We start from the raw sequence: 57,671 nt of genomic DNA, 5'->3' as shown, positions 1-57,671 counted from the left end.
ACCTGCGCGAGCACATGCGGTTCGTGGACGCCGACGAGAACGTCGTGTACTGGTACCACGGCCTCAAGGTCGACGGCGACATCGAGACCAAGCTGTTCACCTCGGAGTTCTCCGACGACTACGACGCGCTGCCCGCCTACGAGCAGATCTACGCGCTGGCCGGCCCGATCCAGACCTACCGGATCACCGGCGACCCGCGCATCAAGGCCGACGCGGACGCCACCATCCGGCTCTTCGACCGGTTCTACCTGGACCCGGAGCACGGCGGCTACTTCTCGCACATCGACCCGATCCTGCTCAGTCCGGAGCACGAGTCGCTCGGCCCCAACCGGGCCCGCAAGAACTGGAACTCCGTCGGCGACCACGCACCGGCCTATCTGATCAACCTGTACCTGGCCACCGGTGAGAAGACCTACGCCGACATGCTGGAGTACACCTTCGACACCATCGTCGGCCGCTTCCCCGACCCCGAGCACAGCCCCTTCGTGCAGGAACGGTTCCACAAGGACTGGTCCCACGACACCACGCACGGCTGGCAGCAGAACCGCGCGGTCGTCGGCCACAACCTCAAGATCGCCTGGAACCTGCTGCGGATGCACTCGCTGCGTCCCAAGCAGAGCTATCTGGAGCTGGCCACCGCCCTCGGCGAGACCATGCCCGAGTGGGGCGCGGACCGGCAGCGCGGCGGCTGGTACGACGTGGTGGAGCGGATCCGGGTGGCCGGCGAGGACCGGCACCGGTTCACCTGGCACGACCGCAAGGCGTGGTGGCAGCAGGAGCAGGCGATCCTCGCCTACCTCATCCTGCACGGCATCACGGAGCGCGCGGACTTCCAGGGCGAGGCCCGGGACGCCCAGGCCTTCTACAACGCCTTCTTCCTCGACCACGACGAGGGCGCCGTCTACTTCAACGTGCTCGCGAACGGGCTGCCGTATCTGCTCGGGGTCGAGCGGCTCAAGGGCAGCCACTCGATGTCGATGTACCACTCGGCAGAGCTGTGCTACCTCGCGGCCGTCTACAACAACCTGCTGCTGGGGGGCAGCGCCATGGACTTCTGGTTCAAGCCCGACCCCGCGCTGATCGAGGGCCGGGTGCTGCGTGTGGCGCCGGACCTGCTGCCGCGCGGATCCGTACGCATCGAGTCCGTCGAGATCGACGGCGAGCCGCACAGCGCCTTCGACGCCGAGGGCCTGCTCGTGCACCTGCCCGAGACGTCCGGGCGGGTCAAGGTGAAGGTCCGGCTGGCCCCGGTGGCCCGGACGGAGGTGGCGGCATGACCGTCAAACTCAGCTCCCGCACCGAGGGCGACACCGCGGTCGTCGTCCTCGAAGGAGAGATCAACTCCACCACGTCCGGCGGGCTCCAGGCCCAGCTGCTGCCGTTCGTCGGGCAGGGCAGCCGGCTGCTGATCGACCTCAGCGGGGTCAGCTACGTCTCCAGCGCGGGCCTGCGCACCCTGCTGATCGTGCACCGCAGGGCCCAGCAGCTGCAGACCGCGGTGATCCTGGTGGGCCTGTCGGAGGAGGTCCGGTTCGTGATGTCCGCCACCGGGTTCCTGGACTTCTTCCAGATCGAGGAAGACCTGGACGCCGCACGGGAACACACGGGCCGATGACCGTCCAGGAGACACGTGAGCGCGTCGACGCGTTCCCCACCCGCCGGATCGGCGGCTACCGGGTCCGGGCCGGACGGCCCTTCCCGTACGGCGCCCATCCGGTACCGGGGGGAATCAACTTCTCGGTCTACTCCGACCGGGCCACCGCGATGCGGCTGGTCCTCTTCGAGCGGGGCGCCCGCGGGCCCGTCGCCGAACTGGAGTTCCCGCCGGAGTTCCGCATCGGCAGCGTGTACGCGATGACGGTCTTCGACCTGGACGCGGAGAACCTGGAGTACGGCTTCCGCGCCGACGGCCCCTTCGACCCGGCGGCCGGCGACCGGTTCGACCCGGGCAAGGTGCTCAGCGACCCCTACGCCCGGCTGGTCTCCGGCCGGGACGTGTGGGGGCGGGAGCCGGACTGGCACGACGTCTACCCCTACCGCGCGAAGGTGCTCGACGACGACTTCGACTGGGGCGACGACACTCCGCTCAACATCCCCACCGAGGACCTGGTCGTCTACGAGACCCACGTCCGCGGCTTCACCCGCCACCCCTCGTCCGGGGTGAGCGCCCCGGGCACCTACGCCGGTCTGCGGGAGAAGATCCCCTATCTGACGGACCTCGGCGTCAACTGCGTCGAGCTGCTGCCGGTGTTCGAGTTCGACGAGCTGGACAACCCGCGCACCGACCCGGCCACCGGCGGACGGCTCCACAACTACTGGGGCTACAACACCGTCTCGTTCTTCGCGCCCAAGGCCGGGTACGCGGCCACGGGCCGGTTCGGGATGCAGGCCGACGAGTTCAAGACCCTCGTCAGGGAGCTGCACCGGGCCGGCATCGAGGTCATGCTCGACGTGGTGTTCAACCACACCGCCGAGGGCAACGAGCACGGCCCGACCATCTCGTTCCGCGGCCTGGACAACGCCACGTACTACATGCTCACGCCGCGGGGCGAGTACTACAACTTCAGCGGGACCGGCAACACCGTCAACTGCAACCACCCCGTGGTGCGCGACTTCGTGCTGTCCTGTCTGCGCTACTGGGTGGCCGAGTACCACATCGACGGCTTCCGCTTCGATCTCGCGGCCATCCTCGACCGGGCGCCCGACGGCACCCCGCTGCCCAATCCGCCCCTGCTGGAGCAGCTGGCCCACGACCCGATCCTGCGCCACACCAAGCTGATCGCCGAGGCCTGGGACGCGGCCGGCCTCTACCAGGTGGGCGCGTTCCCGAACTACGGCCGCTGGTCGGAGTGGAACGGCCAGTACCGGGACACCGTGCGCCGCTTCGTCAAGGGCGAGCCGGGCCTGGTCGGCGAGCTGGCCACCCGGATGGCCGGTTCCCCCGACCTGTACCGGGGCCGCACCGCCTCGGCGTCGGTCAACTTCGTCACCGCGCACGACGGATTCACCCTCAACGACCTGGTGTCGTACAACGACAAGCACAACGAGGCCAACGGGGAGGACAACCGCGACGGCGGCAACGACAACCACAGCTGGAACTGCGGCGAGGAGGGGCCCAGCGCCTCGGCGCACGTCCGGGACCTCAGGACGCGCCAGATGAAGAACCTGCTGGGCATCCTCCTCACCAGCCAGGGCGTTCCGATGGTCCTGGCCGGGGACGAGGTCGGGCGCACCCAGCTCGGCAACAACAACGGCTACTGCCAGGACAACGAGCTCTCCTGGTTCGACTGGGGGCTCGTCGAGGCCAACGCCGAACTGCTGGAGTTCTCCCGGCGCCTGATCGCCTTCCGGCACGCCCACCCGGTCCTGCGTTCCGCCGACCATCCGGTCGGCTCCGACCGGGTCGGCAGTGGTTACCCCGACATCAGCTGGCACGGGGTACGCGCCTGGCACCCGGACTGGTCCACGCACAGCAGGGTGCTCGGGCTGATGCGGTGCGGCCGGCACGCCAAGGGCGGCACCGTCGCCGACGACCACGTCTACATCGCGGTCAACGCCCACTGGGAGTCGCACGACCTGGAGCTGCCCGGCCTGCCCGAGGGACAGGCGTGGCATCTGTTCGCCGACACCTCTCTCGCCGCCCCGCACGGCCTCGCCGAGGTCGGCGGCGAGCCCGAGCTGCACCATCCCGGCCGCTACCACCTCGGCCCGCACGCGCTGGTGATCCTCGTCGGCCGCGACCGGCGCACCGGCTGACCCGCCGCACGCACGCCTCGCAGACGCATGCCTCGAGACGGAGGCCTCACAGAAGGAGAGCTGTTCATGTCGTTCGACGGAACGCTGAGTGTGACCGAGGGCACCGCGACCATCGAGATCAAGGGCGAACTCGACGCGTCCACCGCGCCCCGCTTCCACGACCTGGTCGACCGGGCCGCCGAGCAGGGCGCGGTGCGGCTGGAGATAGACGCCCGACACCTCGACTTCCTGGCCAGCGCGGGTCTGCGCTCCCTGGTCTTCGCCCGCCAGAAGATGGGCGACGAGGTGCGCATCGCCGTGATCGGGGCCACGGAGCCGGTGAGCCGGACCATCCGGCTGGCGGGCTTCGACCACAGCATCGAGCTGATCGACGCCTGAGAGGGGCGCAAGATGGCGATCGACTCCGGAGCCGCCTCGGCCGGACCCACCGCCGGACAGAAGTGGTGCGAGGCGGGCTGCGCCGGTCAGCCGCTCGCCGGGACCACGGCGGGGCTGAGGATCGCGGCCGACCTCGAATCCCTGGACCTGGTCGCCCGGTTCGTCCTCGAACTCGGGCGGTCGGGCCGGCTGACCAGCAGCGAGACCTACCGGTTGCGGCTGGCCGCCGACGAGCTGGCGACCAACATCGTCATGCACGGCTACTGCGGGGCACCGGGCGACATCTGCGTGGACGGCGGGGTCACCCCGGAACGGGTGTGGGTGCGTTTCTCCGACGACGCCCCGCCCTTCGATCCCCGCGGCGGCATGAAGGCGCCCGATCTGGAGGTACCGCTGGCCCGGCGCGCCGTCGGCGGACTCGGGGTCTTCCTGGCGCTGACGGCGGTGGACCGCTTCGACTACGAGCTGGTGGCGGGGCGCAACGTCAGCGTGCTGACGATCCACCGCGACCACCACGGATAGATGAGACGAGATGTCACACACGAAGGTGCTGCTCCTTGACGAACACCGCCGGGCCCCGGCCGAGTTGCTGGCCACGCTGGAAGCGCTGCGGTTCGAGGTCCGCCGCCGTACCCCGGGCGAGGCGCTCGCGCTGGCGCCGGGCGAGCTGGGCGAGACCGAGGTGCTGCTCGTCTCCGCCCGGCTCGCACCGGCCACGGTGAGAGCGGTCGTACGGCGGCTGGACGACGAGGGGCGGCAGCCGACCGTCGTGGCGTTCGCCGACCACGATCTGCACCTGCTCGGCGGGCACGTCCAGGCCGGCTCCGACTACCTCGTACCGCCGTTCCATCCCGAGCTGGTCCGCGCCCGGCTGCGCAACTGCCATGAGCGCGCCGAGTTCAGCCGCACCCTGGAGGACGTGGCCGCCCACGCCGAACTGCTCAGCTACGAGAGGGAGCTGGAGATCGGCCGGGAGATCCAGCTCGGGTTCCTGCCGGACGCCCTGCCCAGCCCCGACGGCTGGGAGATCGACATCCGCTTCCGGCCCGCCCGCACCGTCGCCGGGGACTTCTACGACGTCTTCGAACTGGTCAACCGGCGCCGGCTGGCTCTCGTGGTGGCCGACGTCTGCGACAAGGGCGTGGGCGCCGCCCTGTTCATGGCGCTGATCCGCAGCCTGCTGCGGCACACCGCCGAGCAGAGCGGGCTGCAGAACCTGATCGCCGCCGACGTGCTGAACGAGTCCACCGTCTGGGAGGAGCAGACCCGCGCGATCCCCGTCGTGGGAGCCACCCCGCTGCTGAACGCGGTGGTGGGCACCAACAACTACCTGACCCGCAACCACATCAGACAGGGCTACTTCGCCACCCTGTTCTTCGGTGTCCTCGACCCGGTCACCGGCAACCTCGTCTACATCAACGGCGGCCACAACCCGCCGGTCCTGGTCAGTGCCGACGGATCCGAGCCGGTGCTCCTGGACCCCACCGGGCCGGCCGTCGGCGTCATCCCCGACGTCACCTTCTCGCTGGGCTACGCGCAGATCAGCCCGGGCGACACCCTCTTCATCTACACGGACGGGGTCACCGAGGCGCGCTCCGGGACAGGACGGTTCTTCGGGAACGACCTGATGCTCAAGCAGCTGACCGAGGCGGCGGTGCGCGGCGAGGAACTCCTCGACCACATGGACGGTGTGCTCAACGAGTTCGTCGGCCCCGCCGAGCAGTCGGACGACATCACCATGATGGCCGTGCACCGACGCGCCTCCTGACTCAATCCCGGGTGGAGACCATGTCGCAGATCATCACCGTGCACTCGTACCGGGGCGGTACGGGCAAGTCCAGCACGGCCGCCAACCTGGCGGTGCTGCTGGCCTCCTCCGGGCACCGGGTCGCACTGGTGGACACCGACATCCAGACGCCTGCCCTGGACGTCATGTTCGGCGACGCGCTCGGCACGGTCCGGCACTCCCTGAGCGACTACCTGATCGGGCGCTGCGAGATCGAGGACGCCGCCTACGCCGCGGAGGCGGACGCCGGGCACGACGGCTTCTTCGTGGTGCCGGCCCGCAGCCGGGCCGCGGGCATCAACGAGATCATGGGGCGCGGCTACGACGTCGGGCTGCTCCGCGAGGGCTTCGACCGGCTGATCGACTCGCTCGCCCTCGACGTGCTGCTGCTCGACACCCATGCCGGGTTCAACAACGAGACGGTCACCTCGATGGCCAGCTCGGACGCCCTGGTGGTGGTCACCCGGGCGGACCGGCTGGACATGGCGGGCGCCGCCGAGACGATGTCGCTCGCCGAGCGCCTCGGCTGCGGGCAGCTGAGCGTGGCGGTGAACCTGGTGCCGGCCGGAACGGCACCGGAGCCGCTGCGCGCCAAGGTGGAGAACGCCTTCGGCACCCGGATCACCGTGGCGCTGCCCTACGCCACCGAGATGGCGTCACTGGCCGGCGAGCGGTTGTTCAGCACGGCCTATCCGCACCACCCGCTGGTGGCCGGTTACCGCCGCATCATCGCCGACGTGAGCAACGGGACCACGGCGCTGCGCCGGCCCACGCCGCATCCCCATTCCCTGCCCTGACCCCGGTCCGCGCAACGTCCGGGCCCACGACCGTACTTCGGTGCCAGGAGGCATGACCATGCAAGGCAAGCCCGACGTCCGTCGGCCGGCCCCCACCGTCGGCCGGATACCCGTGCGGGACGTCCGCCCCCAGGTGGACGCGGGCCGCCGCCCCGTCCGTGCCGTGCCGGGCGAGCTGTTCGAGGTGTCCGCCACCGTCTTCCGGGAGGGACACGACGCGGTCGCCGCGAACGTCGTCCTGACCGGCCCGGACGGTGTGCCCGGACCCTGGACGCCCATGCGGCTGCTCGCCCCCGGCACCGACCGGTACGCCGCGCAGGTCTCGGCCGGCCGGGAGGGCGAGTGGACGTACCGGGTCGAGGCGTGGACCGACCCCCTGGCCACCTGGCGGCACACCGCACGCATCAAGATCCCGGCCCGGATCGACGTGGAGCTGGTCCTGGCGGAGGGCGCGCTGCTGCTGGAGCGGGCGCTGCACAAGCTGCCGGCCGGTGCTCCGGAGCGGGCCCGTGAGGTGCTCGGGACGGCGCGCGACCGGCTCCTGGACGGCAGACTCGCCCCCGACGACCGGCTCTTGGCCGCACTCGACGCCGAGGTGACCGGCATCCTGGCCGTTCATCCGCTGCGCGAGCTGGTGACCTGCTCCGAGGAACTGCCGCTGCGCGTCGACCGGGAGCGGGCGCTGTCCGGTTCCTGGTACGAGTTCTTCCCGCGCTCCGAGGGGGCCGTCCCGGCCACGGTGAATGCCGAGGGCGTACTGGAGCCGCCCCGCTCGGGGACCCTGCGCACCGCCGCGGAGCGGCTGGAGGCCGTCGCCGCGATGGGCTTCGACGTGGTGTACCTGCCGCCCGTCCATCCCATCGGCACCACCCACCGCAAGGGCCGCGGCAACACCCTGGCCGCGGGCCCGCACGACCCGGGATCGCCGTGGGCGATCGGCTCCCCGGACGGCGGCCACGACGCCGTCCACCCGGACCTCGGCACCCTGGACGACTTCGACCACTTCGTCACCCGGGCCGCCGAACTCGGTCTGGAGGTGGCGCTCGACTTCGCGCTGCAGTGCTCACCGGACCACCCCTGGGTCACCGAGCACCCGGAGTGGTTCCGGCACCGGCTCGACGGCTCGATCGCCTACGCCGAGAACCCGCCGAAGAAGTACCAGGACATCTATCCCCTCGACTTCGACACCGAGCCCGAGGGGCTGTACGCGGAGTGCCTGCGCGTGCTGCGCCACTGGATGGCCCACGGGGTGCGGATCTTCCGCGTGGACAACCCGCACACCAAGCCCGTCTGGTTCTGGGAGCGGCTCATGGAGGAGGTGCGCTCCACCGACCCCGACGTGCTCTTCCTCGCCGAGGCGTTCACCCGTCCCGCGATGATGCACAGCCTGGCCCGGGTCGGCTTCCACCAGTCGTACACGTACTTCACCTGGCGCAACTCCAAGGAGGAGGTCGAGTCCTACCTCTCCGAGCTGGCCGGGCTCGGCGGCGAGGAGAGCGCGGCCTACCTGCGGCCGAACCTCTTCGTGAACACCCCGGACATCCTCAACGCCTTCCTGCAGTACGGCGGCCGCGCGGCCTTCGCGGTCCGCGCCGTGCTCGCCGCGACGGCGGCCCCGACCTGGGGTGTCTACGCGGGCTACGAGCTGTACGAGAACGTGCCCGCCGGACCCGGGAGCGAGGAGTACCTCGACTCGGAGAAGTACCAGTACCGGCCCCGGGACTGGAAGGCGGCGGACGCCTCCGGCGACACCCTCGCCCCGCTGATCACCACGCTCAACCGGCTGCGCCGCGACCACCCCGCCCTGCGCCAGCTGCGCAACCTGCGCTTCCACCGGGCGGACAACGACGCGGTGGTCTGCTTCTCCAAGCGGGCCGGGGACGACTGGGTGCTGGTGGTCCTCAACCTCGATCCGCACAGCGTGCGGGAGGCCACGGTCCATCTCGACCTGCCGGCCCTCGGCCTCGACCGCGCCGACACCTTCGACGCGCACGACGCGCTGTCCGGCGAGACGTACCGCTGGGGCCGGGAGAACTACGTACGCCTCGATCCGGAGCACCAGGTCGCCCACATCATCACGGACAGGACGCGCCTCTCGTGAACCCGCCGGTTTCCCCCCACCCCGTCCGGACGGCCCCCGCACGGCTGCCGGCCACCGACCTCAAACGCCTGACCACCGGCGAGTCGAGCGATCCGCACGCGCTGCTCGGTCCGCACCGGGGACCCGAGGGTGTGACCCTGCGCGTTCTCAAGCCGCTCGCGGAGGCGGTGTGGGCGATCGGCCCGGCCGGGGAGGTCCTGGCCGAGCTGGCCCACGAGGGCGGCGGCGTCTTCTCCGGGCTGCTGCCCGACGGCAGGCCCGACTACCGGCTGCGGGTGCGGTACGCCGAGTGCGACTGCGAGACGGACGACCCGTACCGCTTCCCGCCCGTGCCGGGGGAGCTGGACCTGTACCTGATCGCCGAGGGCCGGCACGAGCGGCTGTGGACGGTGCTGGGCGCCCAGGTGCGCGAGCACCGTTCCGTCACCGGCACCGCGTTCGCGGTCTGGGCGCCCAACGCCCGCGCCGTCCGGGTCGTCGGCGACTTCAACCACTGGGACGGCACCGGGCACCCCATGCGGTCGCTGGGCACCTCCGGCGTGTGGGAGCTGTTCCTGCCGGACGTCGGTGACGGCTGCCGGTACAAGTTCGAGATCCTCGGCCCCGACGGCACCTGGCGGCAGAAGGCCGATCCGCTCGCCCGCTCCGCGGAGGCCGCGCCCGGCACCGCCTCCGTCGTCTTCGCCTCCCGCCACCGGTGGACGGATGCCGAATGGATGGCGGCGCGCGGCCGGCGGCGCGCCGAGCGGGCGCCGATGAGCGTGTACGAGCTGCACCTCGGTTCCTGGCGGCCGGGCCGGACCTACCGGCAGCTGGCCGCCGAACTGCCCGGCTACGTCAAGGCGCTGGGCTTCACCCACGTGGAGTTCCTGCCCGTCGCCGAGCACCCGTTCCGCGGCTCCTGGGGCTACCAGGTCACCTCGTACTACGCGCCCATGGCCGCGCTCGGCACCCCGGACGACTTCAGGTACCTGGTCGACGCGCTGCACCGGGCCGGCATCGGCGTGATCCTCGACTGGGTGCCGGCACACTTCCCGAAGGACGACTGGGCGCTGGCCCGGTTCGACGGCGCCGCCCTGTACGAGCACCCCGACCCGCGGCGCGGCGAGCACCCCGACTGGGGCACCCTCGTCTTCGACTACGGCCGCGAGCAGGTGCGCAACTTCCTGGTCGCCAACGCCCTGTACTGGTGCACCGAGTTCCACATCGACGGCCTCAGGGTGGACGCCGTCGCCTCCATGCTCTACCTCGACTACTCGCGCCCCGAGGGCGGCTGGCTGCCCAACGCGTACGGCGGCCGGGAGCACCTGGAGGCGGTGGAGTTCCTGCAGGAGATGAACGCCGCCGTCTACCGCAACTGTCCCGGGGTGGTCACCGTCGCCGAGGAGTCCACCGCCTGGGAGGGCGTGACCCGGCGTACCGACCACGGCGGGCTCGGCTTCGGGTTCAAGTGGAACATGGGCTGGATGCACGACTCCCTGCTCTACATGGGCAAGGACCCCGTGCACCGGCAGTACCACCACCACGCGCTGACCTTCCCCATGGTGTACGCCTACGCGGAGAACCACCTGCTGCCGATCAGCCACGACGAAGTGGTGCACGGCAAGGGCTCGTTGCTCGGGAAGATGCCCGGCGACCCCTGGCAGCGGTTCGCCGGTGTGCGGGCCTACCTGGCCTTCATGTGGGGCTTCCCCGGCAAGCATCTGCTCTTCATGGGGCAGGAGTTCGCCCAGGCGAGCGAGTGGTCGCACGACACCGGGCTCGACTGGGCGGCGCTCGGCCACGCTCCCCACGCGGGCGTGCGCGACCTGGTGCGCGACCTCAACGCGCACTATCTCGGGCTGCCCGCCCTGTGGGACCTGGACGCCGCGCCCGAGGGATTCGGCTGGCTGGACGCGGACGCGGCCGAGGACAACGTGTACTCCTTCGTCCGCCGCGACGCCGACGGCACCCCGCTGGTGTGTGTGCACCACTTCCAGCCGAGCGTGCGCCACGGCTACCGCATCGGCCTGCCCGCCGGCGGCGAGTGGACCGAGATCCTCAACACCGACGCGGACCGCTACGGCGGCTCGGGCGTGGTCAACTCCGAGCCGCTGCCGGCCGGTCCGGTCCCCTGGCAGGGCCAGGGGTGGAGCGCCGAGGTCACCCTGCCGCCGCTGGGTGTCATCTGGCTGCGGCCGCGGCGCTGGGCCGCGGGCGGGGGACGCGACGAAAAGGGGACGTACGCATGAGCGACTACCTGTGGGACGAGTACCTGCGCATCCTCGGCGGGGCCCGCACGATCGCCGTGGTGGGCGCCTCGGCGGAGCCGGGCAAGGCCGCGCACGAGATCCCGGCCTACCTCCAGGGCAAGGGCTTCAACGTCATCCCGGTCAACCCGCACCACCGCGAGGTGCTGGGCCGGCCGGCCTTCGCCACGCTGCTCGACATCGGTGAACCGGTCGATGTCGTCGACGTGTTCCGGCCGGCGCCGCAGACTCCCGCCGTGGCCCGGCAGGCCCTGGAGATCGGGGCGCGGGCCCTGTGGCTGCAGCTCGGCATCGTCTCCGACGAGGCGCGCGACATCGCCGAGGCGGGCGGCCTGCGCGTGGTCATGAACCGGTGCCTCGGGGCGGTGCACGCGGAGCTGGAGCTGGCCGGGGCACTGAGCCGGACGACTTGAGAAGGGGACGGACGCATGAGGCTCGTCGACACCATCGTCGTGGGGGGCGGCCCCGCCGGTCTGTCCGCGGCGCTCTACCTGGCCCGCTACAACCGCGAGGTCCTGGTCTTCGACACCGGCCACGGGCGCTCGACGCACCACCAGACCAACCACAACTACCTCGGCTTCCCCGAGGGCATCCCGACCGTCGACCTCCGCAAGCTCGGCCGGGAGCAGCTCGGCCGCTACGCCAACGCCCGGGTCCTGCACCACCTGGTCACGCACGCCGAGGGCGATGCCGAGCGGGGCTTCACGGTCCGCTCCCAGGGGCACGCCTGGCGGGCCCGGGCGCTGGTGCTGGCCACCGGCGTCCTCGACCACTTCCCGCACTTCGAGGGCTGGGAGTCGTACGTCGGCCGGTCGATGTTCTGGTGCATCACCTGCGACGGGTACGAGAACCGGGGGCGGAGCATCCTGGTCGTCGGGCACACCGACGCGGCCGCCGGCGAGGCCATGCAGCTGCACAGCCTCACCGACCGGGTGCGGGTGCTGACCAACAGCGCGAGCGACGAGATCAGCCCGAAGTTCCGCCGCCGTCTGGAGCGCGCCGGCATCCCGGTGGTGCACGACCGGATCGGGGAGGCCGAGGGCGCGGACGGGATGCTGTCGGCCGTGCTGACCCGCGAGGGCCGGCGACTGGAGCTGGACGCGCTGTTCTCCATCCAGGGCGCCACCCCCGAGACCACGCTCGCCCGGCAGCTGGGCGTCCGGCTCGCCGCCACCGGATATGTCGAGGTGGATTCCGAGCAGAGGACCAGCGTGCCGGGCGTCTACGCGGCCGGCGACCTCACCGCGCTGCACTCCCACCAGGTGACGGCCGCCGTCCACGAGGGAGCGCAGGCGGCGTCGGCCGCCAACTACTTCCTGCATCCGCCGGAGCTGAAGGCGGACTGAACACGGGTGCGGGTCAGCGGCGGGCGCCCTGGATCTGGGCGGCCGCCTCGGCCAGGCGGGACAGGTCGTCGGCGGTCAGCGTGATGTCCGCGGCGGCCGTGTTCTGCTCCAGGTAGCTGATCCGCTTGGTGCCCGGGATCGGCACGATGTCGGCGCCCTGGGCGTGCACCCAGGCCAGCGCGATCTGGCCGGGCAGCACGTCGCGGGCGGCGGCGATCTCCCGGATCACGTCGACGACCTTCTGGTTGGCGTCCAGGTTGTCCTGTGAGAACCGCGGCAGGTTGCGGCGCATGTCGTTCGAGGCCATGGTGTCCCGGCTGGTGACCGCGCCGGTCAGGAAGCCCCGGCCGAGCGGGGAGAACGGGACCACGCCGATGCCCAGCCGGCGGGCGGTGGGCAGCACCTCCGCCTCGATCTCGCGGCTCCACAGCGAGTACTCGCTCTGCAGGGCGGTGATCGGGTGCACGGTGTGGGCGCGCTCCAGTTCGTCCGCGGACACCTCGGAGACGCCGATGTAGCGGACCTTGCCGGCCTGCACCAGCTCCGCCATGGTGCCGATGGACTCCTCGATGGGCGTCTTCGGGTCCACCCGGTGCAGGTAGTACAGGTCGACGTGGTCCACGCCGAGGCGCTCCAGCGACTCGTCGATGCAGCGGCGGATGTAGTCCGGGTCGGCCTGCAGCAGCATGCCCGCGCCGGGCTTCACGTCGACGATGCCGCACTTCGTGGCGAGGGTCACCTCGTCCCGGCGCTCCCGCAGCGCGTACCCGACCAGCTTCTCGTTTGCGCCCACGCCGTACAGGCCGGTCGCCCCGTACACGTTGGCCGTGTCGATCAGGGTGACGCCCAGATCGAGGGCCCGGTGGATGGTCCTGATCGACTCCTCGTCGTTGCCGACTCCGTACGACTGGCTCATGCCCATGCAGCCGAGTCCCTGTGCGGAGACCCGCAGACCCTGACTGCCCAGAGCGACCTGACGCATCAGTGTTTCCCTTCGTGGTGGTGGAACCAGTGGCTGAGCCGGCGGCCCACCGCATGGCCGCCGGTCAGCAGGTAGAACGCGTGCGCGAGCCCGGTCCGCCGGCCGTGCCGCACCCACAGGAAGTGGTGGTGGGGCCGGCTGTCGTGCGGGTTCGGAAGTGCATAGACCAGGACGAACGACACCAGCGTAAGCGCCGCCATGAGCAACAGGGCTGATTGATAGGCGACTTGGTAACGGCTTGACGCTGTGGCCGCGCCCGGGCGGGCGCCCAGGACGGAGAAGACCGTACCGATTCCGGCCACCCCGAGAGCCTGGCCGATCTGGAACGCGGTGGTCAGGGCACCCGACGCGGAGCCCTTGTCGGAGGGACGGATACCGGTAAGCACGACACCGATCAGCGGGGACATCGTCAGGCCCTGGGCCGTGCCGATCAGCAGCAGCGGCAGGGCCAGCTCGACCGCCGACAGGCCGGAGCCGGCGCCGTGCACGGTGGCCCACGCGGCGATCAGACCGCCGAGCAGCAGCACGTGCCCGAGCACCAGCACGGACCGGCCGAGTCGTGGCACGAGCCGGGGCACCACCAGGGACGAGGCGAAGAACGCGATGCCGACCGGGGCGAACGCGAGCCCCGCCTGCAGCGGGTCGAGTCCGAGGCCGACCTGGAAGGTCAGCGAGGTGTAGACGGCGAGGCCGACGATGGTGATGAAGTACAGGACGCCGATCGCGATGCCCACGCCGAACGCCCGCTGCCGGAACAGGGACGGGCGCAGCAGCGGGGTGCGGCCGGTCCGGTCCAGGCGCTGCTCGTACCGGATGAACAGGGCGAACCCGGGGACGGCGGCGGCGAACATCACCCAGGTCCACCAGGCCCAGCCCACGCCGGGACCGATCAGCAGCGGCAGCACGAGCAGCAGCAGGGCGGCGCCGAGCAGGCCGGTGCCGGCGAGGTCGATGTGGGGGCGGCCGGCGGGTTCGTCCCGGGCCATGACCCGGCGGCCGGTGAGCAGCGCGGCGGTGCCGAGCGGGACCAGCACCAGGAAGGCGGGGCGCCAGGCCAGCCCCGCCAGGTTGAGCTGGATCAGCGCGCCGCCGACGAGCTGGCCCACGACGATGGCGACCCCGATGGTGGCGCCGAACAGGCCGAGCGCGAAGTTGCGTTCGGCGCCCTCGAAGGTGTCCTGGATGATCGACAGGATCTGCGGGTAGATCAGCGCGGCGCCGAAGCCCTGCACCAGGCGGGCGCCGATGAGCACGGGCGCGTCGGGCGCGAGGCCGCTGACCAGCACGGCGACGGTGAACAGCACCAGGCCGGCGAGCAGCACACGGCGCCGGCCCATCACGTCGCCGAGCCGGCCGCCCGTGATCAGGAAGACGGCGTACACCAGCCCGTACCCGGCCACCACGAACTGCACGGCCCCGAACCCGACGTGCAGGGTCGCCTGGAGGGACGGCATCGCGAGGTTGGCGATGGACACTCCGCCGACGACCAGGAAGGTGCAGGTGAGTCCGACGGCGAGGACGAACCAGCGGGCGCGGCCGGTGGGCGGGGCGGCGAGGGGCGGGTACGGATCGGCTGCCCCGACCGCCTCCCCGGTCGTCGGTGCCGTCATGCGGACGCCAGGGCCCGGACGGTCGCCACTGCCGTGTCCGTGGCCGAGGCCGGGTTCTGGCCCGTGACCAGGCGGCCGTCGGTCACCGCGTGGGCGGTGAACTCGGGGGCGCTCTCGTGCTTGCCGCCCAGCTCCTCCAGGGCGGTCTGCAGCGCGAAGGGAACGACGCCGGTCAGGCCCATCGCGGCCTCCTCGGCGTTGCTGAACCCGGTCAGCCGCTTGCCCTCGACCAGCGGGCGCCCGTCGGAGAGCCGCACCCCGACCAGCGCCGCCGGGCCGTGGCAGAGCGCCGCGACCACACCGCCCGCCTCGTAGACGTCCCGGGCGAGCGCGGCCAGGGCCGGGTTGCCGGGGAAGTCCCACATGGTGCCGTGGCCGCCCGCGAAGAAGACCGCGTCGTAGCCGGCCGGGTCCACGTCCTCGGCGCGAAGCGTGTCGGCCAGCTTCGCGCTCATCTCCGGGTCCTCCAGGAAGGCCTTCTGGACCCTGTCGTCCATGTCGACGCCGGAGGCCGGGGGGCGGCCGCCGCGCACCGACGCGAGGTCGACGCGATGGCCGGCCTGGCTGAACACCTGCCAGGGGTGGGCGACTTCGGGCATGTAGTAGCCGGTGGCGCGGCCGGTGTCGCCCAGCTCCGCGTGGCTGGTGAGGACGATGAGGACCGTCTTCGTACGGGACATGGTCGGTCTCCTGAGGGGGACGTCAGGCCTGGGGAGCGGCGAGGTTGCGGAAACGGGGGCCGTAGAACACCGGCCGGTCGAGGTCGGTGTAGTTGTGCAGGAAGCCGAACTCGGCCGGGTACAGGCGCGGCAGGTCGTCGATGAGCGCGGGCGGGATCTGGCGCTGCATGAAGGTGAAGGAGGAGAACACCCGCAGCTTCATCATGTTGTGGACCGCCTCACCGAAGGTCGGCCACTGCTGCTCGGGATCGCCGTTCCACATCGCGTCGAGGTGGGCCATCATGTCCGTGTAGTCCTGGTCGAAGACGAGCAGCGCCTCCGTGATCTCCTTGCCGTCCGGGTCCTCGGCCAGCAGCTTGTCGTAGCCGTCCGCCGGGACCGCGAGGGTGTTGATCACCGAGGGCCAGTCGATCTTCGCGCCCTGGAAGTGCACGGCCTCGGTCTCGGGGGTCAGCTCGACCGCCGGCTCGGGCTCACGGTAGGTGCGCCCGTACCAGAGCTCCGCGAACTTCCCGTAGTGGGACTCCTCGTGCTGGTACGCGGCGCCGGTCCGGATCGTCCCGCTGGTCGCGCCCTCCCCCTGCTGCAGGATCTCGTCGATGCCCTCGAGCAGCTGGTCCACCGGGTCGACCCCCGGCGTCGGCACGATGGTCTTGAAGCCGATGTTGTCGCCGACCTGGTTGGCCACCCCGCCACCCTGCACGGCGGCGCGCAGCTCCGCGGCGTTGGCGACGATGGCGTCCTTGATCTGGGCGTAGAGCTTGCCGATGGTCGGGAAGTCCTCGTGGCCGTACTCCTCCGGCAGCAGGAAGAGCGGGGACTCCAGCCGCATGAAGTTGCGCAGCTGCGGCTTGGAGAGCCTGGCGAGCCCGATGTGCAGGTCCGGCTCCACACCGCCGGGCAGGCCGTGCGAGGGGAACTTCGGGTCGAGGTCCTTGATCCTGGGCCGGCCGCCGATCGCGGCGAGCATGTTGGCGGCGATGGACATGTGCACCATCTCCTCCATCAGCACGCTGCGGATCGTGTTGTAGCTGGTGAAGTTCTGCACCTCCAGCGAGAGCATCGCCGAGGTGTAGATGGGCAGGGTGGAGTGCTCCAGCTCGATCGCCGTCTGGAGCGCGGAGCGGATCCAGGCGACGTTGTGCCGGACCGGGGCCTTGACGGGCTCGTCCTGGGCGGTGGTCATGGCTCGCTTCCTTTCATCGGGTGGGTCAGGTGAGGGGAAGGGGCGTGTGCCGCCCGGTCGTTCAGACGTCCTGTGGGGCCCTCGCCCGGCTGAGCAGGCCCACCACGAGCAGCGAGCCGAGGCCGAGCACGAGGACGGCGAGGCCGATCCGGTGCATCGAGACCAGCGTTCCGAGTACGGCGACGCCCAGCGCGGAGCCGGCCTGGCGGGAGGCGTTCAACGCCCCCTGGGCGGTGGCGGCGAACTGCTGCGGCGCGGCCGTCGCCATGTCGGCGGTCGAGGCCGGGATCGACGTGGTGGCGCACAGGGCGAGAGCGAGCTGGGCCGCGACGAGGAGCGCGAGGGGGGTCTCGGTCCCCGAGAAGGAGAGGATCAGGCCGGAGAGGGCACCGGCGGAGAGGCCGAAGAGGATCAGCGGCCGGGTACCGATCTTCGCGACCAGGCGGCCGGTGAAGAACGGCAGCACCGCGAGCGGCAGCGTCATGGGCAGGAACGCGAGCCCGGTCCGGAGCGCCGACATCTGCCGTTCCTCGACCATCCACTGGGTCATCGCGAACAGCAGCCCGTAGAAGGCGAACGAGGCGGCGGAGCCGGCCACCAGGTCGGCCCGCACCCGGGACAGCGAGAGCAGCGCCGGGGGCAGCGCCGGGTCCTGGGCACGGCGTTCCACGAAGGCGAGCGCGCCGAACGCCAGCACCGCGATCGCGATGGCCGCCACCGGCACGGCACGTGCCCAGCCGTCGGTGCCGCCGTCGACCAGGCCGAAGGTGAGTGAGCCCAGGCCGACGACGGACAGCAGCAGGCCCGGGTAGTCGATCGGCCGGTGGGTGGCGGGCCGGTCGGCCGACAGGTTCCGCGCCAGGACCACGGTGATCAGCGCGATCGGCGGGTTGACGAGGAAGACCAGCTGCCAGCCGCCGAGGGCCACCAGGGCGCCGCCCAGCACGGGGCCCGAGACCAGACCGAGCGCGCTGATCGCCGCCCAGGCCCCCACGGCGCGGGAGCGTTTGGCGGGGTCCGGGTACAGCCCGGCGAGCAGGGCGAGCGAGGCGGGCACCAGCCCCGCCGCGGCGACGCCCAGCAGCGCACGTCCGGCGATCAGCAGCCCGGCGGAGTTCGCCGCCGCGCACAGCGCCGAGACGACGCCGAACGAGATCAGGGCCGCACGGTAGATCCGGCGCGGTCCCCAGCGGTCCGCGATGGAACCGGCGGCCAGCATCAGGCCCGCGAACACCACGGTGTACGCGTCCACCGTCCACGGCAGCGCACTTGCCGAGGCGTGCAGATCGTCGCGCAGGTCCGGCACCGCCACGTTCAGGATGGAGGCGTCGAGCAGGACCAGGAAGTTGCCCACGACGATGCCTGCGAAGCGACCCGCCGTGCGCGTGCTCCGCCGTGCCCGCCGGCTCTCGCCGGCCGGCCGAGTCAGCAGCTCAGAGCTCTCAGAAGTCATGGCGCCAGGCTTCCCGGCCCGCGTGCGGGCGGCCAGAAACCCGGATGGACTTCGTGAACTCGGCCTGATGCGCGTGCGGCCGGCGGCCCTCGCCGCGGCTCCGGCCACCGTACCGACACGGCCGCGAACCATGCGCGTCGGAAAGCGCCGCCGAGTTCAGGAAGTAGCCGCGGGAGGCTCTGAGGATATTCCGGGGCGCGCTAGCTTCGCCACCAGAGACCGGAAATTCCGTGCAGCGCCAGGACATTGGGTGAATGCCGCGGACCGGTAATCCGGAGTGGAGCGGAGAGGGATTCCATGACTGAGATCAAGAGTATCGGGGTGCTCGCGTACGACCGCTGCAGCGAGTCGGACACCATCATTCCCTGGGAGATCCTGATCGGTGTCGCGGTCTATCTGAAGGAAACGACCGGCGAGGACATCGAGGTCAAGCTGGTGGCCCTGGAAGAGGGTCCGGTCACCATGCAGATGGGCGCGAAGGTCGAGCCGCACGCGGTGCTCCGGGACGACGACCTCTACGACGTGCTGTACATCCCGGGTGGCCGCGGCTCCGGTGTCGCCACCAAGAACGAGCGGATCCTCGACACGATCCGGCACCACCACGTCAACGGCAAGTTCATCGGCGCCAACTGCGTCGGCGTCGGCATCCTGCAGCGCGCCGGAATCCTCGGCAAGACCCCGGTGACCTGCAGCCCGCCCATCTCCCGCCGGCTCAAGGAGGAGGGCGCCAACGTCGTGGAGCCGCGCCGGATGTGGCTCGGCGCGCCGGAGGACCGCATCTGGACCACCGCCGGTGCCGCGTCGATCAACGCCGGCACCCTCGCGATGGTCAACCACCTGTTCGGCGACGAGGTCGGCAAGGAGATGTCGATGTGGTTCGACACCCGCGCCGCCGAGGGCCACGCCCTGTTCGGCCCGGTGGGCACCGAGCTGTTCGGGTACCCCGAGGCCGAGGCCAAGATCCAGGACGAGACCGCCGACATCCTGCTGCCGCCGCTGCACTGACGCCCCGCCGGCCGAGCAGACTGGAGGACCAGTGATCACCTGCACCACCGTCCTGGACGTCGCCGAGGGCAGTGAGGAGCCCTTCGAGAGGGTGCTCAAGCTCCTGGTGAAGCAGGTCAGGGAGAACGAGCCCGGCACCCCGGTGTTCGAGTTCGTACGCCACCGGACCACGCCCCGCCGGTATCTGGTCGTCGAGCAGTACGTGGACGACGCGGCGCTCGCCGAGCACAGCGCCAAGGAATACCTCAAGGAAATCGTCCCGGAAATGCTGACGTACCTCGCGCAGCCGCCGCAGCTCGACGCGTACGACCCGGTCGACCGGTGAACGGTAAATTCAGGGAGCGGAGATGAGCGAGCAGCCCTACTTCCACATCGGTGTGGTCGTGGCCGATCTGGAGTCGGCGATCGAATACTACTCGCGGATACACGGGCTCGAATTCACCAAGCCCGCGCACGTGACGAATCCGCGACTCGAGGATCCGCACCCGCACGAGCAGGTCGTGCATGTGGCCTTCTCGAAACAGGGCCCGCCCTACTACGAGTTGATCGAGTCCGACGGGGACGAGGGAATCTTCTCGACCGCCAACGAGGGCCGGATCCTCTACCTCGGGCTCTGGGAGCCGGACATGGAGGGCCGGCTCGAGGCGCTCCAGGCCGAGGGGATCGCCGTCGAAGCGGCCTCCCGGAGCGCGGAGGGCGCCACCCCGGGCTGGATCATCACGGAGCCCGACGCCCTGGGGGTCCGGTACGAGTACGTCGATCTCGCCGAGAAGCAGGCCATCGAGACCTGGATCGAGACCGATGAGTTCCCGGGTCTGTGACCCCGGACCCCGGTAGCGGTTCGGAGAGGGAGAACCCATGAAGTATGACCACATAGTCGTCGGCGCGGGCTCCTCGGGTGCCGTGCTCGCGAGCCGGCTCACCGAGGACACCGGCGTCAACGTCCTGCTCCTCGAAGCCGGACCCGACTGGGCGGACATCTCCCAGATCCCCGGCGACATCACGAACGCGCGGACCGTGTCCGTGGAGGAGCACGACTGGGGCTACACCGCCGAGGCCGTGCCGGGCCGTTCGCTGACGTACGCCCGCGGCAAGGTGGCCGGCGGCTGCTCGGCCGTCAACGGCGCCATCGCGCTGCGCGGCATCCCGGCGGACTACGACGAGTGGGCCCAGCTGGGCAACGACTCGTGGTCGTGGTACGAACTCCTCCCGTACTTCCGCCGGATCGAGGACGACCAGGACTTCGACGGCCCGTTCCACGGCAAGGGCGGCCCCACCCCGATCGTCCGGCACACCCGGGACCAGCTGGTGCCGTTCCAGGCCGCCTATCTGGAGGCCTGCATCGACCAGGGCTTCGACTACGTCGAGGACCACAACGACCCGGAGTCCACCGGCGTCGGCATGATCCCCATGAACCGCCGCGGCGACCTGCGGGTCTCCACCGCCGTCGCCTACCTCACCGAGGCCCGCAGGCGGAAGAACCTCACCATCCGCTCGGACGCGACCGTGCACCGGGTGCTCTTCGAGGGCACCAGGGCGGTCGGTGTCGAGGTGGAGACCGGCGGCCGGCTGGAGAAGATCAGCGCCGACCACGTCACGCTCTCCGCCGGTGCCCTCAACTCGCCCGCGATCCTGCTGCGTTCCGGCGTCGGCCCGAAGGAGCAGCTGCGCGCCCTCGGCATCGAGGTGGTCCTCGACCAGCCGAACGTCGGCGAGAACCTGATCGAGCACCAGCAGATCACGGTGGGCCTGCTGCCCAGGGACGGCGTCACCGACCCGGACGACCCGGACGTCCAGGTCCTGGTCCGGTACACCAACCCGGGCTCGCAGAACTTCAACGACATGCAGATGTACTTCGTCAGCCGCTATGTCGAGGTCACCCACCGGCCGATCAGCGTGATGAGCGTGCTGCAGAAGCCGGAGTGCCGCGGCCGGGTCTCGCTCAGCAGCGCCGACCCCACGGTGCAGCCGGACATCTTCCTCAACTCCTACGGCACCGACGCCGACCGCAGGATCGCCCTGGACGGGGTCCGGCAGGCCTGGGACATCGCCAACTCCAAGCAGATCCGTGACCTCTCCAGCGGCCTGTCCGAGAAGCTGACGCAGCGCCAGGTGAACGACGACGCCCTGCTGCTGCAGTACATCCGGGAGAACTCCGCCACCCTGTGGCACCCGGTCGGCACCACGAAGATGGGCCCGAGCAGCGACGAGAGCGCGGTCGTGGACCAGCGGCTGCGGGTGCACGGTCTCGACAACCTGAGCGTGGTCGACGCCTCCGTGATGCCCACGCACGTCAGCGCCAACCCCAACCTGACCTGCTACGTCATCGGCGAGCGCGCCGCCGAGTGGTTCCTCGCGGACGCCTGAGCGGACGCCCGGACCACCCGGCCGGATCCGGGCCGCCGACGCATTCGCGGGCGGTCCGGACCCGGTAACCCCATGAAGCCAAAGGAGTTGAACCATGGCCGAACCTTCCGACGAGGGCTCCAAGCTCGTCCGGACGTACTACGAGCAGTTCCTGACCGCCCCGGGCGATCTGAAGATCGCGGACGAGATCCTCGCCCCCGACGTGGTGTTCGACAACCCGATCTCCCCGGACGGCATCCACGGCCTGCCGGCGTACAAGGAGTTCGCGCTGCGCTGGTACGGCGGTTTCCCGGACCGTGTCTTCACCATCGACGAGCTGCTGGAGCAGGGGGACAAGGTCGCCGCGTCCTTCACCATCACCGGCACCCACGACGGTGTGTTCATGGGGGCGGCGCCCACCGGCGAGCACATCACGGTCCGCGGCGCGAACATCTTCCGGATCGAGGAGGGGCGCATCAAGGAGGTCCACGCCTTCTTCGACCCGCGCCAGCTGCTCGGGCCGCTCGGCCTGGGAGCGTGAACCGGTGCCGGCGCCCAAGGGCCGGATCGCGGTCCTGATCGAGGAGCACTTCGACCCGTCGGAGTTCCGCGACTTCAACGCGTACTTCCCCGCGCAGGGCTACGCCGTCGACTACGTCTCCCACCTGTGGGGCCAGCCCTCGCTGACCTTCGGCAGCAACCCCGACAACGGCTATGTCGAGGAGCACGTCACCGTCACCGTCGAGGTGGGCTCGCTGGACCTGGCCGACTACGCGGGCGTGATCCTGATCGGCGCGTACGCCATGGACCGGCTGCGCTACCAGGTCGAGGTGCCGGGGCCGGGCAGCCGCAACAAGGCGCCCGCCGTGGAGTTCCTGCGCGCCGCGATGGCCGTGCCGGGCCTCAAGGTGGGCACCATCTGCCACTCGCTGTGGCTGCTGTGCGCCGACCGCGCCCTGCTGGCGGGCCGCAGGGTGACCTGCGCCCACAACATCGTCTGCGATGTGGAGAACGCCGGCGCCGAGATCGTCTACGCGGGCAACGGCACCGCGGACCTGGTGATCGACGGCGACCTGATCACGGCCAAGCACCCACAGGTGACGGGCGAGTTCATGGCCGCCTTCGTGCGCGAGATCGAGGCGGCCGCCTGACCCCGGGGCACCCACACCCACATACCCACGTACGGAGAAGTGTCATGCCAGAGCAGCAGCAGATCCGCGCCGCCGTCGAGGGGTACGCGGAGAGTTTCACCAAGCAGGACCGGGAGCGGTTCGCCGCCCTGCTCGCCGAGAACGTGGTCCAGTACGAGCCGGTCGGCGGGCCCGCGGGCCGTGGCCGGGCCGCGGTGACCGCCTTCTTCGACGGCGTCTTCGAGGTGATCGACCGTGTGGAGTTCCGCGTCACCGACCTGGTGATCACCGGGGACGAGGCCGCGTTCACCTTCCACATCACCGCCCACAAGAAGGACGGCGGGGTCGTCGAGGACCGCGGCATCGACACCTTCCGGGTCGGCGACGACGGCCTGATCACCGAGATCAAGGGCTACCACGACGACGCCCACACCCAGGTCGCCGGGGGCTGATCGGCATGCGGGGGGTGGCGGGCGCGCCGGAGGCGGGCGTGGCGCGCGGCACGTACACCGGCAAGGTGCGCCTGCACCGGGGGCGGGTGCGGCTCAGGGTGCCCGAGGAGGGGCACCACCGGGCCGCCTCGCCCCTGGAGCTGTTCTTCGACCTGGTCTTCGTGGTTGCCGTCGCGGAGCTGACCCAGGTCCTGCTGCACGCCCCGACCTGGGCGGGGGTGCTGCGATTCGGGGCGCTGTTCGTCCCGATCTGGTGGGCCTGGGTCGGCTACTCCTTCTATGCCGACCGCTTCGACAACGACGACCGGATCTACCGGCTCATCATGATCATCGCGATGATGTCGGTCCTGTCGGTGTCGGTGGCCGTGCCCCAGGCCTTCGCGGGCACCGCCGGGGCGAAGCGCTTCGCCCTCGGCTATTTCCTCGTCCGCCTGATCCTGCTGGGTCTCTACCTGCGGGCCCACTACCACGTGCCCCGGGCCCGCACCCTGACCCGCCGCTTCCTCCAGGGCTACGGTCTCGGCGCCGCGGTCTGGGGAGCGTCGGCTCTGCTGCCGGCGCCCTACTGCTACGCCCTGTGGGCCGCGGGCCTGCTGGCGGAGCTCCTGACCCCCATCCTGTCCGCCTCCGCGGTGGCCCGGGTGCCGTTCAACGCCTCGCACATCCCGGAGCGGTTCGGTCTGTTCACGATCATCGTGCTCGGGGAGGTCGTGGCCCTCAACGCCACCGGGATAGCCGCCAGCGGTCTGCGGCCCCAGACCCTCGCCGTGGTGGCGGGCTCCTTCCTGATCGCCGCCTGCCAGTGGTGGCTCGTCTTCGACCACGTCGACGCCTCACCGCTGCGCAAATGGCGGCTGACCGGCCAGGCGTACGTCTACGGTCACGTCTTCGTGCACGGCGGCATCACCGTGACCGGCGTCGGCGGACTGCTCGCCGCGCAGGCGGCCAACGCCCGCGGCCACGGCCACGCGGCCCTGGCCGGCGGCCCGGTGCTGTGCTTCGGCATGGCCGTGTTCCTGCTCGGGGTGGGCGGCATCCACCTGACCAACGTGGGCGTACGGGGCGACCTGCGCGCCTGGTCCCGGCTCGGCCTCGGCGCGGTCTTCACCCTCTTCGGCGCAGCCGGCGCCGACCTGCCCACGCTCCTCCTGGAAGCGGTACTGGTGCTCGGCCTCTCCTGCCAGATCCTCATCGAAACCCGAGCCCCGGCGGTGCCCCACACCCTGCACGACACCTGACCCCCCTGGCGATGGCGAGTTCGTCGCAGGAGTCTGCCCGACCGCTCGCGCTCGGCGACGACGAGTCCACTGCATGAGGGCGCTGCCCTCCGGGCCCGGCGGCGAGTTCGTCACAGGAGCCCGCCCGGCTGCTCGCGCCCGGCGAGGGCGAGTTCGTTGTACGACGCTGCCCGGCCGCTCGCCCTCGGCGATGGCGAGTTCGTTGCACGAGGGCGCCCGACCGTCCGTGCTCGGCGATGGCGAGTTGCCGCACGAGGCTGCCCGGCCGCCCGCGCTCGGCGACGGCGAGTCGGCCGCCCGGAGGCGTCCTGTCACCCGCGCCCGGCGAGGGCGAGCTGACCGCGCGCGAGCGCCCCCCCAAGCCCCCCACCCGCGCCCGCCGGCGGCGAGTGCGCCCCACCGGGGCCACCCGCACCCGACGACGATTGCTGCACGGGTGGTGCGGGTGGGAAGACAGACCCGGCCGGAGGACGGGTGCCCGGTGCCCACCCACCCGCGCCGCCCCTCAGACCAGCACCCCCCGATAGACGTCCAACACCCTCTCCGCCGCCGCCCGCCAAGAGAACCGCTCCCGGGCCCGCACCCGCCCCGCCTCCCCCATCGCCCGCGCCCGCTCCGGCTCCCCGAGCAACCGGTTCACCGCAGCGGCGAACTCGGACGCGAACCGCTTGGGATCCAGCGGCGTCCCCGTACCGTCCCGCTCCTGCTCGACCGGCACCAGCAGACCGGTCACCCCGTCGTCCACCACCTCCGGTATCCCCCCGGTGGCGGTGGCCACCACGGCCGTGCCGCAGGCCATCGCCTCCAGATTGACGATGCCCATCGGCTCGTACAGCGAAGGACACACGAACACACACGCATGGGTGAGCAGTTGCCGCAACGAGACCGTGTCGAGCATGCCGTCGATGCGCACGACACCCCCTCGGCTCAGCCGCAACTCGTCGACCAGAGCGGCAGTCTCCGCCGCGATGTCCGGCGTGTCCGGCTGCCCGCAGCACAGCACCAGCTGGGCCGCGGGGTCCAACTCGAAGGCGGCACGCAGCAGATGGGGCAGCCCCTTCTGCCGGGTCACCCGCCCCACGAAGAGCACGATCGGCCGGTCCGGATCGATGCCGTACCGCTCCAGCGCGGCCGTGCCCGGGTCCGGCCGGTGCACCTCGGTGTCGATGCCGTTGTGCACGACGTGGACCCGCTCCGGGTCGACGTCCGGATACACGCGCAGCACGTCCTCGCGCATACCGTGCGACACGGCGATCACCGCGTCCGCCGTCGTCACGGCGGTGCGTTCCACCAGCGAGGACAGCCGGTAGCCGCCCCCCAGCTGCTCCGCCTTCCACGGCCGCAGGGGCTCGAGGCTGTGCGTGGTCACCACGTGCGGGATGCCGTACAGCGTCCGGGCCAGCTGGCCCGCGGAGTTCGCGTACCAGGTGTGACTGTGCACCAGGTCGGCCCCCTCGCAGCCGGCGCCCATCTCGATGTTCGTGGCGAGGGTGCGCAGTACGGGGTTGGCACCGTCCACCAGATGGGGTTCCCGGTACGCGGACACCCCCGGCTCCGGGCGCGGCTCGCCGAAGCAGCGCACCCGCAGGTCCACCAGGGTGCGCAGCTGCCGGGCGAGTTCCGTGACGTGCACACCGGCTCCGCCGTAGACGGCGGGCGGGAATTCCTTGGTGAGCAGATCCACGCGTGTGTTCATCCGTACTTCCTGACGTCTGCGGCCGTGAGCGGCGGTTTCCGTGCATGCCGAGGCCCGCTCTCCGAGAGGGGAGGCGCGGGGCGGAGCACGGGAAGGGGCATGTCCGTGCCTGGTGGTGCCCGGTGTGACCAGGGAATCCGCGGCCTCGCGACGACGGGGGTCGGCTTCGGAGGCCGCGGACCCCGAATCCACGCTAGAGCGATACGGGTGTGGCGCATGTCACGCCACCCGAGGGGGAATCGCTGGGGACATGACAGATGACGCAAGAGCGAGCAGGGGAGCGGCCGGGTTGTCGGACGAGGAACGTCTGGCCCAGCTCGGTTACACCCAGGTCCTCGCCCGCCGCATGTCGGCGTTCTCGAACTACGCCGTGTCCTTCACGATCATCTCGGTCCTGTCCGGCTGTCTCACCCTGTACCTCTTCGGCATGGTCACCGGCGGCCCCGCGGTGATCACCTGGGGCTGGGTGGCGGTCGGCCTGATGACCCTGTTCGTGGGCATCTCGATGGCCGAGATCTGCTCCGCCTATCCGACTTCGGCGGGCCTGTACTTCTGGGCCCACCGCCTCGCGCCCCCACGCTCGGCGGCGGCCTGGGCGTGGTTCACGGGCTGGTTCAACGTGCTGGGCCAGGTGGCCGTGACGGCGGGTATCGACTTCGGCGCGGCGTCCTTCCTCGGCGCCTATCTGAACCTCCAGTTCGACTTCGTCGTGACTCCGGGCCGTACGGTGCTGCTGTTCGCGGCCATCCTGCTGCTGCACGGCCTGCTGAACACCTTCGGCGTCCGCATCGTCGCGTTCCTGAACGGCGTGAGCGTCTGGTGGCACGTCCTGGGAGTCGCGGTGATCGTCGGCGCCCTGGCCCTCGTCCCCGACCACCACCAGTCGGCGTCCTTCGTGTTCACGAAGTTCGTCAACGGGACGGGCTGGGGCAGCGGCTTCTACGTGGTCCTGCTGGGCCTCCTCATGGCCCAGTACACCTTCACGGGTTACGACGCCTCCGCGCACATGACGGAGGAGACGCACGACGCGTCCACGGCGGGCCCGAAGGGCATCGTCCGCTCGATCTGGACCTCGTGGATAGCCGGCTTGGTCCTCCTGCTCGGCTTCACCTTCGCCATCCAGTCCTACGACAAGGAGCTGGCGTCCCCGACCGGCGCACCCCCCGCCCAGATCCTCCTGGACGCCCTGGGAGCGACGACCGGCAAGCTGTTGCTGCTGGTCGTGATCGGCGCCCAGCTCTTCTGCGGGATGGCCTCGGTCACCGCCAACAGCCGGATGATCTACGCCTTCTCGCGCGACGGCGCGCTGCCCTTCTCACGCATCTGGCACACGGTCAGCCCCCGCACCCGCACCCCCGTGGCCGCGGTCTGGCTGGCCGCGCTCGGCGCCCTCGCCCTCGGCCTTCCGTACCTCATCAACTCCACGGCCTACGCGGCGGTGACCTCGATCGCGGTGATCGGCCTCTACATCGCCTACGTCATCCCGACCCTGCTGCGGGTACGCAAGGGTGAGGCCTTCGAGCGCGGCCCCTGGCACCTGGGCCGCTGGTCGGTCCCGATCGGCATCGTGTCCGTCATCTGGGTCGCGGTGATCACGATCCTCTTCATGCTCCCCCAGGTCTCCCCGGTCACCTGGAAGACCTTCAACTACGCCCCGGTCGCCGTCCTGGTCGTCCTCGGCTTCGCCGCCACGTGGTGGCTGGCCTCGGCCCGCCACTGGTTCCTCGACCCGGCCCGGACCCGGTCCCCCGAACTGGTCGAAAAGTAACCTTCACCCTCCTGACGCGGCCGCGTCCTCGATACCCGATCGGCGACACGGCCTCGTCCGGCTATGCTCGGACAGGCAACATCGCCTGGGCCCTTAGCTCAATTGGCAGAGCAGTGGACTTTTAATCCATTGGTTGTGGGTTCGAGTCCCACAGGGCCTACGGCTGCGGGGGGAGGGTTGATCCCCTCCGACCTGCCACGCAGCGCCCGGATCGGCTTCGGCCGGCCCGGGCGCTGAGTCGTTCTCAAACGCCTTGGTCGTGGGGCTTGCAGCCTTGCCGGGCAGGCGAGTTCGGCCACGGCGCCGAGCCCCGGCCGGCTACGTCGGGTTGACGGCCATGGTGAAGGCCGCGTCCCGGCGGGCGCCCTCCCAGTTGTGCCAGACGTGGATGTGGACGGGCCTCGCGTCCCGGCCGCCGTTGATGTCCCACTCGGCCATCAGCTCGCCGGCGACGAGGGCCGCGGCGTACTCGGCGTCCTGGCCGGGGCCGTGAGTGGTGATCCTTCCGCGCCACTGGTTGGGGTGGATGCCGTACGTGCGACACCCGTCGGAGCCGCAGGGCTCGTCCACCCGGTACGCCCACCGTGTCGTCCTGCTCGTGGTCCCGTTCGTCTCGAGGAGGGATATGCGCTGATCGAGGGCGGTGCCGTCGTGGGGGAGGGCGGCCGGCCGGCCGTCGACACCCAGTCGCCGTGCGATGGCCTCCCCTGCCAGCTGCGCGTAGAGCCCCATGATGCGGAGGTCCTGTTCGGGCGGCCGGCCGGGCTGTGACGTGTGAGTCGAGATGATGCCGATCAGCTGCCCGGTGTGATCGACCAATGGAGTGGACAGGACCGAGCGGACACCTGCGGCACGAAAGATCTTCTGGTGGGGTGCGAAGGCCGGGTCGTCGCGCACGTCCGCCGCGACCGCCTGGGTGCATTGCCGGGCGGCCCGTCCGCAGACGGAGTGCTCGTCATGGACGACCGCGAAGTGGTCGAGGAACTCGCGGCCGAAGCCGGACTGGGTGACCAGGACCAGTGAGTCGTCGAGAGGGTCCACGAACTGGATGTTCCCGAACTCGGCGCCCGTGAGTGCCATCGCTCCTGAGGCGATCCGCGGAAGCACTGCGGCCAGCTGAGGGGCGTCGCGCAGTTCCGCCGCTTCGTCCTGGAGGCTCTTGAGGGCCGATGGCTCGTCCAGGCTGAGGGCGACCCATGCGGCGAGCTGGTCGGCTCTCTCCGTGTCGGCCACCTTGCGCGCAGGCCGTGGGCGCGCAGAACCATACGAGGCCGTCACATGCTCGAGCGGCCTCACGAGGTTGTGAGTATGGCTCATGTGCACCACACCCTCGATCGGGTGCCTTTGCGATGAGTTTACGTCTCCGCCGCCGCCCTGGACAGTGCGACATTTCAGAGCCCCGGCGCCGACGAAAGGCCGAGGCGGCCCCCGCATGATCGCCGGCTCCGCAAACGACGCGGGTACCATCACGGGGTGAACTCCTACTGGCACGTCGTTCTGCCGCCGCTCTGCGCCTGACCGGGCGCAGACACCGACGGTTCTACTCCTGACCCCGGCCGACCCGCAGGGCGGCGAGGGGCCTGTCGTGCGCCCGTTTCGGATCCAGTCCCGGAGCGACATTCGACGACGGAAGTTCACGACGTGCCGAACCGCACCACCCCTCTGACTCCCGCGCGCCCGGCCACCGCCGGCCCGCGTCCTTCTCGCGCGGGCCTTCTCGCCGGCCCCGCTCCCATCCTGACCTCGGCCCTGCTGTGGGGCACGACCGGGACCGCCGCCTCCTTGGCGCCCGCCGGCGCACCGGCGGCCGCCATCGGCGGTGCCGGGCTCGCCCTCGGCGGCATCCTGCTGTTCCTCGTCTCGCGCGGCGCCCGCTCGCTTCCCGCCGCCTGCACGCGCGCCGAGCGACGGCTGCTCGTCCTCGGCGCGCTCGCGGTGGCGGGTTATCCGGTCACCTTCTATCCGGCGGTGGCCCGGACCGGCGTGGCCGTGGCCACCGTGATCGCGCTGGGCAGCGCGCCGGTCTTCGCCGGCCTGCTGACCTGGATCACCGGACGGGCCCGGCCGAGCGCACGCTGGACCGGCGCCACCGTGGCCGCGGTACTCGGCTGCACCCTTCTGGTGCTGGGGCCCGAGCTGACCGGCCGTGCCGCGCCGATCGATCCGACGGGCGTCGTCCTCGCCGCGTGCGCCGGACTGTCGTACGCCGTCTACGCGTCGATCGGCGGCGGGCTCATCACCCGCGGGCATCCGTCCGACGCGGTGATGGGTGTGCTGTTCGGCGCGGCCGGGCTGCTCGTCCTGCCGTTCGTCGTGTTCGCCGGCAAGGGGTGGCTCGCCACCACCCGGGGCGCGGCGGTCGCGGTGTATCTCGCCGTGTTCACCGTCTGCCTGGCCTACCGGCTCTTCGGGCACGGGCTGCGCCGCACCCCGGCGTCGATGGCCACCTCGCTGACGCTGGCCGAGCCCGCCGTGGCCGCGGTCCTGGGCGTCACGGTCCTCGGCGAGCGCCTGCCGGCAGTCTCCTGGGGCGGGCTGGCCGTACTGGGTTCCGGCCTGGTTCTGCTTGCCGTTCCCGTCGGCGCGGGTGGCCGGGGCCGGTAGCCGCCGGGCACTCCTTCGGGCCGGTCCCGGTCGTTCCGGGGCCGGCTCGGGGTTCAGCCCGCGCTCAGCTCCGTCAGCTCTCCGAGCGGCAGCGTGTGCTGGGTCTGCAGGACCTTGGCGCGCAGGTACCGGACGTTGTGGGCCGTGGTGAAGACGCCGGTCGGCACCCGGTCCCGGACGACGACACCGAGCGAGCGCAGCTGCTCCGCCTTGTCGGGGTTGTTGGACAGGAGGTCCAGCTGCCCGATGCCGAGGGCATGCAGCATCTGTGCGGCGGCCGTGTAGTCGCGGGCGTCCTCCGGGAGGCCGAGCGCGGCGTTCGCCTCGTAGGTGTCGAGGCCCTGGTCCTGGAGGGCGTAGGCGTCGAGCTTGTTGTAGAGGCCGATGCCGCGCCCCTCCTGGCGGAGGTAGAGCAGGACGCCCCCGCGCTCGGCGATCCTCTCTACCGCCTCGCGCAGCTGGGGACCGCAGTCACAGCGGGCCGAGCCGAAGACGTCCCCGGTCAGGCACTCGGAGTGCAGCCGGACCAGCGGGACGGGGCCGGGGTCGCCGAGGACGACTGCCACGTGCTCCTGGCCGTCGGCCAGTCCGTGGAAGGTGACGAGTTCGGCGTCGACGCGGTAGCCGTCGTGGAAGTGCAGCGGTACCCGGACGCGGGCGCGCGGCGTGGCGGCGGGGGTGTCGGGCATGCAGGTCCTCCGAGTGAGCTTGCTTCATATTTGAAGCAGTCGGTCGCAGGGACCCTACCCCATGCTTAAAAGTTAAAGCAATTGGTTTCGGGTGCGGTTCAGGAGTCGGCCGGCGGGGACGAGGAACAGGACGACCGGCGCCGCCACGGGACGTCGCCCGCACCGGCCTCGGTGTCGTCGCCCTGCAGTCCGCGCGTGATCCCCGTGCAGATCTCCTCCAGCTGCCCCACCTGCTCGGGTGTGAGCCGGTCGAACAGGGTCGCGCGGACCGTCTCGACATGCCCGGGCGCCGTACGCTCCAGTACGGCCACCCCCTCGTCGGTCAGCACCGCGAGGCTGCTGCGCTTGTCCCAGCGGCAGTCCTCGCGCCGCACCAGCCCGTCCCGCTCCAGCCGGGTCACCGCGTACGTCAGTCTGCTGCGCGTGATCTTCAGCGTCTCGGCGAGGTCGGTCATGCGCAGGCGCCGGTCGGGCGCCTCGGAGAGGTTGGCCAGCACGGAGTAGAACAGGTGGGGCATGCCGGCCTCCTGCTGGAGCTGCCGGTCGATCGCGTCCTCCAGGAGCTGGGAGGCGGCGATGAAGGCGCGCCAGGCGCGCTGCTCCTCGGGGGTGAGCCAGCGGGTCGTCATGCAGCCAGTGTAAGTTTGTTTCAAACTTGAACCAAGACCTCCAGGTCGTGACCGCTCGCCAGGGAGACCGCGCCGATGCCGTACCCGTACGTCCTGCTGTCCGCCGCCGTCTCCCTCGACGGCTACCTGGACGACACCGGCCCCGACCGGCTCCTGCTCTCCAGCCCGGCCGACTTCGACCGGGTCGACGAGGTACGGGCCTCGGTCGACGCCATCCTGATCGGCGCCGGCACCATCCGTGCCGACAACCCGCGCCTGCTGGTGAACTCACCCGCGCGAAGGGCGGCCCGCACCGCCGACGGCCGGCCCGAATACCCCCTGAAGGTCACCGTCACCGCATCCGGCGACCTCGACCCGGCCGCCAAGTTCTGGCACACCGGCGGCGAGAAGCTCGTGTACACGACGGACGAGGGCTGCGAGCGGGCCGCCCGCGCCCTCGGCGGGACCGCCGACGTGGTCTCCCTCGGCCCCGGCCTCGACTGGCGCGCCCTGCTGGAGCACCTGCACGACGTGCGCGGGGTGCGGCGTCTGATGGTCGAGGGCGGCGGCACCGTCCACACCCAGCTGCTCCAGCAGGGCCTCGCCGACGAGGTCCAGCTGGTCCTCGCCCCGCTGTTCGTCGGCGACCCGGCGGCTCCGCGCCTGTTCGGCCCGGGGGCGTACCAGGGCGGCCGGCTCCGCCTCACCGAGACCCGCCGGATCGAGGATGTCGTCCTCATGCACTACGAGCCCACCGCACCCGGCACCGGCCCGGAACCCGTCGCCGCCGACCGCCACTGGCTGCGCACCGCCTGCGAACTCGCCGCCCTGTGCCCGCCCTCGCGGACCGCCTTCAGTGTCGGGGCCGTGGTGGTCGCGGCCGACGGCGCGGAGCTGGCCCGCGGTCACTCGCGCGAGGGCGGCGACGCCGTGGTGCACGCGGAGGAGGCGGCCCTCGCGAAGATCGACCCCGCCGACCCGCGGCTGCCCGGCGCCACCGTCTACAGCAGCCTGGAGCCCTGCACCCGCCGCGCCTCCCGCCCCGCCCCCTGCGCCGAGCTGATCCTGCGGGCGGGCGTACGGCGGGTGGTGACGGCCTGGCGGGAGCCGGACACCTTCGTGACGGCGGCGGACGGGACCGGGGTGCTGCAGAGCGCGGGTGTGGCGGCCGTGGTGCTGCCGGAGTACGAGGCCCTGGCGAAGGAGCCGAACGCCCACCTGCTGCCCTGAGCGACACCTCGCGGATACCTGTGCGCATCGTGTCCTGCGGATGGCGTATGCTTGAGACACAACGACGCGGGGTGGAGCAGCTCGGTAGCTCGCTGGGCTCATAACCCAGAGGTCGCAGGTTCAAATCCTGTCCCCGCTACTGAAGGCTCAGGGCCGGAATCCAGCAATGGATTCCGGCCCTGAGTGTTTCCCGGCGTCCCCCGGTGAAACGCAGGGCATCCCTCGGCGGAACGTAGAGTGGCATGCGTCACAGTCGGTCATCCGCTCGGTCCACAGCAGTCGCCCGCCCTTTCCGCTCCCGCCACGCTGGACGCAGGTCAAGGACACGGGAGACGAGCAGTGCGCCCTGGTGAGCTGGAGGAGAGCCCGTACGCCTGGGCCGACGGCCGACTCCCGGGCGAGCCCGGCCTGGACGCCGGCCCGGACCGCGCACCCCTGCCGCCGGACGGCCACCGCGTCCGCCCGCCCACCCCGCGAGCCCTGGCCCGCGCCCTGCCCGCCCTCCTGATCGCCGCCGGGATCGGGTACGACCTGCTCACCCCGCGCGCCTTCACCGCCGTGCCCTTCTTCACGGCCGCCCCACTGATCGCCGCGCCCCTGTCGTCGCTGCGCACCACGCTCCTCACCGGCCTCGCCGCCCTGGCGGCCACCGTCGTCGCCCGCACCCAGTTCGATCCCGCCATGGACGTGCACACGATCACGGAGGTCGTCACCGTGGCCACGGTCGCCGTGCTGGCCGCCACCATCAACCGTGTCCTGCGCCTCGGCGACCGGCGGCTCGCCTCCGCCCGGGAGATCGCCGAGGCCGCCCAGCGGGCCGTCCTGCCCGAACCGGACGACCGCATCGCCGGCTTCGACATCGCGGCCCGGTACGAGGCGGCGCAGGAGGACGCCTTCATCGGCGGTGACCTGTACGCGGTGCAGGACAGCCCGCACGGGGTACGGCTGGTCGTCGGGGACGTGCGCGGCAAGGGCATGGGCGCGGTCGCGGCCGTGGCCGTGGTCATCGGGGCGTTCCGGGAGGCCGCCGAGCAGGAGGCCACGCTGGAGGCGGTGGCCGCGCGGCTGGAGCGGGCCCTGGCCCGCGAGGGCACCCGGCGGGACGGGATCGACGCCTTCGAGGGCTTCACCACCGCCGTCCTCGCCGAACTGCCGCACGGCGGCAGCGGCGACGGTGTGGTCCGGATCGTCAACCGCGGCCACCCGCCACCGCTGCTGTTGCACGAGGACGGCACCCTGCGCACGCTGGCGGCGCGTGATCCCGCGCTGCCGCTCGGCATGGCGGACCTCGGCCGGTGGCCCGACCGCGCGACCGAGTCCGGCTTCCCGAGCGGCGCCACCCTGCTGCTCTACACGGACGGCCTGTCCGAGGCCCGTGACGCCCACGGCCGCTTCTACGACCCGCCGCGCCGGCTCGCCGGACGCCGCTTCCCCGACCCCCGCTCCCTGCTCGGCCGCCTCGCCGCGGAGGTGCGAAGGCACTCCGGGGGCGGGATGGCGGACGACATGGCGCTGCTGGCCGTACGGCGGCCCTGACATCCTGCCGGTGTCACCCAAGGTGATCGGACGGACGCCCTCCGCATAACATCTGAGACACCATCAAAACTGCCGAGACTCCTGGACGTCGGTCAACTCGCCCGTTTTCCACCGGTCGTGACGCCTACGTCCGCCCCGAAATCCGTTAATGATCAAGCAGAACGGCTTGGAATCTGACGTCCGGGTCTATTAACGTTCGATAACGCAGCGCGGTCGTCCCAGCCGTCACAAGAGGCGGCTCCGTGCGCACGCGCCGAATCCCGCAAGGGAACCGGGGAACCACCACCTTGGGGTGAATCACGCGGATGCCGCCGTGGAAGCACGGCAGGTATACGCGCGTAGGAGACCTTCCTGCTCCGAACCCGTCAGCTAACCCGGTAGGCGGAGGAAGGAAAGGAGTGCGCCTTCGTGGCGTCCAACCGGCCTGCCCCAGAAGCCCCGTTCATGCCGAGCGAGACCGAGACGTTCAGTTACTTCGGCGCTCAGCGCACCGACGAGGGCCCCTGGGAAGAGTGGAACCCCACCGAGGAGTCCATACGGCCGGTACGCGGGCGGCACCGCGTCGCGAAGCAGCGCGGCGGCGGACTCGCCCGCAGCTCCACGGTCCTCGGCGTCGGTGTCATCGCCGCCGTCGGCGCGGGCGGCATGGCCAGCGCCCACACCGGCAAGCCGCCGGTCTCCATCTCCATGCCCGACCTGGACTCCGTCGGCTCCCTGTTCGACGGCGGGTCCTCCGACGCGTCCAAGGCCACCACGGCCTCGCTGAGCAACGTCGGCACGACCGACGCCGACAGCGACCAGGGCGACGCGGGCGAGGCCCTGCGCAACCGCATCATGGCCCAGGCCGAGCAGCAGCAGAGCAAGGCCGACACCAAGGCCACCGCGGTGGCGGCGGCCGCCGCCGAGAAGCAGGCCGCCGAAGCGGCCGCCAAGGCGCAGAAGGCCGCCTCGGCCAAGGCCGCCGAGGCCAAGAAGGAGGCCGAGGCCGCGGCCAAGAAGAAGGCCGAGGAAGAGCGCCTGGCCGAGCTGGCCAAGCAGTACAAGCTCCCGGTCGTCTCGTACACGATCACCGGCACCTTCGGCCAGCCCGGATCGATGTGGTCCTCCGGCTACCACACCGGCCTCGACTTCGCCGCGCCCACCGGCACCCTCATCAAGGCCATCCACAGCGGCACCATCACCCAGGCGGGCTGGGCCGGCGCCTACGGCTACCGCACCGTCCTCACCCTGGACGACGGCACCGAGCTGTGGTTCTGCCACCAGTCCTCGATCGGTGTCTCCGTCGGTCAGAAGGTCAGCACCGGCGACGTCATCGGCCGCGTCGGCGCCACCGGCAACGTCACCGGCCCGCACCTCCACCTGGAGGTCCACCCGGGCGGGCAGGCCACCGGCATCGACCCGATGACGTGGCTGCGCGGCAAGGGCCTCACCCCCTGAGCGGCCCGCCGGCCCGTGCCTGATTCATCCCTCATCCGGTCCCCGGCCCACCTGTTCGCACTCCGTTCGCAGCAATCCCGGAATGGGCGGGACGGGAGTGATCGTTGAACTGAAGCATGAACGGCTCTCACGCTTCCCTGCGCACACTCGGCTCCTCCGGCCTCCAGGTCTTCCCCCTCGCCCTCGGCGGCAACGTCTTCGGCTGGACCGCCGACGAGGAGACCTCCTTCGCCGTCCTCGACGCCTACACGGCCGCCGGCGGCAACTTCGTCGACACCGCCGACGCCTACTCGGCGTGGATCGAGGGCAACAAGGGCGGGGAGTCCGAGACGATCATCGGCAAGTGGGTCAAGGCCCGCGGTAACCGCTCCGACGTCGTGATCGCGACCAAGGTCAGCCAGCACCCCGAGTACCAGGGCCTGAGCGCGGCCAACATCAAGGCGGCAGCCGACGCCTCCCTGCGCCGCCTGGACACCGACTACATCGACCTCTACTACACCCACTTCGACAACCCCGAGGTGCCGGTCGAGGAGATCATCGGCGCCCTCGACGAGCTGGTGAAGGCGGGCAAGGTCCGGCACATCGCCGCCTCGAACATCTCGCCGGAGCGCCTCCAGGCCTCCCTGGACTTCTCCGACCGCGAGGGCCTGGCCCGGTACGTCGCCCTCCAACCCCACTACAACCTGGTCTCCCGCGACACCTACGAGGGCCCGCTGCAGGACCTCGCCGGCCGTGAGGGCCTCGCGGCTGTCCCGTACTTCGCCCTCGCCTCCGGGTTCCTCACCGGGAAGTACCGCCCCGGTGCGGCGGTCGAGAGCGCCCGCGCCGGTTCGGCAGCCAAGCACCTGGAGTCCGAGCGCGGCCGGCGGGTCCTCACCGCCCTGGACGAGATCGCCGCAGCCCACGAGGCCCCCGTCGCCACGGTCGCCCTCGCCTGGCTGGCCGCCCAGCCGACGGTGACGGCCCCGATCGCGTCGGCGCGGACGGTGGAGCAGTTGCCGGCGCTGCTGGGGGTGGGGGAGCTGGTGCTGGCCAAGGAGGAAGTGGACCGCCTGACCGAGGCTTCCGCCTGATCTCCCGGCCTGCGCCGTGACGGCGCTCGGCCGTGACGGCGCTCGGCCGTGACGGCGCTCGGCCGTGACGGCGCTCGGCCGTGACGGCGCTCGGCCGTGACGGGCGTGAGCCGGTGGTGCCGGACCTCGCGCAGCCGGTACGGCTAGGACCGATACGGGTTGTGGGCGGGGTGGGGTGCCGCCGGCCGGCCGTACCAGTAGGGCGCCGGCGCCGCGTACAACGGCCGGGCCGGCGCGGACACCCTCGCCGCGTACTCCAGAGCGGGCCGGGCGACGCCCCTGCGCTGCCACAGCTCGGCGAGCAGTTCCTGCTCCCGTACGACGAAGTCGGCCCCGGCCCGCCCCCGCCGCCCCCGGTGCCGCAGGAACGCCAGCGAGGTGGCGTACGCCTCGTACTGCGCCACGGCCCGGGCCGCGGGCCGCCCGCCGAAGTGCCGGCGGGCGTGGTCCCGGGCCGTCCGCCGCGCCCGCATCGACCCGAGCACGAACGGCTCGGCCGGCCCCAGCCACCCGGCGTACACATACGCCGGCAGCTCCTCCCGCACGGTGCGCAGCTCCCGCTGCCGCGTCCAGATCGCGAGCCACGTCAGCAGCCCGAAGGCGGGCAGCATGAAGGCGCCGTAGACGGCGAAGAACCCGAACTCGCCGAAGGACGAGGAGCCGTTCCAGAACGCGTGCATGCTCATCGCGAGCAGCAGCCCGCCGAGCGGAAGCAGGGCGCGCCTGGCGTGCTGCCGTTCCGAGGAGAGCGCGGAGATCCCGAAGCCGATGCCGGTCAGCACGGTGAACAGGGGATGCGCGAACGGGGACATCACGATGCGCACGAAGAAGGTGGCGGCGGTGACGGAGGCGATGCCGCTGTCACCGGTGAGCTGGTCGGTCCCGAAGGCCGTGCCCAGGTAGAGGATGTTCTCGGTGAACGCGAACCCGGTGGCGGTGACCCCGGCTATCACGACACCGTCGACGATCCCGGTGAAGTCGCGCCTGCGGAAGAGGAAGACCAGCAGCACGGACGCGGCCTTGGCGGACTCCTCCACTATGGGCGCGATCACGGTCGCGCCCAGGGTGTCGGCACTGGCGGGGTCGGCGGTCGAGGTGGCGATCCACTTCGTGGCGAAACTGTTCGCGACGATGGCGATCAGCGCAGCCGCACAGGCGCCCCAGGCGAACGCGAAGACCAGATTCCGCCAGGGGCCCGGTTCGACCCGGTCCAGCCAGCGGAAGGCGGCTATGAGCCAGGGCACGGGCAGCACGGCGAGGCCCAGCCCGACCAGGAATCCCTCCGTGCCGGTCTGCCGGCGCACCAGCGCGAGGATCACCAGGCCGGACAGCGCAAGCAGCGTGATCAGCGCTCCGTAGCGCACCCACCGGCGCTGCCACCAGTGCGGATGCGCTCCGCTTCCGGGGCCGGGGGAGTAGGTCGGGTACGGAGGACTGATGGCCACGGCATCGACCCTAACGATGACAGGACGAAGGGGGCTGCTACTGCTGCTGATGCGGTACGCGACGGAACAGCAGATCGTTCACCACATGTCCCTTGTCCAGTCCCTGCCCCTCGAAACGGGTCAGCGGCCGGAACTCGGGACGCGGCGAGAAACCGCCGTCGGCCTGGGTGTTCTCGAAGTCGGGGTGCGCGGCGAGCACTTCGAGCATCTGCTCGGCGTACGGCTCCCAGTCCGTCGCGCAGTGCACGATCGCTCCGGGCTTCAGCCGGGTCGCGGCCAGCGACAGGAACTCGGGCTGGATCAGCCGCCGCTTGTGGTGCCGCTTCTTGGGCCAGGGGTCCGGGAAGTACACGCGCAGCCCGTCGAGCGAGTCGGGCCGGAGCATCTCCCGGAGCAGGATGATCGCGTCCCCGTTGCCGACCCGGACGTTGGACAGCCCGTTCCGGTCGGCCAGATTGAGCAGGTTCCCCTGCCCCGGCGTGTGCACGTCCACGGCGAGGACGTTCGTGTCCGGGTCCCCGGCGGCCATCTGCGCGGTGGCCTCGCCCATGCCGAACCCGATCTCCAGCACGACGGGCCTGTCGTTCCCGAACAGCTCGCCGAGATCGATGACGCACTGCCCGTCGATGTCCAGCCCCCACTGGGGCCACAGCCGCTGCAGCGCGTCCGCCTGCCCGGCCGTCACCCGGCTCCGGCGCGGCTGGAAGCTCCGGATCCGCCGCTCGAAGTGCGACCCGGCGGGATCGGCCTTGGGCCCGTCCGGGAACCGCGGCTCCCCCTTGGTCCGGCTGTGCCGGACGGACACACCGGGAACATGCGACGACACCGGCTCGGCAGCACCGGACCGGGAGGCTTCGGGGGCGTTAAGGGAGTCAGACACAGTGCCTCGATTTTACGGCGCCTCTCCGCCGGCCCGAGCCGGGGCGGGACGGCGCCTTCTCGATCTACCGAGTCGGGGGGCGGGTGGGCAAACGGGGTTCCAGGGGGCGGAGCCCCCTGGTAAGGCACTACGGCGAACCGAGCATCTCCAACACCCGACGCCCAACCTCCCGGCCGATCGGCAGCGAAGCGGTGGCCGCCGGAGACGGCGCGTTGAGCACATGCACGGCCCGGGCCCCCTCCCGGATCAGGAAGTCGTCCACCAGCGTCCCGTCCCGCAGCACCGCCTGCGCCCGCACCCCGGCAGGGGCCCGCACCAGATCCTCCTCCTCCGCCGCGGGCAACAACCTCCGCACCGCCTGCAGGAACGCTCCCTTGGACACCGACCGCCGCAGCTCTCCCGCCCCGTACCGCCAGTGCCGCCTGGCGATCACCCAGGACCCCGGCCACGCGACCGTCCCGGCCAGCTCCCGGGGCCGTACGACCCCCCACCCGTACCCCTCCCGGGCCAGCGCCGGCACCGCGTTGGGTCCGATGTGCACGCCGCCGTCGATCCCGCGGGTCAGATGCACGCCGAGGAACGGGAACGCCGGATCCGGCACCGGATACACCAGCCCCCGCACCAGCTCGGGCCGCGCCAGCTCGTAGTACTCCCCCCGGAACGGCACGATCCGCACCTCGGGCTCGTCCCCGGTGAGCCGGGCCACCTCGTCGCAGTACAGCCCGGCGCAGTTCACCAGCACCCGCCCGCGCACGACGTCCCCGCCCGAGGTGAGCACGGCCACACCCTGCTCCGGCCGCCGGTCCACCCGTACGACCCGGGCCCCGTAACGGATCTCCGCTCCCGAGGCCCGCGCCAGCTGCCGGGCGACACCCACGAAGTCGCACACGCCGGTCGTGCCGACGTGTATGGCCGCGAGTCCCCGGACCTCCGGCTCGTACTCGGCGATCTGCGCGATGCCCAGCTCCCGCACCGGGATGCCGTTCTCCCGCCCGCGCTGGACGAGCGCGTGCAGCCGCGGCAGCTCCTCCCGCTCGGTGGCGACGATCAGCTTGCCGGTGACGGCGTGCGCGATGCCGTACTCGGCGCAGAACTTGACCATCTCGGCCGCGCCCCGCACCGCGTACTGCGCCTTGAGCGAGCCCGGCCGGTAGTAGATGCCGCTGTGGATGACCCCGCTGTTGCGCCCCGTCTGGTGCCGGGCCGGGCCCGGTTCCTTCTCCAGCACGGTCACCCGTGTCCCCGGCGCGGCCCGCGTGATCGCATACGCCGTGGACAGCCCGACGATCCCACCTCCGACCACGAGCACATCACAGTCGTACGCCCCGACCCGCACCGTGCACCACCTCCCACCTCGATAGTGCACTGCGCCACTGACAGTGCCTTCAAACGCGGGAGGGGTGTCGCGCGCCTACGCCGGAGCCATCAGCAACGGCCTGGCCCGCTCCCGCAGCTCCACCACTCTCGGTTCGTCTCCGTACGGCTCCAGCCGGTGCAGAAGATCCTTCACGTACTCGGTGGTCCGGGCGGAAGAGATCCGTCCGGCCACCTCCACGGCCCGTACCCCCTGCTCGCACGCCGCATCCAGATTCCCCGACTCCAGCTCGGCGACGGCGGAGACGACGAGCCGCAGTCCGTGCGACCGCACGAACTCCTCCGTCGGCTTGGACAACGCCTGCTCGGTGAACCTCCGCACCTGCCGAGGCGCCTTCAGGTCCCGGTAGCACTCCGCAGCATCAGCGGCAAAACGATCGTATCCATAGAAACCAAGCCAAGAAGGATCGCTGTCACCCTCCCGTGACCGCTCCAGCCACCCCTCGGCGGCCTTCAGCGCAGCGCCGGCGGCCTGCGCATCCCCAGCGCGCGCGTGCGCCCGCGCCTCCACCAGCCGGAAGAAACTCATCGTGCGCGCGGTCGCCAGCCCCCGGTTGCGCTCCAGGGCGGCCTGCGCCAGATCGACGCCTTCGTCGCCGAAGCCCCGGTACGTCGCCTGCAGCGACATGGAGGCCAGCACATAGCCCCCGAGCGGGACGTCCGCGGCCGCGCGCGCGAGCCGCAGCGCCTGGATGTAGTACCGCTGCGCCGCCTCCTGCTGGCCGGTGTCGAAGGCCATCCAGCCCGCGAGCCGGGTGAGTTCGGCGGTGGCCCCGAACAGGGCGCGGCCGACCTCGTCGGAGTACGAGCCGAGCAGCAGCGGCGCCGCCTCCACCCTCAAGCACTCGGGCACCATCGACGAACGCCAGTCGCCGCCTCCGTACTTGGAGTCCCAGCGCCTGGCGTCCTCCGCGGCCTCCCGCAGCTTCTGCACATCGCTGTGGCCGACTTTGATCGGTGCACCGGACTCCTCGGCAGAGTTCGCCTCCCGCGCGACCGAACTGTCGGCGGGGGTTATCAGCCATCGCGAGGCAGGCGTTGCGTACGCGCTCACTGCGAACGACCCGGCGAGCGACTGCCAGATGCCCCCGGAGCCGGCCCGGCGCCCTGCGAGGTCGAGCCGGTACAGCTCAGTGGCCGACTTCACCGCCTGTCCCACGTCCCTGGGGAAGGCGAGACCCACTTCGGGTGCGGGGTCCGCGTCCGCCAGGCCTATCTCGTGGAGCGGCACCGGGCGGCCGAGCTTCTGGCCGATGGCGGCCGCGATGAGGTGCGGCGCCGCGCCCTGCGGCACCATCCCCTTCGACACCCAGCGCGCCACCGAGGTCTTGTCGTAGCGAAGCGTCAACCCGCGTTGAGCGCCAAGATCGTTGACGCGTCGTGCGAGTCCTGCATTGCTGATTCCCGCGAGGGCGAGAACGGTGCCGAGTTTCTCGTTCGGCCCGCGTTGCTCCCTGGACATGCGCCACCCCTCGACACAGACGGCTGCCGCACTGGCATAACCGTGCGGCATTCGTAAACCCAGCGTAGTTCGCCGCATCCCAAGCGTTAAGGGGCATTGTTCCGGTTGGCGGGATTGTGGTCCGTACGCGAGTGCGGCCCTGTACGCACCGTGCACACGCTGTCGCGTCGTGCCCCTGTCCGTGTGGCCGTGCGCCCGTCCGTGCGCTCTTCTCCGGCCATCTGGGGAGCGGTTCCATGGGTGATGCGTGGGTCGGCCCGCTGTACTGGATCCAGCGGGCTGGGGGACACCGCCACCTTCATCCCCGCGGGTGGCGGACCGGTCCGGGAGGCGATGCCCGCCTCCCGGACTGTGCGCGTTCCGGTCCCGCCGGGCGCTCCGCAGGCCTGTACGGAGCGTGCTCGCTTTCGTGCGGCCGCCGCTGATTTGGCTGAAAATCGACCCAGGTCCCAGCGGGTGATTTCCGCTCCCACCATGGGACTTGAGGGCGTGAAGGGTGTTTTCGGGGCGCATATCGGGGGCGCATTCGCGTCGCACCCACCTGGCACTCTGCCACCATCCACTGCGTGTCGTACGGGCGTTCAGCCGCTCACCCCTCGCCCGCCCGCGCGGCTTCCCGTCGGCGTCCGCCCGGTGTCCGCCCGACGTTCCCTCGATCGAAGGCGGTGCCACCGCCCCTCCACAGCGCGTTCTTCATGGCAGCATGGGGACCCGGTTTCTGCGGTGCGCTGGTTGTCCACAGGCTGTGGAGGTGTCGATGCGGTGGTTGGTGGGTTGGAGCAGCACCGCCACGGGCGCCTCCGGAATCGGCTCCGCGGGCGCCACCGGGTACGACGGCGAGACCCTGCACCCGGTCGGCTCCCAACTTCTGTGGGGCGACCCCGATCCCCTGTGGGCCGTCGGCGACTGGCGCCCTGACGAGGTGCGGGTGGTGAAGGCCGACGCGCAGAACAGGATCGCCGTCCTCGGCACCTGCGGCGCGACCGACGAGGAGCTGCGGCGCGGACTGTTCACCGCGCGCGGGGGCGCACTGCGCCACCTGACCACCTGGCCCGGCAGTTACACGGCCGTCGTCCAGGTGGGCCGCCGGATCACCGTCTGCGGCGATCTCGCGGGCGCCCGCCCGGTGTTCCACACGCCCTGGGCCGGCGGTACGGCCTACGCCACCGCCGCGCTGCCGCTCGCCGACCTCATCGAGGCCAACCTCGACTTCGGCCACCTGGCGGCCCTGCTCGCCGCCCCCGACGTCCCGGCAGCCCTGCGCGACACCACCCCGTACGACGGCGTTCGGCGCATTCCGCCGGGGCATGCCCTCGTCCTGCGCGCCGGAGCACGCGAGATCGCCGGGTACGAGCCGGTCGCCTCCCTCGCGGTGGCCGCGCCCCCGGCGGACCCCGACCGCGCCGTGGACGCCGTACGGGACGCGCTCGTCGAGGCGGTGCGCGCGCGGCTGTCGGCGCCGCGGCACGTGCCCGACCTCGACCCGGGGCCGGTGCCGGGCATGGGCCCCGCGGAGCGGCGGGCCGCGCGCGGGATGCCGGTGCCGGGGATCGGCGCCGACCTGTCCGGCGGACCGGCCTCCGGCACGCTGGCGCTGCTGGCCGCAGGACTGCCCGGCCGGCCGGGCACGCTGCTCGGCCACGGCACGGGCGCCGGGGAACGGCTGCTCGCCGTCACCTTCAACGACCTGGCCGTCGGCGGCCGCGAGGCCGAACTGGAGCGCGCGGGAGCCCTCGCGGCCGGCCCGCGGCTGCACCACGTGGTGGTGACCGGCGGCGAGGAGACCCTGCCGTACGCCGACCTCGACGGCCCCCTCACCGACGAGCCGGGCCCCTCCCTGGTCACGGCCGCCCGGCACCGCGCCCGGCTCGCCGCCGGCAGCGCCGACCACTTCACCGGCCACGGCGCCCGCCAGGTCCTGGACGCCCACCCCGCCCGCCTCGCGGACCTCCTCATGGACCGCAAACGACGCCACCTGGTGCGGCCGGTCGCTGCGCTCACCCGGGCCGAGGGCTCGGTGATGGTTCCCGCGCGCGTGTACGGCGCGGCCCGGCGGCTGGCGCGCACTCCGTACCGGGCGGGCCTGGAGCTGCTCGCCGAGCGGCTGATCCGGCACCGCTTCGACGAGCCCGGGGGCGCCGTCGGCGCGTCCCTCGCCGCGCTGACCTGGGGGAGACCGGGGCCGGCGGCGCGCTGGCTGACGGGGGAGGCACTGGCTGAAGTATCGGTTCTGCTCCAGAGTGGGGCGGAGCGCTCACCCGGCGGCTCCGCCCAGCGCCCCGGGGAGTTCCGCGCGCGTGCCGTCCTGGCCCGCCACGCGGCCGACCTGCGCGTCCTCGAACAGGCCGCCGAGATCCGCTCCCAGCGGCTGCACGCGCCCTTCCTCGACAACCAGGTCGTCCGCGCCTGCCGCGCCCTCCCCGAGGCCCTGCGCGTCCAGCCCGGTGCCCGCTCCGCCGTCCTGGGCACGGTCCTGGAGGGCGCCGGCGTCGCGGGCCTCCCGCCCGGCTGGGGCACCCCCTCCCACGGCTCCTCCGCGGCGGCCGCGCGCGCGGGGCTGCGCATGGCGGCGGACTCCCTGGTGGACCTCTTCTCCACGCCCCTCCTGGCCGAGGCCGGTCTGGTGGAGGCCCGGGTGGTCCGCAAGGCCCTCCGGGCGGCGGCTGAGGGTGCACCGCTCCCCCTGGACGGCCTGGCCGACCTGATCTCCGTCGAGGTCTGGCTCCGCCGCCTCCTCTCCCGCCGGGGCACCTGCTGGACGGGCACGCCCGCACGCGCGCGTGCCGTACCCGAGGGCATCACGCCGCGCCGCGGCGCCCTGGGCGCGGGAGCCGCGGGAGCCGCGGGACTGACCGGCTAGGCGGCCGTACGACCCCGTGCGGCGCACGCAAACCCCCGTGCCTCCGCTCCCGCCTCCGGCGACAATGTGCCGGTGCGGTACAGAATCCTGGGCGTCACCCAGGCGGAGGACGACCAGGGAACCCCCAAGACGGTCGGCGGCCCCCGCCTGCGCGCGCTGCTCGCCGCACTCGCGCTTCGCCCCGGGCGGGCCACCGCCCCGCAGACCCTGATCGGCGAGGTCTGGGCCGACGATCCGCCCGAGGACGCCCCGGCCGCCCTCCAGGCCCTGGTGGGCCGGCTCCGCAGGGCCCTCGGCAAGGACACCGTGGGCTCGGTGCCCGGCGGTTACCGCCTCGCCGCCACCGAGGACGACGTGGACCTCTTCGTCTTCGAGTCCCGGGTGCGCACGGCCACGTCGGCTCTGGACCGCGGCGACGCCGAGGCCGCGGCCCGCGACCTGGACGCGGCGCTCGCCCTGTGGCAGGGTCCCGCCCTCGCCGACCTCCCGGACCGCACCGCCGCCGCCCGCGCGGACGCGCTCCGCCTGGAGGCGCTCCGGGGCCGCGCCGAGACCCGCCTGCGCCTGGGCCGCGCCCAGGACGTCGTACCGGACCTGACGGAACTGACCGCCGCCCACCCGTACGACGAACCCCTGCACGCGCTCCTCATCCGCGCCCTGCGCGACACCGGCCGCACCGCCGACGCCCTCGCCGCGTACGAGTCCGCCCGGCGCACCCTCGCCGACACCCTCGGCACCGACCCCGGCCCGGAACTGCAGGCCCTGCACGCCTCGCTGCTGCGGCAGGAGCCGCCCGCGGCCGCCCCCGCCCGACCCCCGGGGCGGACGGGCAACCTCCGCCCCCGTCTGACGTCCTTCGTCGGCCGGGAACCCGAACTCGAAGCCATTCGTTCCGACTTGCACAGGGCCCGCCTGGTCACCCTCACCGGACCGGGCGGCTCGGGAAAGACCCGCCTCGCCGAGGAGGCCGCCGCGGGGCTGCCCCAGGCATGGCTGGTAGAGCTGGCCCCGCTCGACCGGCCCGAGGCGGTGCCCGGTGCCGTGGTCAGCGCCCTCGGTCTGCGCGAGACCGTGCTCCTGGCCAACGACCTGGCGACACCGCAGGACGACCCCACGGCCCTGCTGATCGAGTACTGCGCCCCGCGCAGCCAGCTCCTGATCCTCGACAACTGCGAACACGTCATCGGCGCTGCCGCCGCCCTCGCCGAGACCCTCCTCACCCACTGCCCCGGGCTCACGGTCCTCGCCACCAGCCGTGAACCGCTCGGCGTCCCCGGTGAGGCGGTGCGCCCGGTCGAACCCCTCGTCCCCGAGCAGGCCCACCGCCTCTTCGCGGAGCGCGCGCAGACCGTCCGCCCCGACGCCGACGCGGTGCTCCGCGACACCGAGGCCGTCGCGGAGATCTGCCGCCGCCTCGACGGGCTGCCGCTCGCCATCGAGCTGGCCGCGGCCCGGCTCAGGCTGCTGACCCCGCGCCAGATCGCCGACCGGCTGGACGACCGCTTCCGCCTGCTCACCTCCGGCAGCCGCACGGTCCTGCCCCGCCAGCAGACCCTGCGCGCGGTCGTCGACTGGTCCTGGGACCTCCTGGACGAGCGGGAACGGACGATGCTGCGCGAGGTGTCGGTGTTCGCCGGCGGCTGGGACCTCACCGCGGCCGAGGCCGTGTGCACCGGCCCGGCGGCGGAGCTGACCGGCGCCCTGGTGGACAAGTCCCTCGTCGTGGCCGCGCCGGACGGCCCGGACTCCTCCGGCACCATGCGGTACCGGATGCTGGAGACCATCCATGAGTACGCCACCGAGCGCGCCGCCGAGCTCCCCGAGCTGCGCGCGGCGGCCGAGCGGCGCCACCGCGCCTGGGCGCGCGCACTGGTCGAGCAGGCCGAGCCCCAGCTGCGCTCGGCGGCCCAGCTTCCCTGGATCGGCCGCCTGGAGAGCGAGCTCGACAACATCCGCGCGGCCCTGGACCGCACGCTGCGGGCCGGCGACGAGGCGGAGGCGGGCGCGATCGTCCTGGCGATCGGCTGGTTCTGGTGGCTGCGCAACTACCGCCAGGAGGCGATGGAGTGGGTGCGGCTGGTGCTGCGCCTGGGCGTCGCCCGCGACACCCTGCCCGAGGACGCGGATCGGGCCGGTCTCGTCGCGTCGGCGGAGTCGGCCGACCCGGTGGGCGCCTTCCTGGCCGCACCCGACGGCGAGGCGGGGCACCCGCTGCGGGAGCTGCGCATGGACCTGCGGATGCTCGACCTGTTCCTGACCTCCGAGTCGAGCACGGCGACCCTCGCGGCCGACCCTCGCGCCCCGGAGTACATCGCCCGGGTCCGGGCCGGCTTCGAGCACGGAGGTCCGCAGGCCGCCCGCCTGCCCGGCATCGTCTGGCCGTTGACCGCCTACTACCTGGGCGGCCCGGCCGACGTGGCACCCGACATGGCCGCCGCGGTCGCCAACTGCCGCAGATACGGCGGGGACTGGGAGATCGGCGTCTCCCTGATGTACCGCACCCACGTGGTCGTCGACTCGCCGGGCAACCTGCGGGGCGTGGACGAGGACCTGGCGGAGCTGCGGGCGCTCAGCCGGCGGGTCGGGGACCGCTGGATGCGGGCACAGGTGTGCAGCGCGGCCGGCGAGGCGGCCATGGCCCGCGGCAGGTTCAAGGAGGCCCGCGCCGAGTACGAGGAGGCGCTGCGGCTCGCCTACGAGGTCGGCGCCTACGCCGAGTCGCCGTTCCTCATGGCCCGGCTCGCCGAGATCGCCTACCGCTCGGGGGACCGCACGAGCGCCCTCGCCGCGCTGGACGGCGCCGCCACGGCCGCCGACGTGTACGGGGTGGCGGAGTCCCGGGCGTTCGTCCTGATGATGCGGGCCCACATCGCCGAGAACGACGGCGACCTGGCCCAGGCGCGAGAGCTCTACGACATGACCCGCGCGATCGCGTCGGGCGGCACCCCGCCACCGCAGTTCACGGCAGCCCTGAGCACCGTCGAGGCCATGATCACCGCCGGCGAGTCCGGTCCCGGGGCCGCGCTGCCGATCGTGGCGGACGCGCTGCGCGAGGCGGTGGAGCGGCGCTGCGCCGAGGCGATCACGGCGGGGCTGGTCGACGTCGGCGCCGTCCTGCTGGCCAGGCTCGGCGATCTGGCGGGCGCGGTCCGGCTGTTCGCGGCCGCCGAACACTGGCGGGCCGGCCACCCACGCCCCGAGCCGGAGCACACCCGCGCCGAGCAGATCGCCACCGCGGCCGGCCGGGCGCTGACCCCGGACCGCTACGCGGCCGAGCGGGCCCGGGGCGCCTCCTTCACCACGGAGGACGTTCTACGGGACCTGGCGCAACCGGCACCCACCCACGCCCCCGAGCCCCGCTAGGTCCTGTCGTCAAATTCCCGTCGTCGCCCGAAGGGCGGCCTCGCGGCGTCTGGTGCGTGCTCTCGGCGTGCCGGGCGGAAGTCCTCGTACTGGACGTACTTGGGCTTTCGCCCGGTGCGGCGAGAGTGCGTGCCAGGCGTCGTGGGGCAGACGGGAATTTGACGACAGGGCCTAGCGGCAGGTGAACCGGGACTCGGCCCAGTCCGCGAGCGCGCCCCGGTCGAGGACGTTGCTGTGCGGTTCCACGACGAGCCGTACGGTCCTGTGCCCGGTCAGACCGACATGGACGGGCACGGCCGCGTCCCGGCCCTTGACCATGCCGGACTGCCACAGCCGGACCCTGTCGGCGTAGACGGAGAAGGAGACCTTGCCGAGTCCGAGGGTCATGTCGTCCACACCGGCCAGGGCGTCGAAGGCCGTGCAGCGGCGGTTGAGGTCGATGGTGACGGAGGACTTGCCGTGCACGGTGACACCGCGCGCGTACTGCTTGCCGGCGATCGACATCCCGTACCGCTGCCACACCCAGCTGCTCTCGCGCAGCCGCATCTCGGGCCCGGTGCCGTCACCGTTCACGTCGTACCGCAGATCGCTCCACTCGTAGACGACCGGAGCCGGTGGCGGAGTGGGGGTGGGTGCGGGTGCGGGCGGCGGGGTCGGCCTGGGCCTCGGTTTCGGGGTGGGTGTGGGGGTCGGCTTCGCGCTGGGCGTGGATGTGGGAGCAGGCGTGGGCGCGGGAGCGGACGTCGGTGTGCGGCCCGGCTCGGGACCCAGCCCCACCGGCACCGGAGCGGGCTTCTTCCCGCTCGGCGTGGCGGAGGGCGTGGGTACGGAGGTCGCGGGTGCCGACGGCTGCGGCTGCGGCTGCCCGGCGGCGGGCGGGGTCTGCGCCGGCTTGGCCACCTCCTCGGCCGGGTGGCCGTCGTTCAGCAGTGCCATGGCCACCACGGCGACGGCCACCGCGACCACACCGGCCGCGATGCCGGCCTTCACCGGCGCCCCGAGCCCTTCGGCGGCGGCCGCGCCGCCACCCGCACCCGAGCCGCCGGACCCCCCGCCGGCGGCGGCCGCGCCGCCACCCGCACCGCTGGAGGACCCGCCGGCGGCCGCGGCACCCGCCGCACCCACCCCGGCACCGCCGGCGATGATCCCGAGCGCCTTCCCGTAGCCGGCGGCCCCGAACCAGCCGATGACCGCGACCGGCACCACCGCGGGGATCCCGCCCGCGACTTCCTCGATCTGCGCGGCCGCCAGCCGGCACCTGGCGCACTCGTCCAGGTGCTTGCGCAGCCCCCGTTCGGCACGGATGCGCAGCTTGCGGCGGGCGTAGGTGCCGAGCTGGTCGGCGTAGCGGGAGCACTCCTCGTCGCCGGCGAGCGAGGCGCTGACGTGAGCCTGCAGATAGGCCTGCTTCAGCCCCTCGCGGGCACGGCTCGCCAGCACCCGGGTGCCGTTGGCGTCCAGCCCGAACAGGAAGGCGACCTCGCTCGGCGACTCGTCCTCCACCTCGGTGTGCCACAGCACGGCCTGCCAGCGTTCGGGCAGCGAGCGGAAGGCCTGCATGGCCATGGACTGCTCGGCCTCGTGCAGGGCCCGCACGTCGGCACCGAGATCCAGGGCGTCGTCGTCGGACACCTCGGCCCTGCGCGAGGCCTGCTGCGCGAACACGGCGAAGTCGTCCACGAGCTGCTCGCGCCGCGCGGACCTGCTCCAGTGCGCGGCAACGCGCCGCACGGAGGTCAGCAGATAGGCCCGTACGGAGTGTTCGGGCCCCGAACCGCCGCGCACCGCCTGCAGCATCCGGGCGAAGACCTCGGCGGTGAGGTCGTCCGCGGTGTGCCCGTCACGGCAACAGGTACGGGCGTACCGGCGCACCGCATCCGCGTGCCGCCGGTACAGCTCCTCGTAGGCGGAGTCGTCCCCCGCCCGCATCCGCTCGATCAACTCGCCGTCGGCGGGCGGCATCTGCCGCGGCGCCAACCCACTTCCGCCCCGCTGAGCGGGCACGCTCCGTTGCGGGACCGTCCCGTCCCGTCCGCCCTGGCTCGGCACCTGCGGCGAGGTCAGCCCTCCGGACTCGGAGCGACCGTCATCGCGTGACCCGTCCCACCCGTCAACGCCCATCGCGCAAAGCCCCCGACACCGGCCCAGCCCAACCCGTCACCGGCTCAGGGTGCCACATCGTCCTTCGCTCAAGTACGGCCTGTACGCCCCATCCACTCATCCGAGCGCACTCGCGACCCGCAACAGAACACCACCCGGACGAGCCCCGCGCGCGACAAGCGATACGCAGCCCGCCACATGACGACCGGCCCCGGCGCTCACGCCCCACAGGGGCCACCCGCACCCGGCCGTGTCGGCTGCACGGGTGGTGCGGGTGGCAACGCGAACACGCCGGAGGCGAAGCCGAGACGGTCGCCGCAGAACCTACTCCGGCCGGGACCGGAGCCCCTCCAGCAGAATCTCCAGCAGCCGAGCCGAAGCCGCAGCCTGCTGCGCCGGATCCGGCAGCGAAGGCGCCGCCGTGGCGATCACCAGCAGCACGTCCGCCACGGACACGTCCGCCCGCAACTCCCCCGCGCCCCGAGCCCGCTCCACCAACTGCCCCACGACCTCGAGCAGCGCACCGGCTCCACCGTCGTCCGAGCCCGACTCCGACACCAGCCGCAGCTCACCCGCACCCGGCTGAGACCGCTGCTGAGGCACCCGGGCCTCCTCGGCCGGCCCGGCAGAACCGACGGACCCGGCGTCGCCCTCCTCCGTGACCCCGACCCGCAGCACGTGCGGCGGCAGCAACCGCCCCGCCCCGGACGCCACGGACGTCCGCAGGAACCGCGACAGCGCCGACCACGGCTCGTCCTCCTGCCCGAGCGCGGTCCGCGCCTGCTCGGTCAGCCGCGCGGTCTCCTCCTCGGCTATCCGCCGGACCAGCACGTCCTTGCTCGGAAAGCGCCGGTACACCGTGCCGACACCGACCCGAGCCCGCCGTGCCACGTCCTCCATCGGCGCGCCGTACCCCAGCTCGCCGAACACCTCACGCGCCGCACGCAGCACGTGCTCCAGATTGCGCTGTGCGTCCACCCGCAGCGGTGTCGTACGCATCCCGTCCGCGCGCCCGTTCCCCGCCGCCGCGCTCACCGCCGGTCCGCCCGAAGCGAGAGCGGCTGCCGACGACCAATGAGTGTCCTGAACATGCATGTGTTTCCCCCGGTTAATGACGTCTCCCCCCGGAGACTCTCCCCGCCACTGAATACCGGAGTGTGCGGAACTGGCATCGGTCACGACCGGACCCGCTCATCGCGGACCCGCTCGACCACATTCCCTACACCCCGTCGACACACGAACATAGTTGAGTGAGGGTCAATTCAGAAGGGGCAGGTTCCGCACGGAGCGCCCCCCGATCGGAGTACGGGGCATCTATGTCCCGATTCCTCGCCTTCGCCCCCTCCCTCCCGCCCCCGCTGACCTGCCCGCTTTCGCCCCACCCCGACGGCGCGCCCAGCCCCGCGCACACCCGCTCGCCGGTCACACAAATTGCCGGGGCTGTGGACAAACAACAGCGCCGGGTGCGTCATGGGATGGTGAAGGAACGTGCGCGCATTCTGGTTGTCGGCGGCGGCTACGTCGGGATGTACACGGCCCTGCGTCTGCAGCGGAGGTTGAAGCAGGAGCTCAGGCGGGGCGAGGTCGACATCACTGTCGTCACCCCCGACCCCTACATGACGTACCAGCCGTTCCTCCCCGAAGCAGCCGCGGGTTCGATCTCCCCTCGTCATGTCGTCGTACCGCTGCGCCGCCTCCTGGACCGGTGTCACGTCGTCATCGGCGAGGTGACGTCCATCGACCACGCGGTGCGCGCCGCCGCCGTCACCACGCTCGCCACCGCCGAGGAGGGCAGGACCGCCGAACTCCTCGGCTACGACGAACTGGTCCTCGCCCCCGGCGCGGTCTCCCGCACGCTGCCCATCCCCGGCCTCGCGGAGTACGGCATCGGCTTCAAGACCGTCGAAGAGGCCATCGGCCTGCGCAACCACGTCATCGAGCAGATGGACATCGCCTCCTCCACCCGCGACCCCGCGATCCGCGACGCCGCCCTCACCTTCGTCTTCGTCGGCGGCGGCTACGCCGGGGTCGAGGCACTCGGCGAACTCGAGGACATGGCCCGCTACACCGCGCGCTACTACCACAACCTCCGTCCCGAGGACATGAAGTGGATCCTCGTGGAGGCTTCCGGCCGCATCCTCCCCGAGGTCGGCGAGGAGATGGGCCGCTACACGGTCACCGAGCTGCGCCGCCGCAACATCCAGGTCCTGCTCGACACCCGCCTGGACTCGTGCGCGGACCGCGTCGCCGTCCTCAGCGACGGCCAGCGCTTCCCGACCCGTACGGTCGTGTGGACCGCCGGCGTCAAACCGCATCCGCTGCTCGCCGCCACCGACCTGCCGCTCGACGGCCGCGGCCGCCTCAAGTGCACCGCCGAACTGGCCGTCGACGGCGCCCCGCACGCCTGGGCCGCGGGCGACGCCGCAGCCGTCCCCGACGTCACCGCCGCCGAACCCGGCACCGAGACCGCCCCCAACGCCCAGCACGCGGTCCGCCAGGCCAGGGTCCTCGGCGACAACATCGTCCACGCGCTGCGCGGCGAGCCCCTGGAGACGTACGCGCACAAGTACGTCGGCTCCGTCGCCTCCCTCGGCCTGCACAAGGGCGTCGCCCAGGTCTACGGGCGCAAGCTGAAGGGCTACCCTGCCTGGTTCATGCACCGCGTGTACCACCTCAGCAGGGTGCCCACCTTCAACCGAAAGGCCCGCGTGCTGGCGGAATGGACCCTGGCCGGGCTCTTCAAACGGGAGATCGTCTCGCTCGGCTCGCTCGAACATCCCCGTGCGGAGTTCGAACTCGCGGCCGGTGGAAAGCCTCCTCACAGCCCCTCGGACAACCCGAAGGGGTCGTCCTGACCGGACTCAGGAACTACCCGGCCCGCCCCGGCGTCTGACGGATATCGCCGCGGACGGCCACCTGCCAGACTGCCCCACGTCCTCGGACGGGCACCCGCCCGCCCTCAGCACCCACGAGGCTTTCCCCACTGTGAACTTCACGCGCTGGAGCGCCCGGCTCCCCGGAACGCAGCGCCGCGCCGCAGCGCGGACCGAGACCGCGGTCTCCCCGGACCGGCGGGGGGAAGGCTCCGTGCCCGCGGCCCGGGCCGAACAACCGGCCGACGGGGCACCGCCCGTACCCGCCGTCGACGAACTGCCCGCGCGCGCCGTCCTCGACCGCGTCCCGGCCCTCGTCGCCCTCCTCCACGGCCCCGACCACCGGATCGCCTACGTCAACGACGCCTACACGGCGGCCTTCGGCGTACGACCGCTCGGCGAACCCGCCCGAGAGGCCCTCCCGGAACTGGCCGAACTCGGTCTGCTGCCGCTCCTCGACCAGGTACTGCGCAGCGGAAAGCCCCGCACGCTCAAGTCCCGCAAGGCCCTCGACGGCCGTTCCTACACGTTCACCTGCACCCCGGTCTCCGAGACCGGCGGGGACGGCGCCGTACTCGTCTTCGCCACCGACGTCACCGACCACGCGGAGGCCGCGGAGCGCCTGCGCGCCAGCGAGCGCCGGCAGCGCGAGACGGCCGTGACCCTGCAACGCTCCCTCCTCCCCCAGGAGCTGGAGCAGCCCGACGACCTGCGCATCGCCGCCACCTACCAGCCCGGCGGCACGGAGGCCGCGGTCGGCGGCGACTGGTACGACGTGATCACCCTCGGCGGCGGCCGCACCGCCCTGGTGATCGGCGACGTCATGGGCCGAGGCGTCCGCGCGGCAGCCGTGATGGGCCAGCTGCGCACCGCCGTCCGCGCCTACGCCCGCCTCGACCTCCCGCCGCACGAGGTCCTGCAACTCCTCGACGGCCTCGCCACCGAGATCGACGCCAACCAGATCGCCACGTGCGTCTACGCCATCCACGACCCGAACGAGGGCCGCCTGGTGTACTCCTCCGCCGGCCATCTGCCCATCCTGGTCCGCGACGAGAACGGCACGGTCCTGCGCGCCGACGAACCCACCGGACCGCCCCTCGGCACCGGCGGCTGGATGCACGCCTCGGGCTCGATCCCGCTGGGCCCCGGTTCCACGGCGGTCCTCTACACGGACGGCCTGGTCGAGCGCCGGGACGAGGACCTGGACGAGGGGATCGCCTCCCTGGAGCGCGCCCTGTCCGGCGCGACCGGCACCCCCCAGGTCGTCTGCGACCGTCTGGTCCGCTCGGCCGGTGTCACCGCCGACCACGACGACGACGTAGCCGTCCTCGTCCTCCAGCACCCCGCCCGTACGGGCCCGGAGGGCGATCTCTTCCGCAACGCGGCTCTGGAACTCCTCGGCGGTGTGGAGGCGGCTCCCCGCGCCCGCGCGTTCGCCTCCGGTGTCCTGACGAGCTGGCGCTTCCCGGCCGACCTGCACGACCTGGGCGTCCTGGCGACGAGCGAGCTGGTCGCCAACAGCCTCCAGCACGGCACGCCACCCATGCGGCTCCGCCTGCGCCGCACCGACCGCCGCCTGATCATCGAGGTCACGGACGGCGACGACCACCTCCCCCGCCGCCGCCGGGCAGAACCGGGCGACGAGTCGGGAAGAGGCATCGCCATCGTCGCCACCATCGCCTCCAACTGGGGTTCGAGAAGGACACCGGGCGGAGGGAAGGCGGTGTGGTGCGAGTTCCTTTTGCCGAGGGGCTAGGCGCCGTGGGGCTGCGGTCCGCCGCCGGCTGACGGTGCGTGGGGGCTGGTCGCGCAGTCATCCGCCACCTCCAGGGGCGGCGGGTGACTCTATGCCTCCGCGGCGACCGGCTCCGCGGCTCCACCACGGGCCACCACACGGCTGGTCCTCGCCGCGGCCCACGGCTGATCCTGGGCAACGGTGAGCCGGCGTCCCAGTCGCAGCGCCAGCAGGGTGATGCCGAGGGAGAACAGCAGGAACGTCACGACGTACGGGCCGTGCAGGGACGCTCCGAGCGGACCGCCCACCGCCGGCCCCACGGCCAGCGCCAGCTGCTTGACCAGGGCAAACGCCGAGTTGTACTGGCCGGCCATCCCCTCCGGCGCCAGATCGGCGACCAGCGGGGCGACCGTCGGCGACAGCATCGCCTCACCCAGCCCGAACAACGCGTACGTCGACACGAACGCAGCGGTCGCCATCTCCTGGCTCCCGTGCCCCAGCCCTGCGTACCCCGCCGCGAGCCACGCCACGGCCCAGATGAGCCCCACACCGGCGATCACCCGGGACCGCCGACGCCGCTCCACGAACTTCAGCACGGCGAACTGCGCGACCACGATCATCATCGTGTTCGCAGCCAGCGCCGTACCGAGCGCGGAGGTGGATATCCCCGCAGCCTCCACGCCGTACGCGCTCAGACCCGACTCGAACTGTCCGTAGCAGGCGAAGAACAGCACGAAACCCAGCACGCACAGCTGCACCATCGCCCGGTTCCCGAGCAGCTGCTTCCAGCCGCCCTTCCCGGACGCGGACGGCGCGTCGGCGATCCGCGGCGAGTGCGGCATCCGCACCGTCGCCATCACAGCGACCAGCAGCAGGAACATCGCCGCCTCGATCGCGAACAGCAGAGTGAAGGAGGAGACCCGGGTCGTGTCGACGAGGTGACCGCCGATGAGGCCACCGACGCCGAGCCCGAGGTTCTGCAGGAAGAACTGCATCGCGAACGCCCGCGAGCGCGTCTCCGCCGTCGAGCAGTCCACGATCATCGTCGCCAGCGCCGGCTGCATCACGGCCTGCCCCGCCCCGAGCGCCGCAGCCGACAGCAGTACGGCGGTGGCGTTGCCCGCGAGTCCGAGGCTCAGCGCACCCAGCGCGGCGGTGACCAGGGCTGCGAGCAGGACCGGCAGCGGGCCGCGCCGCACGATCGCCCTGCCGGCGAACGGCAGCACGATCAGCGCGGCCACGGCGAAGACGGCGAGCACGAGTCCCGCCGTCATGGCCCCGAGGCCCCGCACCTGCGCCACATAGACGTACAGGTAGGGGACCGTGAAGCCGAGCCCGAATGCGCTGAGTGCGTTGCCCACGTGGATCCGGCGCATCGCTGCGCCCATCGCCCTGGTCACGTTCACCTCTCTCACTAGTTAGGAGTGAAGACTTCAAAGCTAAAGTGCGAAGCTAAAGAGTACACATCGAAGGACTTCAAGGCAAAGTGGCCCCGTGCGATACTGCGGCCATGGCCGAGACCCCCGGCGTCACGGAGCCGACGCTCGAAGAACAGATCGCCGCGTACCAGCGCGAGTTCCAGGACCTCGACCCCCAGGTCGAGAAGATCGTGTCGGCACTGTCCCGGCTGAACCGGCGGATGAACGTCGCCTACGGCCGCCAGACCGCCGCTCTCGGCATCGGCAACGCCGACTGGGAGGTCCTCAAGGCGCTGGTCCTCTCCGGCGCCCCGTACCGGATGGGCCCCAGCGACCTCGCCAAGCGACTCGGCCTCACGCCGGCCGCCATGACCCACCGGATCGACCGCATGGTCACCGAGGGGCTGGTCACCCGGGAGCGCGACGAGTCCAACCGGGTCCGGGTCATCATCGAGCTGACCCCCGAGGGCCGGGAGAAGTGGCTGGAGGCGATGCGCCTCGCGACCGTCTTCGAGGAGGACCTGCTCCAGGACCTCACCCCCGCGGAGCGCACCGTCCTCGGCGAGGTCCTGACCACGCTGCTCCGCCGGGTGGAGCACGCCCAGCCGGACGCCGGCGGCCGCCTCAGCGACCTGGACTGAGGTCCCTGAAAAGATCTTGACAGGGGTGGTTGACACGCCCCTGCGCGCTCCGTAAAGTTCTCCGGGTTGCCGCAGAGCCGTAACGGTTCTTCGACAGCACCTCCGCCGCCTCGAGCGGCACCTCACACCACCAGCACGATCTCCCGATGGGATTGTTTTCGGCGTGCCCGAATTCAATTCGAATAGGGACTCGGCGGCCCGATTGGGAATCGCCGGGCGGATCCGCTAAGGTTTGAGACGTCGGAACGGCCCAACAGCCGCGAAGACAAACCCCGCTGACTGGGGGTCAGACGCCGAAAGGATCTGATAGAGTCGGAACCGCCGGAAAGGGAAACGCGAGAGCGAGAACCTGGAAAGCACCGAGGAAATCGGATCGAGAAAAGA

General features: G+C 71.9%; 46 protein-coding genes, 2 tRNA genes and 1 riboswitch (1 of these 49 running past the window's edge). Of the genes, 32 read left to right on the top strand and 16 right to left on the bottom strand.

Features of this window, described 5'->3' with window-relative positions; all coding sequences use genetic code 11:
* The 11 genes from FB157_RS37220 to FB157_RS37170 form a co-directional block, all read left to right on the top strand.
* A protein-coding gene (locus FB157_RS37220; protein ID WP_145885150.1) for an AGE family epimerase/isomerase crosses the window boundary here: on the top strand, window positions 1-1,277 show its 3' portion. The gene continues 562 nt to the left of window position 1, outside the view; the window shows 1,277 of its 1,839 coding nt (coding positions 563-1,839); the start codon falls outside the window, past its left edge; the stop codon is at window positions 1,275-1,277.
* Window positions 1,274-1,615 carry an STAS domain-containing protein gene (locus FB157_RS37215; RefSeq protein WP_145885149.1) on the top strand — a complete coding sequence of 114 codons (342 nt, stop codon included), beginning with the start codon at window positions 1,274-1,276 and terminating at the stop codon, window positions 1,613-1,615. The genes FB157_RS37220 and FB157_RS37215 overlap by 4 nt, the downstream gene beginning before the upstream one ends.
* The gene (glgX, locus tag FB157_RS37210) at window positions 1,612-3,756 is read left to right on the top strand and encodes a glycogen debranching protein GlgX (protein WP_145885148.1); all 2,145 of its coding nucleotides are present in this window, start codon (window positions 1,612-1,614) and stop codon (window positions 3,754-3,756) included. The genes FB157_RS37215 and glgX overlap by 4 nt, the downstream gene beginning before the upstream one ends.
* 66 nt (window positions 3,757-3,822) lie before the next feature.
* Window positions 3,823-4,134, top strand: coding sequence for an STAS domain-containing protein (locus tag FB157_RS37205; RefSeq protein ID WP_145885147.1), 312 nt, complete (start codon window positions 3,823-3,825; stop codon window positions 4,132-4,134).
* A 12-nt stretch (window positions 4,135-4,146) separates the two neighbouring features.
* Complete coding sequence (locus FB157_RS37200; RefSeq protein WP_145885146.1) at window positions 4,147-4,656, top strand: ATP-binding protein; 510 nt, start codon at window positions 4,147-4,149, stop codon at window positions 4,654-4,656.
* Between the two features lie 10 nt (window positions 4,657-4,666).
* Window positions 4,667-5,902, top strand: a complete 1,236-nt coding sequence (locus FB157_RS37195) for a PP2C family protein-serine/threonine phosphatase (RefSeq protein ID WP_145885145.1) — start codon at window positions 4,667-4,669, stop codon at window positions 5,900-5,902.
* 20 nt (window positions 5,903-5,922) lie between these two features.
* Window positions 5,923-6,717, top strand: a complete 795-nt coding sequence (locus FB157_RS37190; protein WP_145885144.1) for a MinD/ParA family protein — start codon at window positions 5,923-5,925, stop codon at window positions 6,715-6,717.
* 52 nt (window positions 6,718-6,769) lie between these two features.
* The gene (locus FB157_RS48915) at window positions 6,770-8,818 is read left to right on the top strand and encodes an alpha-1,4-glucan--maltose-1-phosphate maltosyltransferase (protein WP_145885143.1); all 2,049 of its coding nucleotides are present in this window, start codon (window positions 6,770-6,772) and stop codon (window positions 8,816-8,818) included.
* Window positions 8,815-11,049 carry a 1,4-alpha-glucan branching protein GlgB gene (gene glgB / locus FB157_RS37180; RefSeq protein ID WP_261386778.1) on the top strand — a complete coding sequence of 745 codons (2,235 nt, stop codon included), beginning with the start codon at window positions 8,815-8,817 and terminating at the stop codon, window positions 11,047-11,049. Before FB157_RS48915 ends, glgB begins: the two co-directional genes overlap by 4 nt.
* Entirely contained in the window at window positions 11,046-11,480 is a 435-nt protein-coding gene (locus tag FB157_RS37175) for a CoA-binding protein (RefSeq protein WP_145885142.1), read from the top strand. Before glgB ends, FB157_RS37175 begins: the two co-directional genes overlap by 4 nt.
* Before the next feature lie 15 nt (window positions 11,481-11,495).
* Window positions 11,496-12,413: an NAD(P)/FAD-dependent oxidoreductase gene (locus tag FB157_RS37170; protein ID WP_145885141.1), complete on the top strand. Its 918-nt coding sequence runs from the start codon at window positions 11,496-11,498 to the stop codon at window positions 12,411-12,413.
* 13 nt (window positions 12,414-12,426) lie between these two features.
* On the opposite strand, the gene FB157_RS37165 is transcribed toward FB157_RS37170, so the two are convergent.
* The 5 genes from FB157_RS37165 to FB157_RS37145 all read right to left on the bottom strand — a co-directional run bounded on the left by FB157_RS37165 (window position 12,427) and on the right by FB157_RS37145 (window position 18,324).
* On the bottom strand, window positions 12,427-13,395 hold the full coding sequence (locus FB157_RS37165; RefSeq protein WP_145885140.1) for an aldo/keto reductase: 969 nt from the start codon (window positions 13,393-13,395) through the stop codon (window positions 12,427-12,429).
* Entirely contained in the window at window positions 13,395-15,005 is a 1,611-nt protein-coding gene (locus tag FB157_RS37160) for an MFS transporter (RefSeq protein WP_145885139.1), read from the bottom strand. The genes FB157_RS37165 and FB157_RS37160 overlap by 1 nt, the downstream gene beginning before the upstream one ends.
* Window positions 15,002-15,685, bottom strand: a complete 684-nt coding sequence (locus FB157_RS37155) for a type 1 glutamine amidotransferase domain-containing protein (protein ID WP_145885138.1) — start codon at window positions 15,683-15,685, stop codon at window positions 15,002-15,004. The genes FB157_RS37160 and FB157_RS37155 overlap by 4 nt, the downstream gene beginning before the upstream one ends.
* A gap of 22 nt (window positions 15,686-15,707) precedes the next feature.
* On the bottom strand, window positions 15,708-16,871 hold the full coding sequence (locus tag FB157_RS37150) for a ferritin-like protein (RefSeq protein ID WP_145885137.1): 1,164 nt from the start codon (window positions 16,869-16,871) through the stop codon (window positions 15,708-15,710).
* A 61-nt stretch (window positions 16,872-16,932) separates the two neighbouring features.
* Window positions 16,933-18,324: an MFS transporter gene (locus FB157_RS37145; RefSeq protein ID WP_145885136.1), complete on the bottom strand. Its 1,392-nt coding sequence runs from the start codon at window positions 18,322-18,324 to the stop codon at window positions 16,933-16,935.
* Window positions 18,325-18,621: 297 nt separating this feature from the next.
* Between FB157_RS37145 and FB157_RS37140 the strand changes: the two genes are divergently transcribed.
* The 8 genes from FB157_RS37140 (at window position 18,622) to FB157_RS37105 (ending at window position 24,495) form a co-directional block, all read left to right on the top strand.
* Entirely contained in the window at window positions 18,622-19,329 is a 708-nt protein-coding gene (locus FB157_RS37140; protein WP_145885135.1) for a DJ-1/PfpI family protein, read from the top strand.
* 31 nt (window positions 19,330-19,360) lie between these two features.
* Window positions 19,361-19,654, top strand: a complete 294-nt coding sequence (locus FB157_RS37135) for a putative quinol monooxygenase (RefSeq protein ID WP_145885134.1) — start codon at window positions 19,361-19,363, stop codon at window positions 19,652-19,654.
* A 22-nt stretch (window positions 19,655-19,676) separates the two neighbouring features.
* On the top strand, window positions 19,677-20,150 hold the full coding sequence (locus FB157_RS37130) for a VOC family protein (protein WP_145885133.1): 474 nt from the start codon (window positions 19,677-19,679) through the stop codon (window positions 20,148-20,150).
* A 37-nt stretch (window positions 20,151-20,187) separates the two neighbouring features.
* A complete protein-coding gene (locus FB157_RS37125) occupies window positions 20,188-21,696 on the top strand; it encodes a GMC family oxidoreductase (protein ID WP_145885132.1) in 1,509 nt (502 codons plus the stop codon).
* A 94-nt stretch (window positions 21,697-21,790) separates the two neighbouring features.
* The gene (locus tag FB157_RS37120; protein ID WP_145885131.1) at window positions 21,791-22,216 is read left to right on the top strand and encodes an ester cyclase; all 426 of its coding nucleotides are present in this window, start codon (window positions 21,791-21,793) and stop codon (window positions 22,214-22,216) included.
* 4 nt (window positions 22,217-22,220) lie between these two features.
* Window positions 22,221-22,826, top strand: coding sequence for a DJ-1/PfpI family protein (locus tag FB157_RS37115; protein ID WP_145885130.1), 606 nt, complete (start codon window positions 22,221-22,223; stop codon window positions 22,824-22,826).
* 44 nt (window positions 22,827-22,870) lie between these two features.
* Window positions 22,871-23,257 carry a nuclear transport factor 2 family protein gene (locus FB157_RS37110; RefSeq protein WP_145885129.1) on the top strand — a complete coding sequence of 129 codons (387 nt, stop codon included), beginning with the start codon at window positions 22,871-22,873 and terminating at the stop codon, window positions 23,255-23,257.
* A 5-nt stretch (window positions 23,258-23,262) separates the two neighbouring features.
* On the top strand, window positions 23,263-24,495 hold the full coding sequence (locus FB157_RS37105) for a low temperature requirement protein A (RefSeq protein ID WP_145885128.1): 1,233 nt from the start codon (window positions 23,263-23,265) through the stop codon (window positions 24,493-24,495).
* Window positions 24,496-25,000: 505 nt separating this feature from the next.
* Here FB157_RS37105 and glgA read toward each other — a convergent pair.
* Window positions 25,001-26,191: a glycogen synthase gene (glgA, locus tag FB157_RS37100; RefSeq protein WP_145885127.1), complete on the bottom strand. Its 1,191-nt coding sequence runs from the start codon at window positions 26,189-26,191 to the stop codon at window positions 25,001-25,003.
* 250 nt (window positions 26,192-26,441) lie between these two features.
* Between glgA and FB157_RS37095 the strand changes: the two genes are divergently transcribed.
* Both FB157_RS37095 and FB157_RS37090 read left to right on the top strand, forming a co-directional pair.
* Complete coding sequence (locus tag FB157_RS37095; protein ID WP_145885126.1) at window positions 26,442-27,959, top strand: amino acid permease; 1,518 nt, start codon at window positions 26,442-26,444, stop codon at window positions 27,957-27,959.
* An 87-nt stretch (window positions 27,960-28,046) separates the two neighbouring features.
* Window positions 28,047-28,119, top strand: a tRNA-Lys gene (locus tag FB157_RS37090).
* 158 nt (window positions 28,120-28,277) lie between these two features.
* Here FB157_RS37090 and FB157_RS37085 read toward each other — a convergent pair.
* Window positions 28,278-29,192, bottom strand: coding sequence for a GAF domain-containing protein (locus tag FB157_RS37085; protein WP_186581859.1), 915 nt, complete (start codon window positions 29,190-29,192; stop codon window positions 28,278-28,280).
* 408 nt (window positions 29,193-29,600) lie between these two features.
* Here FB157_RS37085 and FB157_RS37080 point away from each other — a divergent pair, with 408 nt between their 5' ends.
* A complete protein-coding gene (locus FB157_RS37080; protein ID WP_145885124.1) occupies window positions 29,601-30,563 on the top strand; it encodes an EamA family transporter in 963 nt (320 codons plus the stop codon).
* A 53-nt stretch (window positions 30,564-30,616) separates the two neighbouring features.
* Here the strand turns inward: FB157_RS37080 and ribA are convergent, their stop codons facing one another.
* Together ribA and FB157_RS37070 are read right to left on the bottom strand one after the other, a co-directional pair.
* Complete coding sequence (gene ribA / locus FB157_RS37075) at window positions 30,617-31,252, bottom strand: GTP cyclohydrolase II (protein WP_145885123.1); 636 nt, start codon at window positions 31,250-31,252, stop codon at window positions 30,617-30,619.
* Between the two features lie 98 nt (window positions 31,253-31,350).
* The gene (locus FB157_RS37070; protein ID WP_145885122.1) at window positions 31,351-31,881 is read right to left on the bottom strand and encodes a MarR family winged helix-turn-helix transcriptional regulator; all 531 of its coding nucleotides are present in this window, start codon (window positions 31,879-31,881) and stop codon (window positions 31,351-31,353) included.
* A 75-nt stretch (window positions 31,882-31,956) separates the two neighbouring features.
* On the opposite strand from FB157_RS37070, the gene FB157_RS37065 reads away from it, so the two are divergent.
* The 5 genes from FB157_RS37065 (at window position 31,957) to FB157_RS37045 (ending at window position 37,136) form a co-directional block, all read left to right on the top strand.
* Complete coding sequence (locus FB157_RS37065; protein ID WP_145885121.1) at window positions 31,957-33,090, top strand: dihydrofolate reductase family protein; 1,134 nt, start codon at window positions 31,957-31,959, stop codon at window positions 33,088-33,090.
* A gap of 65 nt (window positions 33,091-33,155) precedes the next feature.
* Window positions 33,156-33,229, top strand: a tRNA-Met gene (locus tag FB157_RS37060).
* Window positions 33,230-33,429: 200 nt separating this feature from the next.
* Window positions 33,430-34,626: a PP2C family protein-serine/threonine phosphatase gene (locus tag FB157_RS37055; RefSeq protein WP_145885120.1), complete on the top strand. Its 1,197-nt coding sequence runs from the start codon at window positions 33,430-33,432 to the stop codon at window positions 34,624-34,626.
* A gap of 241 nt (window positions 34,627-34,867) precedes the next feature.
* Window positions 34,868-35,027: riboswitch (cyclic di-AMP (ydaO/yuaA leader) on the top strand.
* 7 nt (window positions 35,028-35,034) lie between these two features.
* The gene (locus FB157_RS37050; protein ID WP_145885119.1) at window positions 35,035-36,063 is read left to right on the top strand and encodes a M23 family metallopeptidase; all 1,029 of its coding nucleotides are present in this window, start codon (window positions 35,035-35,037) and stop codon (window positions 36,061-36,063) included.
* A gap of 116 nt (window positions 36,064-36,179) precedes the next feature.
* Window positions 36,180-37,136, top strand: coding sequence for an aldo/keto reductase (locus tag FB157_RS37045; protein WP_145885118.1), 957 nt, complete (start codon window positions 36,180-36,182; stop codon window positions 37,134-37,136).
* Between the two features lie 143 nt (window positions 37,137-37,279).
* On the opposite strand, the gene FB157_RS37040 is transcribed toward FB157_RS37045, so the two are convergent.
* The 4 genes from FB157_RS37040 to FB157_RS37025 form a co-directional block, all read right to left on the bottom strand.
* Window positions 37,280-38,581 carry a PrsW family intramembrane metalloprotease gene (locus tag FB157_RS37040; RefSeq protein ID WP_145885117.1) on the bottom strand — a complete coding sequence of 434 codons (1,302 nt, stop codon included), beginning with the start codon at window positions 38,579-38,581 and terminating at the stop codon, window positions 37,280-37,282.
* Window positions 38,582-38,618: 37 nt separating this feature from the next.
* On the bottom strand, window positions 38,619-39,461 hold the full coding sequence (gene trmB, locus FB157_RS37035) for a tRNA (guanosine(46)-N7)-methyltransferase TrmB (protein ID WP_145885116.1): 843 nt from the start codon (window positions 39,459-39,461) through the stop codon (window positions 38,619-38,621).
* 127 nt (window positions 39,462-39,588) lie between these two features.
* Window positions 39,589-40,797 (bottom strand): L-2-hydroxyglutarate oxidase, encoded by a 1,209-nt coding sequence (lhgO, locus tag FB157_RS37030; protein ID WP_145885115.1) that lies wholly within the window; start codon window positions 40,795-40,797, stop codon window positions 39,589-39,591.
* A 75-nt stretch (window positions 40,798-40,872) separates the two neighbouring features.
* Window positions 40,873-42,297: an MFS transporter gene (locus FB157_RS37025; protein WP_145885114.1), complete on the bottom strand. Its 1,425-nt coding sequence runs from the start codon at window positions 42,295-42,297 to the stop codon at window positions 40,873-40,875.
* A gap of 757 nt (window positions 42,298-43,054) precedes the next feature.
* Here FB157_RS37025 and FB157_RS37020 point away from each other — a divergent pair.
* Both FB157_RS37020 and FB157_RS37015 read left to right on the top strand, forming a co-directional pair.
* A complete protein-coding gene (locus FB157_RS37020) occupies window positions 43,055-45,157 on the top strand; it encodes an asparagine synthase-related protein (RefSeq protein ID WP_145885113.1) in 2,103 nt (700 codons plus the stop codon).
* Window positions 45,158-45,229: 72 nt separating this feature from the next.
* Window positions 45,230-48,520 (top strand): BTAD domain-containing putative transcriptional regulator, encoded by a 3,291-nt coding sequence (locus tag FB157_RS37015; protein ID WP_145885112.1) that lies wholly within the window; start codon window positions 45,230-45,232, stop codon window positions 48,518-48,520.
* Between the two features lie 171 nt (window positions 48,521-48,691).
* On the opposite strand, the gene FB157_RS37005 is transcribed toward FB157_RS37015, so the two are convergent.
* Together FB157_RS37005 and FB157_RS37000 are read right to left on the bottom strand one after the other, a co-directional pair.
* Entirely contained in the window at window positions 48,692-50,641 is a 1,950-nt protein-coding gene (locus FB157_RS37005) for a sigma-70 family RNA polymerase sigma factor (RefSeq protein ID WP_145885111.1), read from the bottom strand.
* Between the two features lie 303 nt (window positions 50,642-50,944).
* Window positions 50,945-51,715: a TetR/AcrR family transcriptional regulator gene (locus FB157_RS37000; RefSeq protein WP_145885110.1), complete on the bottom strand. Its 771-nt coding sequence runs from the start codon at window positions 51,713-51,715 to the stop codon at window positions 50,945-50,947.
* A gap of 380 nt (window positions 51,716-52,095) precedes the next feature.
* On the opposite strand from FB157_RS37000, the gene FB157_RS36995 reads away from it, so the two are divergent.
* Both FB157_RS36995 and FB157_RS36990 read left to right on the top strand, forming a co-directional pair.
* Window positions 52,096-53,475: an NAD(P)/FAD-dependent oxidoreductase gene (locus FB157_RS36995; protein WP_145885109.1), complete on the top strand. Its 1,380-nt coding sequence runs from the start codon at window positions 52,096-52,098 to the stop codon at window positions 53,473-53,475.
* Between the two features lie 130 nt (window positions 53,476-53,605).
* Window positions 53,606-55,249: a SpoIIE family protein phosphatase gene (locus FB157_RS36990; RefSeq protein WP_145885108.1), complete on the top strand. Its 1,644-nt coding sequence runs from the start codon at window positions 53,606-53,608 to the stop codon at window positions 55,247-55,249.
* A gap of 89 nt (window positions 55,250-55,338) precedes the next feature.
* On the opposite strand, the gene FB157_RS36985 is transcribed toward FB157_RS36990, so the two are convergent.
* A complete protein-coding gene (locus FB157_RS36985) occupies window positions 55,339-56,628 on the bottom strand; it encodes an MFS transporter (RefSeq protein WP_261386774.1) in 1,290 nt (429 codons plus the stop codon).
* Window positions 56,629-56,738: 110 nt separating this feature from the next.
* Between FB157_RS36985 and FB157_RS36980 the strand changes: the two genes are divergently transcribed.
* Window positions 56,739-57,287 carry a MarR family winged helix-turn-helix transcriptional regulator gene (locus FB157_RS36980; RefSeq protein ID WP_145885106.1) on the top strand — a complete coding sequence of 183 codons (549 nt, stop codon included), beginning with the start codon at window positions 56,739-56,741 and terminating at the stop codon, window positions 57,285-57,287.
* The last annotated feature ends 384 nt before the right edge of the window (window positions 57,288-57,671 follow it).

Origin of the sequence: Streptomyces sp. BK340 (assembly GCF_007827595.1) — a bacterium.
Classification (GTDB): domain Bacteria; phylum Actinomycetota; class Actinomycetes; order Streptomycetales; family Streptomycetaceae; genus Streptomyces.
Note: the sequence above shows the minus strand (reverse complement) of the source record. Positions and strands in the feature narration are given on the sequence as shown.

What these genes read in the sequence shown, in the direction of transcription:
- FB157_RS37025 (WP_145885114.1), bottom strand. Translation starts at nt 42,297, where the DNA reads ATGTCCAGGGAGCAACGCGGGCCGAACGAGAAACTCGGCACCGTTCTC.
- FB157_RS37005 (WP_145885111.1), bottom strand. Translation starts at nt 50,641, where the DNA reads ATGGGCGTTGACGGGTGGGACGGGTCACGCGATGACGGTCGCTCCGAG.
- FB157_RS37110 (WP_145885129.1), top strand. Translation starts at nt 22,871, where the DNA reads ATGCCAGAGCAGCAGCAGATCCGCGCCGCCGTCGAGGGGTACGCGGAG.
- FB157_RS37095 (WP_145885126.1), top strand. Translation starts at nt 26,442, where the DNA reads ATGACAGATGACGCAAGAGCGAGCAGGGGAGCGGCCGGGTTGTCGGAC.
- FB157_RS37200 (WP_145885146.1), top strand. Translation starts at nt 4,147, where the DNA reads ATGGCGATCGACTCCGGAGCCGCCTCGGCCGGACCCACCGCCGGACAG.
- glgX (WP_145885148.1), top strand. Translation starts at nt 1,612, where the DNA reads ATGACCGTCCAGGAGACACGTGAGCGCGTCGACGCGTTCCCCACCCGC.
- FB157_RS48915 (WP_145885143.1), top strand. Translation starts at nt 6,770, where the DNA reads ATGACCATGCAAGGCAAGCCCGACGTCCGTCGGCCGGCCCCCACCGTC.
- FB157_RS37215 (WP_145885149.1), top strand. Translation starts at nt 1,274, where the DNA reads ATGACCGTCAAACTCAGCTCCCGCACCGAGGGCGACACCGCGGTCGTC.
- FB157_RS37190 (WP_145885144.1), top strand. Translation starts at nt 5,923, where the DNA reads ATGTCGCAGATCATCACCGTGCACTCGTACCGGGGCGGTACGGGCAAG.
- FB157_RS37205 (WP_145885147.1), top strand. Translation starts at nt 3,823, where the DNA reads ATGTCGTTCGACGGAACGCTGAGTGTGACCGAGGGCACCGCGACCATC.
- FB157_RS37130 (WP_145885133.1), top strand. Translation starts at nt 19,677, where the DNA reads ATGAGCGAGCAGCCCTACTTCCACATCGGTGTGGTCGTGGCCGATCTG.
- FB157_RS37070 (WP_145885122.1), bottom strand. Translation starts at nt 31,881, where the DNA reads ATGACGACCCGCTGGCTCACCCCCGAGGAGCAGCGCGCCTGGCGCGCC.
- FB157_RS36980 (WP_145885106.1), top strand. Translation starts at nt 56,739, where the DNA reads ATGGCCGAGACCCCCGGCGTCACGGAGCCGACGCTCGAAGAACAGATC.
- FB157_RS37020 (WP_145885113.1), top strand. Translation starts at nt 43,055, where the DNA reads ATGCGGTGGTTGGTGGGTTGGAGCAGCACCGCCACGGGCGCCTCCGGA.
- FB157_RS36995 (WP_145885109.1), top strand. Translation starts at nt 52,096, where the DNA reads ATGGTGAAGGAACGTGCGCGCATTCTGGTTGTCGGCGGCGGCTACGTC.
- FB157_RS37145 (WP_145885136.1), bottom strand. Translation starts at nt 18,324, where the DNA reads ATGACTTCTGAGAGCTCTGAGCTGCTGACTCGGCCGGCCGGCGAGAGC.
- FB157_RS37170 (WP_145885141.1), top strand. Translation starts at nt 11,496, where the DNA reads ATGAGGCTCGTCGACACCATCGTCGTGGGGGGCGGCCCCGCCGGTCTG.
- FB157_RS37105 (WP_145885128.1), top strand. Translation starts at nt 23,263, where the DNA reads ATGCGGGGGGTGGCGGGCGCGCCGGAGGCGGGCGTGGCGCGCGGCACG.
- glgA (WP_145885127.1), bottom strand. Translation starts at nt 26,191, where the DNA reads ATGAACACACGCGTGGATCTGCTCACCAAGGAATTCCCGCCCGCCGTC.
- FB157_RS37160 (WP_145885139.1), bottom strand. Translation starts at nt 15,005, where the DNA reads ATGACGGCACCGACGACCGGGGAGGCGGTCGGGGCAGCCGATCCGTAC.
- FB157_RS37165 (WP_145885140.1), bottom strand. Translation starts at nt 13,395, where the DNA reads ATGCGTCAGGTCGCTCTGGGCAGTCAGGGTCTGCGGGTCTCCGCACAG.
- FB157_RS37195 (WP_145885145.1), top strand. Translation starts at nt 4,667, where the DNA reads ATGTCACACACGAAGGTGCTGCTCCTTGACGAACACCGCCGGGCCCCG.
- ribA (WP_145885123.1), bottom strand. Translation starts at nt 31,252, where the DNA reads ATGCCCGACACCCCCGCCGCCACGCCGCGCGCCCGCGTCCGGGTACCG.
- FB157_RS37065 (WP_145885121.1), top strand. Translation starts at nt 31,957, where the DNA reads ATGCCGTACCCGTACGTCCTGCTGTCCGCCGCCGTCTCCCTCGACGGC.
- FB157_RS37155 (WP_145885138.1), bottom strand. Translation starts at nt 15,685, where the DNA reads ATGTCCCGTACGAAGACGGTCCTCATCGTCCTCACCAGCCACGCGGAG.
- FB157_RS37125 (WP_145885132.1), top strand. Translation starts at nt 20,188, where the DNA reads ATGAAGTATGACCACATAGTCGTCGGCGCGGGCTCCTCGGGTGCCGTG.
- FB157_RS37045 (WP_145885118.1), top strand. Translation starts at nt 36,180, where the DNA reads ATGAACGGCTCTCACGCTTCCCTGCGCACACTCGGCTCCTCCGGCCTC.
- FB157_RS37000 (WP_145885110.1), bottom strand. Translation starts at nt 51,715, where the DNA reads ATGCATGTTCAGGACACTCATTGGTCGTCGGCAGCCGCTCTCGCTTCG.
- FB157_RS37140 (WP_145885135.1), top strand. Translation starts at nt 18,622, where the DNA reads ATGACTGAGATCAAGAGTATCGGGGTGCTCGCGTACGACCGCTGCAGC.
- FB157_RS37175 (WP_145885142.1), top strand. Translation starts at nt 11,046, where the DNA reads ATGAGCGACTACCTGTGGGACGAGTACCTGCGCATCCTCGGCGGGGCC.
- FB157_RS37120 (WP_145885131.1), top strand. Translation starts at nt 21,791, where the DNA reads ATGGCCGAACCTTCCGACGAGGGCTCCAAGCTCGTCCGGACGTACTAC.
- FB157_RS37150 (WP_145885137.1), bottom strand. Translation starts at nt 16,871, where the DNA reads ATGACCACCGCCCAGGACGAGCCCGTCAAGGCCCCGGTCCGGCACAAC.